This is a genomic window from Streptomyces anthophorae (assembly GCF_049310305.1).
GTDB lineage: Bacteria > Actinomycetota > Actinomycetes > Streptomycetales > Streptomycetaceae > Streptomyces.
This window is the reverse complement of sequence record NZ_JBLWQQ010000001.1, coordinates 6,575,625-6,632,162: the sequence shown is the minus strand read 5'-3', so window position 1 is coordinate 6,632,162 and position 56,538 is coordinate 6,575,625. Positions and strand designations below refer to the sequence as shown.

Annotated in this window: 46 protein-coding genes, 1 tRNA gene and 1 pseudogene (2 of these 48 running past the window's edge); 23 read left to right on the top strand and 25 right to left on the bottom strand. The window is 70.6% G+C overall.

Annotated elements, in window-relative coordinates; all coding sequences use genetic code 11:
* Both ACNYS0_RS30050 and hrpB read left to right on the top strand, forming a co-directional pair.
* A protein-coding gene (locus ACNYS0_RS30050; RefSeq protein ID WP_422477923.1) for a class I SAM-dependent methyltransferase crosses the window boundary here: on the top strand, positions 1-764 show its 3' portion. It extends 67 nt beyond the left edge of the window; the window shows 764 of its 831 coding nt (coding positions 68-831); its start codon lies beyond the left edge, outside the window; the stop codon is at positions 762-764.
* Between the two features lie 46 nt (positions 765-810).
* Complete coding sequence (gene hrpB / locus ACNYS0_RS30045) at positions 811-3,381, top strand: ATP-dependent helicase HrpB (protein ID WP_422477921.1); 2,571 nt, start codon at positions 811-813, stop codon at positions 3,379-3,381.
* Here the strand turns inward: hrpB and pgfA are convergent.
* The 4 genes from pgfA to polA all read right to left on the bottom strand — a co-directional run bounded on the left by pgfA (position 3,371) and on the right by polA (position 9,731).
* Positions 3,371-4,375 carry a cell envelope lipid trafficking protein PgfA gene (gene pgfA, locus ACNYS0_RS30040; RefSeq protein ID WP_422477919.1) on the bottom strand — a complete coding sequence of 335 codons (1,005 nt, stop codon included), beginning with the start codon at positions 4,373-4,375 and terminating at the stop codon, positions 3,371-3,373. The genes hrpB and pgfA overlap by 11 nt on opposite strands.
* A gap of 39 nt (positions 4,376-4,414) precedes the next feature.
* Complete coding sequence (locus tag ACNYS0_RS30035; protein WP_422477917.1) at positions 4,415-4,549, bottom strand: SPW_0924 family protein; 135 nt, start codon at positions 4,547-4,549, stop codon at positions 4,415-4,417.
* Between the two features lie 169 nt (positions 4,550-4,718).
* Positions 4,719-6,416 carry a lytic transglycosylase domain-containing protein gene (locus tag ACNYS0_RS30030; protein WP_422477915.1) on the bottom strand — a complete coding sequence of 566 codons (1,698 nt, stop codon included), beginning with the start codon at positions 6,414-6,416 and terminating at the stop codon, positions 4,719-4,721.
* 645 nt (positions 6,417-7,061) lie between these two features.
* A complete protein-coding gene (gene polA, locus ACNYS0_RS30025; protein WP_422482811.1) occupies positions 7,062-9,731 on the bottom strand; it encodes a DNA polymerase I in 2,670 nt (889 codons plus the stop codon).
* 255 nt (positions 9,732-9,986) lie between these two features.
* Between polA and ACNYS0_RS30020 the strand changes: the two genes are divergently transcribed.
* Together ACNYS0_RS30020 and ACNYS0_RS30015 are read left to right on the top strand one after the other, a co-directional pair.
* Positions 9,987-12,266, top strand: coding sequence for an FdhF/YdeP family oxidoreductase (locus ACNYS0_RS30020; protein WP_422477913.1), 2,280 nt, complete (start codon positions 9,987-9,989; stop codon positions 12,264-12,266).
* A 69-nt stretch (positions 12,267-12,335) separates the two neighbouring features.
* The gene (locus ACNYS0_RS30015; protein ID WP_422477911.1) at positions 12,336-12,806 is read left to right on the top strand and encodes a hotdog fold thioesterase; all 471 of its coding nucleotides are present in this window, start codon (positions 12,336-12,338) and stop codon (positions 12,804-12,806) included.
* On the opposite strand, the gene ACNYS0_RS30010 is transcribed toward ACNYS0_RS30015, so the two are convergent.
* The gene (locus ACNYS0_RS30010; RefSeq protein WP_422477909.1) at positions 12,796-14,718 is read right to left on the bottom strand and encodes a Xaa-Pro dipeptidyl-peptidase; all 1,923 of its coding nucleotides are present in this window, start codon (positions 14,716-14,718) and stop codon (positions 12,796-12,798) included. The two genes, ACNYS0_RS30015 and ACNYS0_RS30010, sit on opposite strands and share 11 nt — an antisense overlap.
* Positions 14,719-14,915: 197 nt before the next feature.
* On the opposite strand from ACNYS0_RS30010, the gene ACNYS0_RS30005 reads away from it, so the two are divergent.
* From ACNYS0_RS30005 to ACNYS0_RS29980, 6 genes are all read left to right on the top strand, one after another.
* Positions 14,916-15,530, top strand: a complete 615-nt coding sequence (locus ACNYS0_RS30005; protein WP_422477907.1) for a hypothetical protein — start codon at positions 14,916-14,918, stop codon at positions 15,528-15,530.
* Positions 15,531-15,873: 343 nt separating this feature from the next.
* Entirely contained in the window at positions 15,874-17,109 is a 1,236-nt protein-coding gene (locus ACNYS0_RS30000) for a branched-chain amino acid ABC transporter substrate-binding protein (protein WP_422406709.1), read from the top strand.
* A gap of 120 nt (positions 17,110-17,229) precedes the next feature.
* Positions 17,230-18,159, top strand: a complete 930-nt coding sequence (locus ACNYS0_RS29995) for a branched-chain amino acid ABC transporter permease (protein ID WP_326017626.1) — start codon at positions 17,230-17,232, stop codon at positions 18,157-18,159.
* A 5-nt stretch (positions 18,160-18,164) separates the two neighbouring features.
* Positions 18,165-19,958, top strand: coding sequence for a branched-chain amino acid ABC transporter permease (locus tag ACNYS0_RS29990; RefSeq protein WP_422477905.1), 1,794 nt, complete (start codon positions 18,165-18,167; stop codon positions 19,956-19,958).
* A gap of 5 nt (positions 19,959-19,963) precedes the next feature.
* A complete protein-coding gene (locus ACNYS0_RS29985; protein WP_422477903.1) occupies positions 19,964-20,821 on the top strand; it encodes an ABC transporter ATP-binding protein in 858 nt (285 codons plus the stop codon).
* Positions 20,818-21,534 (top strand): ABC transporter ATP-binding protein, encoded by a 717-nt coding sequence (locus tag ACNYS0_RS29980; protein WP_422477901.1) that lies wholly within the window; start codon positions 20,818-20,820, stop codon positions 21,532-21,534. Before ACNYS0_RS29985 ends, ACNYS0_RS29980 begins: the two co-directional genes overlap by 4 nt.
* A gap of 66 nt (positions 21,535-21,600) precedes the next feature.
* Here ACNYS0_RS29980 and ACNYS0_RS29975 read toward each other — a convergent pair whose 3' ends face one another.
* Positions 21,601-22,257, bottom strand: a complete 657-nt coding sequence (locus ACNYS0_RS29975) for an ANTAR domain-containing response regulator (RefSeq protein ID WP_266720737.1) — start codon at positions 22,255-22,257, stop codon at positions 21,601-21,603.
* Positions 22,258-22,364: 107 nt separating this feature from the next.
* Here ACNYS0_RS29975 and ACNYS0_RS29970 point away from each other — a divergent pair.
* Positions 22,365-22,438 (top strand) — tRNA-Leu (locus ACNYS0_RS29970).
* Between the two features lie 106 nt (positions 22,439-22,544).
* The gene (locus tag ACNYS0_RS29965; RefSeq protein WP_422477899.1) at positions 22,545-23,327 is read left to right on the top strand and encodes a transcriptional regulator; all 783 of its coding nucleotides are present in this window, start codon (positions 22,545-22,547) and stop codon (positions 23,325-23,327) included.
* 10 nt (positions 23,328-23,337) lie between these two features.
* On the opposite strand, the gene pyk is transcribed toward ACNYS0_RS29965, so the two are convergent.
* Complete coding sequence (gene pyk / locus ACNYS0_RS29960; RefSeq protein WP_422477897.1) at positions 23,338-24,774, bottom strand: pyruvate kinase; 1,437 nt, start codon at positions 24,772-24,774, stop codon at positions 23,338-23,340.
* Positions 24,775-24,929: 155 nt separating this feature from the next.
* Positions 24,930-25,628: an SIMPL domain-containing protein gene (locus tag ACNYS0_RS29955; RefSeq protein ID WP_422477895.1), complete on the bottom strand. Its 699-nt coding sequence runs from the start codon at positions 25,626-25,628 to the stop codon at positions 24,930-24,932.
* A 113-nt stretch (positions 25,629-25,741) separates the two neighbouring features.
* Here ACNYS0_RS29955 and ACNYS0_RS29950 point away from each other — a divergent pair, with 113 nt between their 5' ends.
* Positions 25,742-27,550, top strand: coding sequence for a bifunctional metallophosphatase/5'-nucleotidase (locus ACNYS0_RS29950; protein WP_422477893.1), 1,809 nt, complete (start codon positions 25,742-25,744; stop codon positions 27,548-27,550).
* A gap of 43 nt (positions 27,551-27,593) precedes the next feature.
* Here the strand turns inward: ACNYS0_RS29950 and ACNYS0_RS29945 are convergent, their stop codons facing one another.
* Positions 27,594-29,036, bottom strand: coding sequence for a lysine N(6)-hydroxylase/L-ornithine N(5)-oxygenase family protein (locus ACNYS0_RS29945; RefSeq protein WP_422477891.1), 1,443 nt, complete (start codon positions 29,034-29,036; stop codon positions 27,594-27,596).
* Positions 29,033-30,541, bottom strand: coding sequence for a pyridoxal phosphate-dependent decarboxylase family protein (locus ACNYS0_RS29940; protein ID WP_422477889.1), 1,509 nt, complete (start codon positions 30,539-30,541; stop codon positions 29,033-29,035). Before ACNYS0_RS29940 ends, ACNYS0_RS29945 begins: the two co-directional genes overlap by 4 nt.
* 113 nt (positions 30,542-30,654) lie before the next feature.
* On the opposite strand from ACNYS0_RS29940, the pseudogene ACNYS0_RS29935 reads away from it, so the two are divergent.
* Positions 30,655-30,887: pseudogene (locus ACNYS0_RS29935) on the top strand (IS5/IS1182 family transposase); the annotation flags it as partial.
* A gap of 217 nt (positions 30,888-31,104) precedes the next feature.
* Here ACNYS0_RS29935 and ACNYS0_RS29930 read toward each other — a convergent pair.
* Entirely contained in the window at positions 31,105-31,419 is a 315-nt protein-coding gene (locus ACNYS0_RS29930) for a DUF1330 domain-containing protein (protein WP_422477887.1), read from the bottom strand.
* 74 nt (positions 31,420-31,493) lie between these two features.
* Here ACNYS0_RS29930 and ACNYS0_RS29925 point away from each other — a divergent pair, with 74 nt between their 5' ends.
* A complete protein-coding gene (locus ACNYS0_RS29925; protein ID WP_422477885.1) occupies positions 31,494-32,216 on the top strand; it encodes a TetR/AcrR family transcriptional regulator in 723 nt (240 codons plus the stop codon).
* 102 nt (positions 32,217-32,318) lie between these two features.
* On the opposite strand, the gene pepN is transcribed toward ACNYS0_RS29925, so the two are convergent.
* From pepN to ACNYS0_RS29910, 3 genes are all read right to left on the bottom strand, one after another.
* Complete coding sequence (gene pepN, locus ACNYS0_RS29920; protein ID WP_422477883.1) at positions 32,319-34,808, bottom strand: aminopeptidase N; 2,490 nt, start codon at positions 34,806-34,808, stop codon at positions 32,319-32,321.
* A gap of 152 nt (positions 34,809-34,960) precedes the next feature.
* Positions 34,961-35,293 carry a chorismate mutase gene (locus tag ACNYS0_RS29915; protein ID WP_422477881.1) on the bottom strand — a complete coding sequence of 111 codons (333 nt, stop codon included), beginning with the start codon at positions 35,291-35,293 and terminating at the stop codon, positions 34,961-34,963.
* Between the two features lie 6 nt (positions 35,294-35,299).
* Positions 35,300-36,187 carry a helix-turn-helix domain-containing protein gene (locus ACNYS0_RS29910; RefSeq protein ID WP_422477879.1) on the bottom strand — a complete coding sequence of 296 codons (888 nt, stop codon included), beginning with the start codon at positions 36,185-36,187 and terminating at the stop codon, positions 35,300-35,302.
* 137 nt (positions 36,188-36,324) lie between these two features.
* On the opposite strand from ACNYS0_RS29910, the gene ACNYS0_RS29905 reads away from it, so the two are divergent.
* Complete coding sequence (locus ACNYS0_RS29905) at positions 36,325-38,070, top strand: glycoside hydrolase family 35 protein (protein ID WP_422477877.1); 1,746 nt, start codon at positions 36,325-36,327, stop codon at positions 38,068-38,070.
* Positions 38,071-38,115: 45 nt separating this feature from the next.
* On the opposite strand, the gene ACNYS0_RS29900 is transcribed toward ACNYS0_RS29905, so the two are convergent.
* On the bottom strand, positions 38,116-41,226 hold the full coding sequence (locus tag ACNYS0_RS29900) for an endo-alpha-N-acetylgalactosaminidase family protein (RefSeq protein WP_422482810.1): 3,111 nt from the start codon (positions 41,224-41,226) through the stop codon (positions 38,116-38,118).
* A gap of 221 nt (positions 41,227-41,447) precedes the next feature.
* Here ACNYS0_RS29900 and ACNYS0_RS29895 point away from each other — a divergent pair, with 221 nt between their 5' ends.
* Positions 41,448-42,362 (top strand): zinc ribbon domain-containing protein, encoded by a 915-nt coding sequence (locus ACNYS0_RS29895; RefSeq protein WP_422477875.1) that lies wholly within the window; start codon positions 41,448-41,450, stop codon positions 42,360-42,362.
* A gap of 140 nt (positions 42,363-42,502) precedes the next feature.
* On the opposite strand, the gene ACNYS0_RS29890 is transcribed toward ACNYS0_RS29895, so the two are convergent.
* A complete protein-coding gene (locus ACNYS0_RS29890) occupies positions 42,503-43,447 on the bottom strand; it encodes an SDR family oxidoreductase (RefSeq protein ID WP_422477873.1) in 945 nt (314 codons plus the stop codon).
* A gap of 1 nt (position 43,448) precedes the next feature.
* On the bottom strand, positions 43,449-44,189 hold the full coding sequence (locus ACNYS0_RS29885) for an SDR family oxidoreductase (RefSeq protein WP_422477871.1): 741 nt from the start codon (positions 44,187-44,189) through the stop codon (positions 43,449-43,451).
* Positions 44,190-44,320: 131 nt separating this feature from the next.
* Here ACNYS0_RS29885 and ACNYS0_RS29880 point away from each other — a divergent pair, with 131 nt between their 5' ends.
* The 5 genes from ACNYS0_RS29880 to ACNYS0_RS29860 are packed head-to-tail and all read left to right on the top strand — an operon-like array spanning position 44,321 to position 48,768.
* Positions 44,321-45,091 carry an enoyl-CoA hydratase family protein gene (locus ACNYS0_RS29880; RefSeq protein ID WP_422477869.1) on the top strand — a complete coding sequence of 257 codons (771 nt, stop codon included), beginning with the start codon at positions 44,321-44,323 and terminating at the stop codon, positions 45,089-45,091.
* Positions 45,088-45,942, top strand: a complete 855-nt coding sequence (locus ACNYS0_RS29875; protein WP_422477867.1) for a CoA transferase subunit A — start codon at positions 45,088-45,090, stop codon at positions 45,940-45,942. The genes ACNYS0_RS29880 and ACNYS0_RS29875 overlap by 4 nt, the downstream gene beginning before the upstream one ends.
* Positions 45,939-46,694, top strand: coding sequence for a CoA-transferase subunit beta (locus ACNYS0_RS29870; RefSeq protein WP_422477865.1), 756 nt, complete (start codon positions 45,939-45,941; stop codon positions 46,692-46,694). Before ACNYS0_RS29875 ends, ACNYS0_RS29870 begins: the two co-directional genes overlap by 4 nt.
* Positions 46,691-47,785 carry an NAD(P)H-dependent flavin oxidoreductase gene (locus ACNYS0_RS29865; RefSeq protein ID WP_422477863.1) on the top strand — a complete coding sequence of 365 codons (1,095 nt, stop codon included), beginning with the start codon at positions 46,691-46,693 and terminating at the stop codon, positions 47,783-47,785. Before ACNYS0_RS29870 ends, ACNYS0_RS29865 begins: the two co-directional genes overlap by 4 nt.
* 41 nt (positions 47,786-47,826) lie before the next feature.
* A complete protein-coding gene (locus ACNYS0_RS29860; protein WP_422477861.1) occupies positions 47,827-48,768 on the top strand; it encodes a tyrosine-protein phosphatase in 942 nt (313 codons plus the stop codon).
* A 306-nt stretch (positions 48,769-49,074) separates the two neighbouring features.
* Here the strand turns inward: ACNYS0_RS29860 and ACNYS0_RS29855 are convergent, their stop codons facing one another.
* From ACNYS0_RS29855 to hsaA, 7 genes are all read right to left on the bottom strand, one after another.
* Positions 49,075-50,640: a DEAD/DEAH box helicase gene (locus ACNYS0_RS29855; RefSeq protein WP_422477859.1), complete on the bottom strand. Its 1,566-nt coding sequence runs from the start codon at positions 50,638-50,640 to the stop codon at positions 49,075-49,077.
* 132 nt (positions 50,641-50,772) lie between these two features.
* Positions 50,773-50,976 carry a cold-shock protein gene (locus tag ACNYS0_RS29850; protein WP_266720703.1) on the bottom strand — a complete coding sequence of 68 codons (204 nt, stop codon included), beginning with the start codon at positions 50,974-50,976 and terminating at the stop codon, positions 50,773-50,775.
* A gap of 174 nt (positions 50,977-51,150) precedes the next feature.
* Positions 51,151-51,762 carry a TetR/AcrR family transcriptional regulator gene (locus ACNYS0_RS29845; RefSeq protein WP_422477857.1) on the bottom strand — a complete coding sequence of 204 codons (612 nt, stop codon included), beginning with the start codon at positions 51,760-51,762 and terminating at the stop codon, positions 51,151-51,153.
* A gap of 19 nt (positions 51,763-51,781) precedes the next feature.
* The gene (locus tag ACNYS0_RS29840) at positions 51,782-52,330 is read right to left on the bottom strand and encodes a flavin reductase family protein (protein ID WP_422477855.1); all 549 of its coding nucleotides are present in this window, start codon (positions 52,328-52,330) and stop codon (positions 51,782-51,784) included.
* The gene (locus ACNYS0_RS29835) at positions 52,318-53,235 is read right to left on the bottom strand and encodes a VOC family protein (protein ID WP_422477853.1); all 918 of its coding nucleotides are present in this window, start codon (positions 53,233-53,235) and stop codon (positions 52,318-52,320) included. The genes ACNYS0_RS29840 and ACNYS0_RS29835 overlap by 13 nt, the downstream gene beginning before the upstream one ends.
* 23 nt (positions 53,236-53,258) lie before the next feature.
* A complete protein-coding gene (hsaD, locus tag ACNYS0_RS29830) occupies positions 53,259-54,119 on the bottom strand; it encodes a 4,5:9,10-diseco-3-hydroxy-5,9,17-trioxoandrosta-1(10),2-diene-4-oate hydrolase (protein ID WP_422477851.1) in 861 nt (286 codons plus the stop codon).
* Positions 54,119-55,312, bottom strand: a complete 1,194-nt coding sequence (gene hsaA, locus ACNYS0_RS29825; RefSeq protein WP_422477849.1) for a 3-hydroxy-9,10-secoandrosta-1,3,5(10)-triene-9,17-dione monooxygenase oxygenase subunit — start codon at positions 55,310-55,312, stop codon at positions 54,119-54,121. Before hsaA ends, hsaD begins: the two co-directional genes overlap by 1 nt.
* Positions 55,313-55,580: 268 nt before the next feature.
* Between hsaA and ACNYS0_RS29820 the strand changes: the two genes are divergently transcribed.
* Positions 55,581-56,471 (top strand): IclR family transcriptional regulator, encoded by an 891-nt coding sequence (locus tag ACNYS0_RS29820; protein ID WP_422477847.1) that lies wholly within the window; start codon positions 55,581-55,583, stop codon positions 56,469-56,471.
* Positions 56,472-56,484: 13 nt separating this feature from the next.
* Here the strand turns inward: ACNYS0_RS29820 and ACNYS0_RS29815 are convergent, their stop codons facing one another.
* Positions 56,485-56,538, bottom strand: partial view of an SDR family oxidoreductase gene (locus tag ACNYS0_RS29815; RefSeq protein ID WP_422477845.1) — the 3' portion only. The gene runs 756 nt beyond the window's last position; 54 of the gene's 810 nt are visible here — the last part of the coding sequence; its start codon lies off the right edge, out of view — the gene reads right to left on this strand; it ends in the stop codon at positions 56,485-56,487.

Here is a 56,538-nt window from a genome sequence, read left to right as displayed (position 1 = left end):
CCACGGAGAGCGCGCGGGCCAACCGCGGCTGGTGGGACAGGAACGCGGACGACTACCAGGTCGAACACGGCACGTTTCTCGGCGACGACCGTTTCGTGTGGTGCCCCGAGGGGCTCGACGAGATCGAGGCCGAGCTGCTCGGCCCCCTCGACGAGCTCGCGGGCAAGGACATCCTGGAGATCGGGGCGGGCGCCGCGCAGTGCTCGCGCTGGCTGCTCGCCCAGGGCGCGCGTCCCGTCGCCCTCGACCTCTCGCACCGCCAGCTCCAGCACGCGCTGCGCATCGACGGCGGCAAGGTGCCGCTCGTGGAGGCGGACGCGAGCGTGCTCCCCTTCAAGGACGGCTCCTTCGACCTCGCCTGCTCCGCGTACGGGGCGCTCCCCTTCATCGCGGACCAGGTGCAGGTGCTGCGCGAGGTGCACCGCGTGCTGCGGCCCGGCGGCCGGTTCGTCTTCTCCGTCACGCACCCGATCCGCTGGGCGTTCCCCGACGAGCCGGGCCCCGAGGGCCTGTCCGTCGCCGCCTCGTACTTCGACCGCACCCCTTATGTGGAGCAGGACGAACAAGGGCGGGCCGTGTACGTCGAGCACCACCGGACCATCGGGGACCGGGTGCGGGACGTGGTGGCGGGCGGCTTCCGGCTCGTCGACCTCGTGGAGCCCGAGTGGCCCGAGTGGAACACGCAGGAGTGGGGCGGCTGGTCGCCGCTGCGCGGGAACCTGATCCCGGGGACGTCGATCTTCGTGTGCGAGCGGAGCGAGTAGGGGGCACCCCCGGCCGAAGGCCGGGGGAGGGGGAGAGACTGAGGGAGTGACCTCACCCTCCTCCCCCTCTTCTCCCACTTCGCCCCCTCCCCCTCCCTCTTCTCCTCGTCACGACGCGCTGCGGGCCCTTCCCGTACGGTCCGCGCTGCCCGCGCTGCGCTCCGCGCTCGACGGCGACGGGGTCGCGGTGCTCGTGGCGCCGCCCGGCACCGGCAAGACGACCCTGGTGCCGCTGGTGCTGGCCGGGCTGCTCGACGAGGACGCTCCCGTACGTCGAGTGGTGGTCGCCGAGCCGCGGCGGATCGCGGCCCGTGCGGCGGCCCGGCGGATGGCGTGGCTGCTCGGCGAGAAGGTCGGGGAGCGGGTCGGTTACACGGTGCGCGGGGAGCGCGTCGTCGGGCCGCGCACCCGCGTCGAGGTGGTCACGACGGGTGTGCTGCTGCAACGGCTCCAGCGGGACCAGGAGTTGTCCGGCGTCGACGCCGTGATGCTCGACGAGGTGCACGAGCGGCACCTGGACGCGGACACCGTGGCCGCCTTCCTGTGGGACGTGCGTGAGGCGCTGCGTCCTGAGCTGAAGCTGGTCGCGGCGTCCGCGACGACGGACGCCGAGGGATGGGCGTCGCTGCTCGGGGGCGCTCCGGTCGTCGAGGCCGAGGGCGTCTCGTACCCGGTGGACGTGGTGTGGGCGCCGCCCCCGCGTCCGGTGCGGCCGCCGCACGGGATGCGGGTGGATCCGGCGCTGCTCACGCATGTGGCGTCCGTGGTGCGGCGTGCGCTCGCCGAGCGGGACGGCGATGTGCTGTGTTTCCTGCCGGGCGTCGGGGAGATCGCGCGGGTGGCCGGGCAGTTGGGCGGCCTGGGCGAGGTGGACGTGTTGCAGGTGCACGGGCGGGCGCCGGCCGCCGTGCAGGACGCGGTGCTCTCGGCGGGCGCGCGGCGACGGGTCGTCCTTGCCACGGCCGTCGCCGAGTCGTCGTTGACCGTGCCCGGGGTGCGGGTCGTCGTGGACGCGGGGCTCGCGAGGGAGCCGCGGGTCGACCACGCGCGCGGGCTGAGCGCGCTGACGACCGTACGGGCCTCCCGGGCGGCCGGGACGCAGCGGGCGGGCCGTGCCGGGCGTGAGGCGCCGGGTGTCGTGTACCGGTGCTGGGAGGAGGCGGAGGACGGGCGCCTCGCGCGCTTCCCCTCCCCCGAGATCAAGGTGGCGGACCTGACGGCGTTCGCGTTGCAGGTGGCGTGCTGGGGCGACCCGGACGCGTCGGGGCTCGCGCTCCTTGACGCGCCCCCCGGCGGCGCGATGGCGGCGGCACGGTCCGTGCTGACGGCGGTCGGGGCGGTCGAGGGGGATTCGGGCCGGGCCACGGGGCGGGGCGCCCGGCTCGCGCGGCTCGGGCTGCATCCGCGTCTTGGGCGGGCGCTGGTGGACGCGGCGCCCGTCGTCTCCGGGAAGCGGGCGGCGGAGGTCGTGGCGCTGCTGAGCGAGGAGCCTCCGCGGGACTACGGGGACGATCTCGGCGGGGCGTTGCGGGCCGCCCGCCGCGGGGGCGACGCGTATGCGCGGCGCTGGGCCGCGGAAGTGCGGAGGCTGGCGCGCCTGGTCCCGGAGGAGACGAGCGTCCCGCCCTCACGTGCCATCGAATCCGACGATCACGCCGTCGGTGTCGTCGCCGCGCTCGCCTTCCCCGAGCGGGTCGCCCGGCGCTCCGGCGGCTCGCTGCTCATGGTGAACGGCACCCGTGCCGACGTTCCCGACGGGTCCGCCCTGCGGGACGCCGAGTGGGTCGCCGTCGCCGTGGCGGACCGGCCCGTGGGGGCAGGGCACGCGCGCGTGCGGCTCGGTGCCGTGGTGGACGAGGAGGTCGCCCGGCGGGCCGCCGCGTCCCTGTTCCGCGAAGGCGACGAAGTGGCCTGGGCGGACGGCGAATTGGTGGCCCGGCACGTTACCCGGCTCGGCGCCGTGGAACTCGCCGTACGCCCTCTCAAGAACCCCGCCCCCGGTCTCGTACGGGACGCTCTGCTCGAAGGGCTACGGCGCGAGGGGCTCGGGCTGCTGCGGTGGAGCAGGGACGCCGTGGCGCTGCGGGAGCGCCTTGCGTTTCTGCGGCGGCACGTCGGGGAGCCGTGGCCGGACGTGAGCGACGAGGCGCTGCACGCGCGCGTGGACGAGTGGCTGGAGCCCGAGCTGAGCGCGGCGCGACGCCGGGCGGACCTCGGGCGGATCGACGCCGGGGAGGCGCTGAAGCGGCTGCTGCCGTGGGCGGGCGGTCAGGCGGCGCGCCTGGACGAGCTGGCGCCGGAGCGGCTCGAAGTGCCGAGCGGGTCCCGGATCCGGCTCGACTACTCCACGCCCGAACAGCCCGTGCTCGCCGTGAAGTTGCAGGAGATGTTCGGGCTGCGCGAGACACCGCGCGTGGCCGGGGTCCCGGTGCTCGTGCACCTGCTGTCGCCCGCCGGACGGCCAGCCGCCGTCACGGCGGACCTGGCCTCGTTCTGGGGCGACGGCTACCGCTCCGTACGGGCCGATCTGCGCGGCCGCTACCCCAAGCACCCGTGGCCCGAGGACCCGGCGGCCGCCGAGCCCACGCGGCACACGAACGCCCGCCTCAGACGCTGACCGGGTCGGGCTCCGGCTCGGCCACCGGCGTCTCCTCCGGCTCGCCGGGACGTCGGCTGCGCGCCTCCAGCCACAGCGAGAGCGCGAGCAGCAGCGCGCCGAGGATCAGGAAGCCCCACGGCAGGTAGGACGTCAGGAGCAGGACCAGGACGCGCTGCGACTTGACCAGGTCGACCGTCGACTCGATGAAGTCGGGGCGCATCTTCACGTGGCCCGCGAACGCGGTGACCTTCTTGTCGGGGTCGGCGGCGAGGAGCGTGCCGCCGCGCATCTCCTCCTTGTGGATCTCCTCGCCGTAGACGGGGGCGCCGGTCGTCGGGTCGACCCAGAACTTGCGGACCGTCGTGTAGTACATCTTGGTGCCGGTCTTGGCGACGGACTCCGGGGTGATGCCCTTGACGGGGAGCTTCTTGGGGAAGGAGACCTTCGTCCACGGGATGGTCTGCTCGAAGTAGTAGACGCTCAGGCCGTGGAAGTTCTGGGTGCCCTTGTAGTGGATGGGGCGGGTGACGCGGGCGCGCGCGTCGAAGTACTCGTAGTCCCGCTTCTCCGTCAGGAACGGCCACTTGAACTCGATGCCCTCGCGTTTGACCGGGTCGCCGTCGACGGACTCGCCCTTGGCGTGCACGGGGGCCGAGCTGTGGGCGTCGAAGATGTAGCGCTCGGGGATCTCGGTGACCATCTTGCCGTCGGGTCCCACGCCGTAGGTCAGGCCGTCCCAGACGACGACGTCGCGTCCGGCGGTCTTCTCGATCTTGTTCGACTCCTCGACGTTGCCCTTGAGGGTCTGCACGATGCTGAGCTTGGGGACCTTCTTCTCCTTCATGGTCCCGTAGTCGATCAGGGTCGCGTTCTTCGCCTCCAGGACCATGGTCTGGTACTGGCTCGGAGGGATCTTCGCGAGGCGCGGGAACGCGTACCAGCGCATCAGCGGGGACATCGCCGTGAAGAACACGGCGAAGGCGAGCAGGATCAGGCTGGCCTTGCGGCGCATCGCGGCGGCCCTCCTCAGCTACGGGCGTGGCACGGGCTTCTACGGGTGTTCGGGCACGGAGTGCAGCAGCGGTTTCGGGGACGTCTCGCCCGGCGGGGCACCGACCGCGGTCATGGTGAGGACCAGGGCGAGCGCCGCGGCGAGACCGATCGCCGCGGCGACGAGAGCGCGCATGTCCGACCTCCCTGCGGCCTTGCGGCACACGGAATCTGATGAGGCGTCAGGCCTCTGGGTCGGTGCACCGTAGCAACGCGGGGCGGGAATGAGAACACGTTGTACGGGACGCAGTTGAGCCCCCGACCATGTGCGGTCGGGGGCTCAACTGCGCGGTGCGCGGCGGGTGTTACGAGGCGGAGGCGGCGGTCACCTTCAACTCGACGTCGAGCGTCGCGCCGCCCGTCGTGGTGACGCGCAGCAGGAACGTGCCGGTGGTGTCGTCCGCGTAGAGCTTGGGCACGGTGAGGTGGCCCTCGGCGTCGGCCGTCAGGCCCTTGACGGTGCGGATCGTCCTGCCGTCCGCGTCCTTGAAGTAGGGGCCCTTGTCCGCCTCGGTCGCGTCGTCCGCGGCCTTGACGAGGGTCGCGGTCGCGCCGACCTTGCCGGCGGCGACGCCCTTGTACGTGGCGTTCAGCTCGACGGCCTTGGCGAAGGTGCCGCCCGCCTCGCAGGTCATCTCTTCCGCGTCGACGCGGGTCAGCTTGTCGGCGCGCGCGGTGACCGTCGCCGTGGAATAGACGGGGTCCACGGTCCGGCCGACGACGGTGGCGCGGACCTTGAACTGACCGGTCTGCTTCCCTGCCCTGACCGCGGGCGCGGTGGCCACGCCGGAGCCGTCCGTGGTGACGGTGGCGCTGGTGACGCCGCCGGAGAACGTGGCGTCGGTGTCGCCGACGATCGCGAAACGAATCTTCGCGGAGGCGACGGCGGCGCCCGCCGCGTTCCTCGCCTTCACCTTGGCCCGCTCGCCGAAGGTGTCGTCCTGGAGGGCGGCGAGGGTGCCGGTGCCGGCGTCGGCGAGCTTGGTGACGGACTGGGTGGGCGTGGGGTCGGGGGTGGGGCTCGTGGTGGGCGGCTTGGTCGTGCCATCGCCGCCGGGGCTCGTCGAGCCGCCGCCGGACGGGGTCTTGGGCGGGTTCTTGGACGGCGGCTTCGTGGTCGTCGTGTCCGAGGACGGGCGGTCGGAGTCGCGACCGGTGGGGCTCGGCGACGGGCTCGCGCCGCTGCCGCTGCCGCCGCCGCTCGGGTGCCTGGGCAGCACGCCGGTGCCGTCGGGGACCGAGTGCGAGTGCTTGCGGTAGTAGTCCAGCCAGGACAGCACGGTGGCGAGGTACTTCGTGGAGTTGTTGTAGCTGAGGATCGCCTTGTTCAGCTGCGTGGCGTTGGACAGGTCGCGGTCGGCGCGGCACAGGTAGTGGCCCGCGGCGAGGGCGGCGTCGTAGACGTTGTTCGGGTCCTTCTTGCCGTCGCCGTTGCCGTCGCGGCCCGCCCACTCCCAGGTGGAGGGGATGAACTGCATGGGGCCCACGGCCCGGTCGTGGACCGTGTCGCCGTCGTAGGAGCCGCCGTCGGTGTCGGTGATCTTCGCGAAGCCGTTGCCGTCCAGGGGCGGCCCCGTGATCGCGTGGAGCGTGTTGCCGTCCTTGTCGACGTCGCCGCCGCGGGCCTGGCCCGACTCGACCTTGCCGATCGCGGCGAGCAGCTGCCAGTCCAGGTTGCAGCCGGGCTTCGTGGTGCCTATCTCTGCGGCGGCCTTCTTGTACGCGTCGAGGACGGTCGCGGGGATGCCGGAGTCGTCGCCACCGGGCGGAGGCTTCGGCGAGTCGGTGGGGCTGTCCAGCGGGGGCAGGTCCGAGTAGTAGTCCGGGCCCGTCGCCGAGTCCGGTGGGGTGTCGTCCGAGCGGTCCGCCGCGGAATTGCCGCTGTCCCCGTGCGGGGTGGTCACGCCGGGCGCCTGGGACGCGGACAGGGCCGCCACCGCCGCGGCGGCGACCGCGGCCGTCATGACTCCCCTGCGCAGTCGCCTTCCGAATACCGCCGCCATGCCGCGAGCCCTCCCCTTGTCGCCTGTACCGACCCGCGGCGCTCCCCAGCGCGCGGATCCCGCCGACCCTACGACAACTTCCGCCGCACAGACACCCGTTCGCGCCCGGTATTGAACGATTGCGCCGCTACGGATGCCGTACGACTCCACGCTCGCACGGAGCGGACAACGGGGCGACACGTGCCGTTCACCATCAGCCATGCCGCGGCGGTGCTGCCCTTCGTGCGGCGGGACGGCGCGGGGCGGGAGCGGGTGTGGGGGCCGGAGTGGCGCTGTACGCGCTGGTGAGCCACTCACGGTCCACGCGGCGAGCGAGGCTGTTCAAGCCCCGCATGTGGACGAGAGGCCGCGGGGTCCGGGGCAGAGCCCCGCGACCTGGGCCGGCGCGGGCCGCGACAACGCGACCCGCACCCGACCGGCCCTAGGGCCCTTCTGACGGATCTTGCTGGAGTCGCGGGCCCTGGCACGCGCATCTGCGGCGTTGTCGTCGGTTGCCAACTTCCCCAAGCTCTCGGCTTCGCTCGAGCAGGGGAGGCCCCATTCGCGTTGACGCCCTCCTCCGCCTTGCAGCTGCACGCACCAGACCCCACTCGGGGAGCCGAATGGCACGGCCTCCGGGGTCCAGCCTGATCCGTCAGAAGGGCCCTAGTGGGCGGCGGACTCCCAGTCCGCGCCAAGGCCCACCGACACATCCAGCGGCGCGCGGAGCGTCACCGCGCTCGCCATCTCGCGGCGCACCAGCTCCTCCGCCGCCGCGGCCTCCCCGGGCGCGATCTCCAGCACGATTTCGTCGTGGACCTGGAGCAGCATCCGGGACTTGAGCTTCGCCTCCGTGAGCGCCTTGTCGACGTTCAGCATCGCGATCTTCACGATGTCGGCGGCGGTGCCCTGGATCGGCGCGTTGAGCGCCATCCGCTCGGCCATCTCGCGGCGCTGCCGGTTGTCCGAGTTCAGGTCGGGCAGGTAGCGGCGGCGCCCCAGCATCGTCTCGGTGTACCCGGTGGCGCGCGCCTCGTCGACCGCCCGCCGCAGGTAGTCCCGTACGCCGCCGAACCGCTCGAAGTACGTGTCCATCAGGCCGCGCGCCTCGCCCGGGTCGATGCCCAGCTGGCCGGAGAGGCCGAAGGCGGAGAGGCCGTACGCGAGCCCGTACGACATCGCCTTGATCTTGCGGCGCATCTCGGCGTCGACCGCGTCCCGCTCCACTCCGAAGACCTGCGAGGCCACCGTGGTGTGCAGGTCCTCGCCGGAGTTGAACGCCTCCAGGAGGCCCTCGTCCTCCGAGAGGTGCGCCATGACGCGCAGTTCGATCTGGCTGTAGTCGGCCGTCATCAGCGACTCGTAGCCCTCGCCGACGACGAACCCGCGGCGGATGGCGCGGCCCTCGTCGGTGCGGACCGGGATGTTCTGAAGGTTCGGGTCCGTGGACGACAGACGCCCCGTCGCCGCCACCGTCTGGTTGAACGTCGTGTGGATGCGGCCGTCCGCCGCGATCGTCTTGATCAGTCCCTCGACGGTGACGCGGAGCTTGGCCTGCTCACGGTGGCGCAGCATGATCACGGGGAGTTCGTGGTCGGTCTGCGTGGCCAGCCAGGCGAGCGCGTCGGCGTCCGTCGTGTAACCGGTCTTGGTCTTCTTCGTCTTCGGAAGGTCGAGTTCCTCGAAGAAGACGGCCTGGAGCTGCTTCGGGGAGCCGAGGTTGAACTCGTGGCCCACCGCGTCGTGCGCCTCCTTCACCGCCTGCTGCACGGCGCCCGCGAACATCTGCTCCATCGACTCCAGGTGGGCGCGGTCGGCGGCGATGCCGTGCCGCTCAAGGCGCGCGAGGAGCGTGGACGTCGGCAGCTCGATGTCGGTGAGCAGCTCCGCCGCGTTGACCTCCTTGAGGCGCGTACCGAACGCCTCGCCCAGGTCGAGGATCGCGCGGGCCTGCACCATGAGCGCGTCGGCCTCGGCCTGGTCGTCCTCGTCCGTACCGAACGCGAGCTGGCCGTCGGCGGCGCCGGCCGGGGCGAGCTCGCGGCCGAGGTACTCCAGGGACAGCGCGTCGAGCGCGAAGGAGCGGCGGCCGGGCTTGACCAGGTACGCGGCGAGCGCCGTGTCCATGGTGATGCCGTCGACGCTCCAGCCGTGCTCGGCGAAGACCCGCATCACGCTCTTGGCGTTGTGCAGCACCTTCGGCTTCTTCGCGTCGGCGAGCCAGGTGGCGAAGGCCTTCTCGTCGGCCTCGTCCAGCGTCGACGGGTCGAACCAGGCGGCCTCTCCACCGGCGGCGGCGAGCGCGATCTCGGTGACCGAGCCGGCGCCCAGCGTCCAGGTGTCGACGGTCGCCATGCCGAGGACCGCCTTGCCGTGCTCGGCCAGCCACGGCGCGAGCTCGCCCGCCGCGAGCACCTTCCCGTCGAGCTCGACGCCAGGCTCGGCCGGGGTCTCCTCGGCCTCCTCGGCGCCCGGGTCGACGGCGAACAGGCGCTCGCGCAGCGACGGGTTACGGATCTCCAGCGTGTCCAGGATCATCGCGATCGCTGTCCGGTCGTACGCCTCGCGCCCCAGGTCGGCGACCGTCTTCGGCAGCTCGACGTCGCGCACCATTTCGGTCAGGCGCCGGTTCAGCTTCACGGCCTCGATGTGGTCCCGGAAGTTCTGCCCCGCCTTGCCCTTGACCTCCTCGGCGCGCTCGACCAGCTCGGCGAACGAACCGAACTGGTTGATCCACTTCGCGGCGGTCTTCTCGCCGACGCCGGGGATGCCCGGCAGGTTGTCCGAGGGGTCGCCGCGCAGCGCCGCGAAGTCCGGGTACTGGGCCGGCGTGAGCCCGTACTTCTCCTCGACCTTCTGCGGCGTGAACCGCGTCAGCTCGGAGACGCCCTTGGTGGGGTACAGCACCGTCACGTTCTCGGAGACGAGCTGGAACGAGTCCCGGTCGCCGGTGACGATGAGGACCTCGAAGCCGGCGGCCTCGGCCTGCGTGGCGAGCGTGGCGATGACGTCGTCGGCCTCGAAGCCGTCGACCGCGAAGCGCGGTGTGTGCATGGCGTCGAGCAGCTCGCCGATCAGCTCGACCTGGCCCTTGAACTCGTCCGGCGTCTTCGAGCGGTTCGCCTTGTACTCGGTGAACTCCTCGGAGCGCCACGTCTTGCGGGACACGTCGAACGCCACCGCGAAGTGCGTCGGCTCCTCGTCGCGCAGCGTGTTCGCCAGCATCGACGCGAAACCGTAGATCGCGTTCGTCGGCTGGCCCGTCGCCGTCGTGAAGTTCTCCGCGGGCAGCGCGAAGAACGCCCGGTACGCCAGCGAGTGCCCGTCCATGAGCATCAGGCGGGGACGCCCGCCCGAGCTGCCGTCTGCTGCCTTCGCCACCGGATCCACCGTCTTCTGCGTCGTCTTTGGCGTATTCGCTGCTGCTTTCTCTGCCACGCCCACGATCCTGCCACGCCCCACTGACAGCGCGGCCCACCTCCCACCGGAGCGGGCGTTGTCGGACCCTCGTGCGAAGATCGGAGACGTAGCTCACAGCACCGTTCAGCAGGACGCGCAGCACCGCAGGACCGCTCAAAGGGGAGCCGAACCATGGCAAGCAAGCCGCCCGCATCCGACCCGGTACAGGACGCGCCGCAGGTAGCGGCGCCGCAGCACCATGCCGCCGGGCTCCCCGCCGTGAAGCACTCGCTCAAGATGGCCCGCGAGCAGATGGGCGTGAAGCGGACCGCGCTGACGCTCCTTCGCGTCAACCAGAAGGACGGCTTCGACTGCCCGGGCTGCGCCTGGCCGGAGCCGGAGCACCGGCACGCGGCGGAGTTCTGTGAGAACGGGGCGAAGGCGGTCGCCGAGGAGGCCACCCTGCGCCGGGTGACGCCGGAGTTCTTCGCCGCGCACCCGGTGGCGGACCTTTCGACGCGCTCCGGGTACTGGCTGGGCCAGCAGGGCCGGCTCACCCACCCCATGTATCTGGCCGAGGGCGCCTCGCACTACGAGCCCGTCGCGTGGGAGCGCGCCTTCGACCTGATCGCGGGCGAGCTGACCGCGCTCGGCTCGCCCGACGAGGCCGTCTTCTACACGTCGGGGCGCACCAGCAACGAGGCGGCGTTCCTCTACCAGTTGTTCGCCCGCGAGTTCGGCACGAACAACCTGCCCGACTGTTCGAACATGTGCCACGAGTCGTCCGGCTCCGCGCTCACGGAGACGATCGGCATCGGCAAGGGCAGCGTCCTTCTTGAGGACCTGTACAAGTCGGATCTGATCATCGTCGCCGGGCAGAACCCGGGCACGAACCATCCGCGCATGCTCTCCGCCCTGGAGAAGGCGAAGGCGGGCGGCGCGAAGATCATCTCCATCAATCCGCTGCCGGAGGCGGGCCTGGAGAAGTTCAAGAACCCGCAGACCCCGAAGGGCCTCACCAAGGGCGCTGCTCTCAACGATCTGTTCCTTCAGATCCGTCTCGGCGGCGACCAGGCCCTCTTCCGCCTCCTCAACAAGCTGATCCTGGAGACGGAAGGCGCCACGGACGACGCCTTCATCGCCGAGCACACGCACGGCTACGAGGAGTTCGCGAAGGCAGCCCGGGACGCCGACTGGGACGAGACCCTCGCGGCGACCGGCCTGTCCCGCGCCGACATCGAGCGCACCCTGGAGATGGTCCTCGCCTCCAAGCGCACCGTCGTGTGCTGGGCCATGGGCCTCACCCAGCACAAGCACTCCGTGCCGACGATCCGCGAAGTGGTCAACTTCCTGCTGCTGCGCGGCAACATCGGACGGCCCGGCGCGGGCGTGTGCCCGGTGCGCGGCCACTCGAACGTGCAGGGCGACCGCACCATGGGCATCTTCGAGCGCCCCGCCCCCGCGTTCCTCGACGCCCTGGAGAAGGAGTTCGGCTTCGCCCCGCCGCGCGAACACGGCTTCGACGTCGTGCGCGCCATCCGGGCCCTGCGCGACGGGCAGGCGAAGGTCTTCTTCGCCATGGGCGGCAACTTCGTCTCGGCGTCCCCCGACACCGAGGTCACCGAGTCGGCGATGCGCCGCGCCCGCCTCACCGTGCACGTCTCCACGAAGCTGAACCGCTCGCACGCGGTCACCGGGGCCCGCGCCCTGATCCTGCCGACCCTCGGCCGCACCGAGCGCGACCTCCAGGGCAGTGGCGAGCAGTTCGTGACGGTCGAGGACTCCATGGGCATGGTGCACGCCTCGCGCGGCCGCCTCGACCCGGCGAGCCGCCACCTGCTGTCCGAGCCGGCCATCGTCGCCCGCCTCGCCCGCCGTGTCCTCGGCACCGAATCCCGCACGCCCTGGGAGGAGTTCGAGAAGGACTACGCGACGATCCGCGACCGCATCGCACACGTGATCCCCGGCTTCGAGGACTTCAACGAGAAGGTCGCTGATCCGAACGGCTTCGCGCTCCCGCACGCCCCCCGCGACGAACGCCGCTTCCCCACGGCCACCGGAAAGGCCAACTTCACGGCCGCCCCCGTGGAGTACCCGCGCGTCCCCGAAGGCCGCCTCCTCCTTCAGACGCTGCGCTCGCACGACCAGTACAACACCACCATCTACGGCCTGGACGACCGCTACCGCGGCATCAGGAACGGCCGCCGCGTCGTCCTCGTCAACGCCGACGACGCCAAGGACCTCGACCTCGCCGAGGGCTCCTACGTGGACCTCGTGAGCGAGTGGGAGGACGGCGTCGAGCGGCGCGCGCCCGGCTTCCGCGTCGTGCACTACCCGACGGCCCGCGGCTGCGCGGCCGCCTACTACCCGGAGACGAACGTCCTGGTGCCGCTGGACGCCACGGCGGACACCAGCAACACACCCGCCAGCAAGTCCGTCGTGGTCCGCCTGGAACAATCCAGGACCGACTGAGCGTTTGCTCAGCCAGGTATCAGCCACACAGACGACTCAAGCACTGCACGACGAACGGAGCCGGGCGCCATGGGCGAGCAGAACCACACGCAGTTCCCCCAAGAGGTCATCGACGAGTACGCGGCACTCGGCATCGACCTCGTCGCCCTGTTCTCCGCCGGCCACCTCGGCACGCGCATGGGCATCGACGTCAAGGAGGCCTCGGCCGAGCGCGTCGTCGGCACCATGCCCGTCGAAGGCAACACGCAGCCCTACGGGCTGCTGCACGGCGGCGCCTCCGCCGTCCTCGCCGAGACCCTCGGCTCCGTCGGCGCGATGCTGCACGGCGGCAGCGGCAAGATCGCCGTCGGCGTCGACCTGAACTGCACGCACCACCGCGGCGCCCGCTCCGGCCTCGTCACCGGCGTCGCCACGCCGCTGCACCGCGGCCGCTCCACGGCGACGTACGAGATCGTGATCACCGACGAGCAGGACAGGCGGGTCTGCTCGGCCCGCCTGACCTGCATGCTCAAGGAAGCGCCGAACGCGCCTACGGCGTAGGTGCCAGCGGCAGCGTCACCGAGCTGTCCCCGGCGCGCACGGTCATCCTCGTGCCCGCCGGGTAGCGCAGCGTGTAGTCGTAATCGGTGGAGATCAGGACGACGCCGAGCCGGTGCCCGGCCTTGAAGACGTAGTCCTCGGGCTGCATGTCCCACTTCAACCGGTACTCGCGGCCCTCGACGACCTTGGACTGCCGCTCGTACGACGTCCGGTTGCGGGCATCGAGCCAGCCCCGCGTCACGATCTTGAAGTCGGCGGTCTCCGTGCGGTGCTTCGTGCGGTACGCGCAGCCCGTCTCACCGGCGAGCCCCGGCACGCCCTCGCCGTAGCAGACCTGCTGCGAGGTGTCGGTGACCGTGCCCGAAGTCGCCCGGGTGTCCCGCCCGTAGTCGACGAGCAGCGCCGTCACGTACGGCGACGTCCCCGCCAGCGAGGCCCGCACATCGACCTCCGGCACACCGTTCAGCCGGACGTCCTCGCCGAGCGCCCCCGTCGTGTACGCGAGCCGGTTCGGGTTCGCCGCGTCCGGTGACGTCACCAGCTCTTCCGCGGCGACCGTACGGCCCGCGTCGGTCAGCGACTGCACCCGCTTCGGGCCGGCCGCGCTCCCCAGCGCCCCGTCGGCACGCATCCGCAGCGTCGTCGAGCGCGTACCGGCCGCGGGCCAGTCGCTCTGCTGCTTCCAGCCGAAGTCGGCCTGCTCGACGTCGACCCGGGGCTCCTTCGTGACGCCGTTGTCGATGCCGTACAGATAGTGGTCGAACCAGTGGTGGACCTGGCTCAGCCACTCCTCCATGCGCAGCGGCATCGGATTGGCGTGCCCGGCCTGGTGCAGCCACAGCTTGCGCGGCACATGGTTCCTCTTCAGCGCCTCCCACAACTGTCCGGCGTTCTTCGTCTTCACGTTCCAGTCGTTGAGGCCGTGCACGACGAACGTCGCCGCCTTGATCCGGCGGGCGTCCTTCAGATAGTCGCGCTCCTGCCAGTACGGCGACCAGTCGCCGGTCACCCGGTCCTGATCACGCTCCAGCGCGTCGAGCACCGGCTTGCAGATCTCCCGGTCGGCCCGCGAGTACACGTACCGGGCGAGCACGTCGGTGTCCTCGCCCTGGAACGTGCCGGGCGCCACGACCCCGCCGTTCGCGCGGTAGTAGTCGTACCAGGAGGAGATCCCGGAGATCGGCACGATCGCCTTGAGGCCCTCGACTCCCGTACTGGCGACGGCGGTCGGCAGCGTGCCGTTGTAGGAGATCCCCATCATCGCGGAGTCACCGGTCGACCAGTCGGCCCGCACGGGCTTGCCGTCGGTGTCCCAGCCCTTGGCGCGGCCGTTCAGCCACTCGATCGCGGCCTTCGCGCCGAGCGTCTCGTTGCGGCCGCCCGAGGTCGGACAGCCGGTGGAGCCGCCCGTACCGAGACTGTCGACCTCGGCCACGGCATAGCCGCGCGGCAGGAAGTAGTTGTCGTAGTACCCGCCGTACGCCACGGCAGGACCCGCCAACCCGGCCCTTCCGGGCTCCTGCCGGAACCGGCCCCCCGATTCCGGAAGCCCGTCCTCGTCCAGGTCGACGACATGGTTCGGGACATCGTTGCCACCCGCCCAGTACGGGCTGGCCTCGACGATCGTGGCGACCTTCAGGCCCGCCGTCTCCGTCTCCCTGGGCCGCAGGATCCGCATGCGCACCGTGTCACGCTTCCCGTCACCGTCACTGTCGGCCTCCGTCTGCACGTCGACCTTCTGCGACACGGCGTCCGCACGCGAGAAGACGGGCTGCGTCTCACGATCCTCGATCCTCAACTCCGCCCGACCGGCGGAGGGTTGCACGGCATACGCGGACGGGGCGGCCACCGCCGCCGCCAGCGCACACACCAGGGCCAGGCCGAAGCGTCTCTTACCGGTGGATCTCGCCATCGTGCCTCCAAGGGCGCGTTCGGGGAGTTCACTCACGGGACGGGAGGTGACGTGAGGTATTCCACCGCGCCACGCCCCACCCGACCAGAGGGCCTCGCCAACTCCAGCCGCCCGAGACGATGTTGGCGGAAAAATCCCCAACCCCGCAGACCCGCGCCCGCATTGGCGGACCCGCCCCCTCCGCCCTACCGTCGAGCATGACCGGCATCGGGCCCGTCGAGCCGCACGAACCGGCGGCCGACAGCCACCCCCTCGCGCCGCACCCCACCGACATCGTCGGCACCGACACCCCACGCCCGTACGAACGTTGGGCCGCCCTGCCCCCGCGCAGACGCCGCCTCCTCCTCGCCGCGGCGGCCACCGCGGCCGCCGTCGCCGGCACCCTCCTCCTGCCCCGCCCCGAACGGCCCGCCCCACCGCCACCCGACCCCTGGCCCGCCCAGGTCACCCACCTGACCTACGCCGGACCACACGGCGACGGCTTCCGCTTCACCGCCCGCGTCGACCACGGCACTACCGTGACGATCAGTCACATAAGGGCCGGAGACCCCCGATTGGCCGTCACCACGACACCCCGGCCACCCCTCGACGTCACACCCGGATCCCCGCGCACCCTCACCGTGAGGATCGACGTACGCGCCTGCTCCGCCCTGCCCCGCGCCCTCGACATGGCCTACCTGGACCTCACACTGGCCAACCGGAGAGCCAGGGAGCCGCACAGCTTCATCTTCGTCGACCGCTACCCGCACGACCTGCTCACCCTGCTGCGCGCCCGCTGCGAAGAGCCTCCCACCGAACTCACACAGCGGTAACACTCGGTTACCTCTGCCGCAACGAAGCAATGCGAACGTCGCACCGCGCAGCCCTGTCGCCGATCACGGGGCGTACGCGACCGAATCGATCTTGAGAACACCCCGTTCCACTACGGGACTTGAGGTGATCTTGGTCTTTCGCGCCCAACCGGCACGCCCCGGCATAACAAGAACGTCACAGCCTCTTCCGCACCCACGCTCCACCCCGCCACCTGCGCTTATAGTCACGGCCAGTCACCGCGCCGCCGGGCGCTCCACTTGCACGGCCCCTGTACCACTCCGTACGGCCCGGCGAGACACACGGCCCCTGGACCAGGGGGTCGCGCCAGGGAGAGGAATGATCGTGCGACACCGTTCTTTGCTCATACTCACCGCCGTGCTCACCACCGGAGCACTCACACTCAGCGCTTGCGGATCGCGCGACGACGACAAGAAGTCCAGCGGCGGCAGCAAGACCACCGTGGTCATCGGCGTGGACGCCCCCCTCAGCGGCGACCTCTCGGCCATCGGACTCGGCATCAAGAACTCCGTCCACCTGGCCGCGAAGATCGCCAACAAGAACAAGGAAGTCCCCGGCGTCACCTTCAAGACCGAACCGCTCGACGACGTCGCCAACGCGTCCACCGGTGGACAGAACGCCACCAAACTCGCCGGCATGGAAGACGTCCTCGGCGTCGTAGGACCCCTCAACTCCAACGTCGCCCAGTCGATGCAGAAGACCTTCGACGCCGCCGGCCTCGTCGAGATCTCACCGGCCAACACCAACCCGACGCTGACCCAGGGCACCAACTACCTGAAGTCCAAGCAGCGTCCCTTCGACACCTACTTCCGCACCGCCACCACCGACGCACTCCAGGGCCCCTTCGCCGCCCAGTACGCCTACAACCAGCTCAAGCTGAAGAAGGTGTACGTCATCGACAACAAGCTCACCTACGGCGCGGGACTCGCCCAGACCTTCCGCGACGAGTTCAAGAAGCTCGGCGGAAAGGTCGTCGCAAGCGACCACATCAACAAGGACGACCGCGACTTCGGCGCCATCTCCACCAAGGTCAAGAACTCCGGAGCCGACTTCGTCTACTTCGGCGGCGAATACCCCAACGGCGCCCCGCTCTCCAAGCAGATCAAGGACGCCGGCGCCAAGATCCCCGTCATCGGCGGCGACGCCCTCCAGAGCGCCGACTACGTCAAGCTCGCCGGCTCCGCGGCCAACGGCGACTTCGCCACCTCCGTCGGCGCCCCCGTCGCCAAGCTCGACACCGCCAAGAAGTTCATCGCCGACTACAAGGCGGCCGGCTACAAGGAGCCCTACGAGACCTACGGCGGCCTCTCCTACGACGCCGCCTGGTCCATCATCCAGGCCGTCAAGTCCGTCGTCGCCAAGAACGACGGCAAGCTGCCCAGCGACTTCAAGGAAGCCCGCAAGCAGATCACCGAAGCCACCCAGAAGGTCAGCTTCAACGGCGTGACCGGCCAGGTCTCCTACGACAAGTACGGCGACACCACCAACAAGACGCTCACCGTCTACCAGGTCAAGAAGGGCCAGATCGTCCCCGTCAAGACGGGCGAGCTGGAGCAGTAGAACCCCCGGGGAGCGGCCGGCAGGACCCCGGCCGCTCCCCCACCCGGCCCAAAACGCGGGGAGCACCCACCAACAGCCCTCCGCGTCCCCGCACTTGACCCCACTTTCGGAGGCCCAGCGGTGCACGATCTGCCGCAGCAGCTGGTCAACGGCCTGATCCTCGGAGCTCTGTACGGCCTCATAGCCGTCGGCTACACCATGGTCTACGGCATCATCCAGCTCATCAACTTCGCCCACGGCGAGATATACATGATCGGCGGTTTCGGAGCCCTCACCATGTGGCTCTGGCTCCCCACCGGCACCAACCTCGCCATCGCCCTGCCCCTCATGCTCCTGATGGGCATCACCTGCTCCGTCCTCATCGCCGTCGGCGCGGAACGTTTCGCCTACCGGCCCCTCAGAAACGCACCACGCCTCGCACCCCTCATCACCGCCATCGGCCTCTCCATCGCCCTCCAGCAGGCGATCTGGGCCTTCTACCCCAACGCCAAGTCCGACCGCACCTTCCCCCAGTTCAAGGGCGGCCCCTTCGACCTCGGCGCCTTCAACCTCCAACGCGGCGACATCTTCCTCATCATCGCCGCCCCCATCTGCATGGCCGCCCTCGCCTTCTTCGTCGCCAAGACCCGCACCGGCCGCGCCATGCAAGCCACCTCCCAAGACCCCGACACCGCCAAGCTCATGGGCATCAACACCGACCGCATCGTCGTCACCGCCTTCGCCATCGGCGGCGCCTTCGCAGCAGTCGCAGCCATGGCCTACGGCCTCAAATACGGCCAAGTCGGCTTCAAAATGGGCTTCATCGCCGGCCTCAAAGCCTTCACCGCAGCCGTACTCGGCGGCATCGGCAACATCTACGGCGCCATGATCGGCGGCCTCGCCCTCGGCCTCGCCGAAGCCCTCGCCACCGCCTACATCCAGGACATCCCCGGCATGGAACTCCTCGGCGGCGGAGCCTGGAAGGACGTCTGGGCCTTCGTCCTCCTCATCCTCGTCCTCCTGCTGCGCCCCCAGGGCCTGCTCGGAGAACGCGTCGCGGACAGGGCGTGATCACCATGACAGACACCATCACCACCCAAACGCCCCAGGCACTCATCCCGCTGCCCGACAAGGCCGCCCGCTACGGCACCGCCGCAGCCGCCCTCGCCACCGCCGCCAGCACCTTCCTCGCCTGGACCTGGACCGACGAATTCCCCGGCGACCTCACCGTCACCGGCTACCCCGGCGGACTCCAGATCCTCACCCTCATCGGAGCACTCCTCACCCTGCTCCTCGCCCTCTCCGGACTCGGCACCCGAGGCCTGCGCTGGCTCACCCCCGGCGGCAGCACCGCCCCCACCCTCCTCTTCGCCCTCGGCACCCTCGGCACCACCGGCTACACCATGGGCGCCATCTCCGCCTCGCTCGGCGGCACCGCCAACCTCGAACCAGGCGCCTGGATCGCAGGCATCACCGCCCTCGCCACCACCGTCCTCGCCCTCGGCCTCCCCGCCGACGTCAAGGACGACGAAGCCACCCGCCCCTGGGCCCGCTTCCGCAACACCCTCAAAGCACCACCCCCGCGCCCCAGCAGCACCACCCTCCCCGCCTGGGCCGAAATCCTCATCATCGCCGTCTCCTTCGGCCTCGCCCTCTACGTCTTTACGTACGGCATCGACACCGAATACGGCGAACTCTTCGTCGGCTACCTCATCCTCGTCCTCTTCGGCGGCACCGCCCTCACCAAGAGCGGCCTCATCGCCCGCATCACCACCCTCACCAACAAACACCGCACCATCGCCCTCACCGCCGCCTTCGTCGCCGCGGCCGCCTTCCCCTTCACCCAGTCCAACGACACCTACACCAACGTCGCCGCCAACATCCTCGTCTTCGCCACCGTCGCCCTCGGCCTCAACGTCGTCGTCGGCCTCGCAGGACTCCTCGACCTCGGCTACGTAGCCTTCCTCGGCGTCGGCGCCTACGCGGCCGCCCTCGTCTCCGGCTCCGCCGACTCCACCATCGGCGTCCACTTCCCCTTCTGGGCAGCCGTCCTCACCGGCGCAGGCGCCTCACTCCTCTTCGGAGTCCTCATCGGCGCCCCCACCCTGCGACTGCGCGGCGACTACCTCGCCATCGTCACCCTCGGCTTCGGCGAGATCTTCCGCATCACCATGAACAACCTCGACGGCCAATCCGGCCCCGACGTCACCAACGGACCCAACGGCATCGCCAACATCCCCGACCTCGTCATCTTCGGGTTCGACTTCGGCGAAACCCACACCGTCCTCGGCGTCGACCTCGGCCGATTCGCCAACTACTACCTGTTGATGCTCTTCTTCACGATCATCGTCGTGACCGTCTTCCGCCGCGCCGGCGCCAGCCGCATCGGCCGCGCCTGGGTCGCCATCCGCGAAGACGAGACCGCCGCCCGCGCCATGGGCATCAACGCCTTCCGCCTCAAACTCCTCGCCTTCGCCCTCGGCGCCTCCCTCGCCGGCATGGCCGGCGCCGTCCAGGGCCACATCCAGTACTCCGTCACCCCCGACCAGTACGTCTTCGTCGAAAACGCACCACCCAACTCCGCCTTCCTCCTCGCCGCCGTCATCCTCGGCGGCATGGGAACCGTGAGCGGCCCCCTCATCGGCGCCGCACTCCTCTACCTGATCCCGGCGAAACTCCAGTTCATCGGCGACTACCAACTCCTCCTCTTCGGCGTCGCACTCGTCCTCCTCATGCGCTTCCGCCCCGAAGGACTCATCGCCGACCGCCGCAAGAAACTCGAATTCCACGACACCGGCCAACTCGACATCCCCGAACAAACGAGCCTGCCCGGCACCGCCACCACGGCACCCACCAAGGCAGGAGCGTGATCCCGATGACGACACCGACCAACACGGCCACAGTGCTCCAGGCAAGCGGCGTCACCATGCGCTTCGGCGGCCTCACCGCGGTACGCAACGTCGACCTCAACGTCGACCAGGGCGAAATCGTCGGCCTCATCGGCCCCAACGGCGCCGGAAAGACCACCTTCTTCAACTGCCTCACCGGCCTCTACGTCCCCACCGAAGGCAGCGTCTCCTACCAGGGCAACGTCCTCCCGCCCCAATCCCACCTCGTCACCCAGGCAGGCGTCGCCCGCACCTTCCAGAACATCCGCCTCTTCGCCAACATGACCGTCCTGGAAAACGTCCTCGTCGGCCGCCACACCCGCACCAAGGAAGGCCTCTGGTCGGCCCTCCTGCGCGGACCCGGCTTCAAAAGAGCCGAACGCGGCAGCGAAGCACGCGCCATGGAACTCCTCGACTTCATCGGCCTCGCCCACAAACGCGACCACCTCGCCCGCAACCTCCCCTACGGAGAACAGCGGAAGCTGGAAATCGCGCGGGCACTCGCCAGCGAACCCGGGCTCCTCTTGCTGGACGAGCCGACAGCGGGCATGAACCCCCAGGAAACCCGCGCAACCGAAGAGCTGGTCATCGCCATCCGCGACAAGGGCATCGCCGTCCTCGTCATCGAGCACGACATGCGCTTCATCTTCAACCTCTGCGACCGCGTCGCCGTCCTCGTCCAAGGCGAAAAACTCGTCGAAGGCACCAGCGAAGTCGTCCAGGGCGACGAACGCGTCATCGCCGCCTACCTCGGCACCCCCTTCGAAGGCGCCCCCGAAGACACCGCCATCGAAGAGGTCCAGGCCGCGGAGGCCCAGGCCGGCGGGGAAGGAAACGACCAGTGACCGCTCTGCTCGAGGTCGAGGACCTCAAGGTCGCCTACGGCAAGATCGAAGCCGTCAAAGGAATCTCCTTCAGCGTGGAGGAGGGCCAGGTCGTCACCCTCATCGGCACCAACGGTGCGGGCAAGACGACAACTCTGCGCACGCTGTCGGGACTGCTGAAACCTTCGGCCGGCAAGATCAGCTTCGCGGGCCAGCCACTGGCCTCCGTCCCCGCACACAAGATCGTCGCCATGGGGCTGGCCCACTCCCCCGAAGGCCGTCGCATCTTCCCCCGCCTGACGATCATGGAGAACCTCCAGCTCGGAGCGTTCCTCCGCCGCGACCAGGCAGCCGTCGAAAAGGACATGCAGCGGGCGTACGAACTGTTCCCCATCCTGGGCGAACGACGGAAGCAGGCGGCCGGAACACTGTCCGGCGGCGAGCAGCAAATGCTGGCCATGGGGCGGGCGTTGATGTCCCAGCCCAAGCTCCTGATGCTGGACGAACCGTCCATGGGCCTGTCGCCGATCATGATGCAGAAGATCATGGCGACCATCAACGAACTCAAGGCCCAAGGCACCACCATCCTGCTCGTCGAACAGAACGCCCAGGCGGCCCTGTCCCTCGCCGACCAGGGGCATGTGATGGAGGTCGGCTCCATCGTGCTGTCGGGCACCGGCGAAAGCCTGCTCCACGACGAATCCGTCCGGAAGGCCTACCTCGGCGAGGACTGATGGCTTTACGTGAATGTGGCCCGTGCCCCTCCAAGGGACACGGGCCACATTGGCATCAGCCGGGTCTCAGCCCTTCGACGCCTTCTTCTCCTCGGCGTCCTGAATGACCGCCTCGGCAACCTGCTGCATCGAAAGACGACGGTCCATCGACGTCTTCTGAATCCAACGGAACGCCGCCGGCTCCGTCAGCCCGTACTCCGTCTGAAGCACCGACTTCGCCCGGTCCACCAGCTTCCGCGTCTCCAGGCGCTGCGTAAGGTCCGCGACCTCGTTCTCCAGCGTCTTCAGCTCCGTGAACCGGGACACGGCCATCTCGATGGCCGGAACGACATCGCTCTTGCTGAACGGCTTCACGAGGTACGCCATCGCGCCGGCGTCGCGCGCACGCTCCACCAGGTCGCGCTGCGAGAACGCGGTCAGCATCAGAACCGGGGCGATCGACTCACCGGCGATCTTCTCCGCCGCGCTGATGCCGTCCATCTTCGGCATCTTCACGTCGAGGATCACCAGGTCGGGCTTGTGCTCGCGGGCCAGCTCGACGGCCTGCTCGCCGTCGCCGGCCTCGCCCACGACGGAGTAGCCCTCTTCCTCGAGCATCTCTTTGAGGTCGAGGCGGATGAGGGCCTCGTCCTCGGCGATGACGACGCGGGTCGTCAGCGGCGGGACGTGCGACTTGTCGTCGTCGACTGCGTCTACGGGCTCGGGCGTCTCGGGGGCGGTCACGGGGGCGCTCCTTGGTTAAGCAGGGCGGGGGTACTGCTGACAAGAGCCTACCTAGCTGCGGTAAGGTGGGTGAGCAGCGGGTCGAGGGTTTCCTTCGATTCGCAGGAGCTCCGGTAGCCCAATCGGCAGAGGCCATCGTCTCAAACACGATCCAGTGTGGGTTCGAGTCCCACCCGGGGCACTTTTCCTTCGATTCGAAGGTCGCCACCCTGAAGCGGATGCTCACGTTCTCGTGAACATCCGCTCTTTGCTGCGTGTCGCGGACCGTCGGCACGCAGAGTGCCCACATGTACGACATGGGTACACGCAAGCGAGCACTGGCGCTGGTCGCGCAGGGACGCAGCCTCAACTCGGTGAGCAAGGAGACGGGCGTCTCCAGAGCCGCACTCCGCGCCTGGCAGACACGCATCGAGCCGCTCCCCCGCATGCTGCCCCAGGCCGTGCCGTGTGTCCGCTGCGGACCGGAGCCCGAGCTGCCTGCCGACACGGCGGCGTACAGCTACCTGCTGGGGCTCTACCTCGGCGACGGCTGCATCAGCGCCGGGGCGCGCTCCGGCTACTTCCTCCGGATCGCCTGCGCCGACGCCTACCCCGGCCTCATCGAGCTGTGCGCCACCGCCATGCGGTCCATCAACCCGAGCGGCAAGTGCGCCCGGGTCCAGGCCATCGGATACACCTCCGTCGTCGGCTACAGCCGACACTGGCCCTGTCTCTTCCCACAGCACGGGCCCGGCAAGAAGCACGAGCGCAAGATCACCCTCGCCCCCTGGCAGCAGGAGATCGTCGACGCCCACCCGTGGGAGTTCGTCCGGGGACTCGTCCACTCCGACGGATGCCGGGTCACGAACTGGACGACCCGGATCATCGACGGAGAGCGCAAGCGGTACGAGTACCCGCGGTACTTCTTCACCAACACGTCCGCCGACATCATCCGGCTTTACACCGACACCCTCGACCGGCTCGACGTCGAGTGGAAGACGCTCAACCAGAGCCGGGCCGCGGTCACCATCTCGGTCGCCCGAAAGGGCTCAGTAGTCTTCATGGACGCCCACATCGGCCCCAAGTACTGACCGGGCACCCCTACTTCGGGCTGTCGTCCTCGCCGATGTGGTGGATGCGGACCAGGTTCGTGGAGCCCGCCACACCCGGAGGTGAGCCCGCCGTGATGACGACGACGTCACCCTTCTTGCAGCGGCCGATCTTCAGGAGTTGTTCGTCGACCTGCGCGACCATCGCGTCGGTGGAGTCGACGTGCGGCCCCAGGAACGTCTCCACGCCCCACGTGAGGTTGAGCTGCGAGCGCGTCGCCGCCTCCGGGGTGAAGGCCAGGAGCGGGATCGGCGAGCGGTAGCGGGAGAGCCGGCGGACGGTGTCGCCGGACTGCGTGAAGGCGACGAGGAACTTGGCTCCGAGGAAGTCGCCCATTTCGGCTGCCGCGCGGGCGACCGCGCCGCCCTGGGTGCGGGGCTTGTTGCGTTCGGTGAGCGGCGGGAGGCCCTTGGCGAGGATGTCCTCTTCCGCCGCTTCGACGATGCGGCCCATGACCTTGACCGTTTCGATGGCGTATTTGCCGACGCTGGTTTCACCGGAAAGCATGACGGCGTCGGTGCCGTCGATGACGGCGTTCGCCACATCGCTCGCCTCCGCCCTCGTGGGGCGGGAGTTGTCGATCATCGAGTCGAGCATTTGGGTCGCGACGATGACGGGCTTCGCATTGCGCTTGGCGAGTTTGATGGCGCGCTTTTGGACGATCGGGACTTGTTCGAGGGGCATTTCGACGCCGAGGTCGCCGCGGGCGACCATGATGCCGTCGAATGCGGCGACGATGTCGTCGATGTTGTCGACGGCCTGGGGCTTTTCGACCTTGGCGATGACGGGGAGGTGGCGGCCTTCTTCTTGCATGATGCGGTGGACGTCTTCGATGTCGCGGCCGCTGCGGACGAAGGAGAGCGCGATGACGTCGGCGCCGGTGCGCAGGGCCCAGCGGAGGTCTTCCTGGTCCTTGTCGCTGAGGGCGGGGACGGAGACGGCGACGCCGGGGAGGTTGAGGCCCTTGTGGTCGGAGACCATGCCGCCTTCGATGACGCGGGTGCGGACGCGGGGTCCGTCGACTCCGGTGACTTCGAGGGTGACTTTGCCGTCGTCGACGAGGATGCGTTCGCCGGTGGTGACGTCTTCGGCGAGGCCGTCGTAGGTGGTGCCGCAGGTCTGGCGGTCGCCTTGGATTCCGCTTTCGACGGTGATGGTGAACTCGTCGCCGCGTTCGAGTAGTACGGGTCCTTCGCTGAATCGGCCGAGTCGGATCTTCGGGCCTTGAAGGTCGGCGAGGATTCCGACGCTGCGGCCGGTCTCGTCGGAGGCCTTTCGCACGCGCTGGTAGCGCTCCTCGTGTTCGGCGTAGGTGCCGTGGCTGAGGTTGAAGCGGGCTACGTCCATTCCGGCTTCGACGAGTGCCTTGATCTGCTCGTACGAGTCGGTGGCGGGGCCCAGGGTGCAGACGATCTTTGCTCGGCGCATGCTTTCGACCCTAGACCTTACCGACGGGTAGAGAATTGGTCGGTCATGACTACTCAACAACCTTTACGTGAAGGGCTATTGACAAGGGTTGAATTTGGGCGACACTGCGCTCTGATGAGCGGCTGGGTGGGTCGGCCTGCGGCTCACCGTGTGGGTCAGAGCGTCGGTGGGTGCATCGTAAAGCGTGCGTTGACCTCGGCTCGTACGCGCTGGCGTTGGGGTTCGAGGTCGAGGGCGGGGGCGGGTTCCGCGTCGGCGCCGGCGAAGGCGGCCATGCGCATGGCGCCGGGCGGGGGCATGGGGCGGTCGGCCATGGGGTTGTCGGCGCCGATGTCGGCGATTTCGATGAGGGCGGCGAGGGTGGTGCCGAGGGCTTCGGCGTATTCGCGGGCGCGCTGGACGGCTTCGCGGACGGCCTGTTGGCGGGCTTGGGCGTGGACGGGTGAGGTGGGTCGCAGGGACCACCAGGGGCCGTCGACGCTGGTGAGGTCGAGGTCGGCGAGGCGGGTGGTGAGTTCGCCGAGTGCGGTGAAGTCGGTGAGGTCGGCGGTGATGTGGACGCGGCCGTGGTAGGTGCGGATGCGTTCGCCGCGGCCGCGTTTGGTGAGTTCGGGGGTGATGGAGAGGGCGCCGGTGGCGGTTTTGTCGATGGCGTCGCCGTAGCCCTTGATGAGGTCGAGTACGTGGGTGTTGCGGCGGGTGAGGTCTTCGAGGGCGGTGCGGCGGTCGGTGCCGCGGGCGGCGACGGTGATGCCGATGCGGGCGATCTCGGGTTCGGCTTCGATGTGGGCCTCGCCGCGGACCGCGATCCGGGGGGCTTCGGGGGTGGCGGTGTGATGGGGGTCGTTGGTCATGGGCCCACCTTGTCATCATCGAAACGAAACCTCGTGAGGCTGTTGCGAGTTGGGGTTGGTGAGCAAGAATCTACGCGCGTCGCTATGGCGTACACGTAGACGAGGAGACGTCGATGTCGTTGGACCGTAGATCCTTTCTCGCCAGTTCGGCCGCGTCCGGTGCCGGGGTGGCCCTGACGGGTGCGGTGGCCGCGCCCGCTTCCGCGGCGGGGGCGAAGCCGAGGAACCGGCCGAAGAAGCGGTACGCGTTCACCGTGATGGGGACGACGGATCTGCACGGTCATGTCTTCAACTGGGACTACTTCAAGAACGCGGACTACGCGGACGCGGCGGGCAACGCGCAGGGCCTGGCGCGGGTGTCGACGCTGGTGGATCAGGTGCGCGAGGAGAAGGGCCGGGGGAACACCCTGCTCATCGACGCGGGGGACACGATTCAGGGGACCCCCCTGACGTACTACTACGCGAAGGTCGATCCGATCACGGCGGCCGGTGGTCCGGTACATCCGATGGCGCGGGCGATGAACGCGATCGGGTACGACGCGGTGGCGCTGGGCAATCACGAGTTCAATTACGGCATCGAGACGCTGCGGAAGTTCGAGTCGCAGTGCGAGTTTCCGCTCCTTGGCGCGAACGCGGTGGACGCGAAGACGGAGAGGCCGGCGTTTCCTCCGTACTTCATGAAGCGGCTGCGCACCCCGCACGGCAAGGACGTGAAGGTGGCGGTCCTGGGTCTGACGAATCCGGGGATCGCGATCTGGGACAAGGCGTATGTGCAGGGTGTGTTGAAGTTTCCCGGGCTTGAGGAGCAGGCGGCGAAGTGGGTGCCGAAGCTGCGGTCGATGGGCGCGGACGTGGTGATCGTGTCGGCGCATTCGGGGGCGTCGGGGCAGTCTTCGTACGGGGATCAGGTGCCGTACGTGGAGAACGCGGCGGCGAATGTCGCGAGGCTGGTGCCGGGGGTCGACGCGATCCTCGTGGGGCACGCGCACGTCGAGATCGAGCAGCAGTTGGTGACGAACGAGGAGACGGGCAAGGCGATCGTGCTGTCCGAACCGCTCTGTTATGCGGAGCGGTTGACGTTGTTCGACTTCGACCTGGTGTGGGAGAGGGGTCGTTGGGTCGTCGAGTCGGTGAAGGCGTCGCTGCGGAACACGAATGCGGTGGCGGACGATCCGGAGATCTCGAAGCTGCTCGGGGAGCAGCACGAGGTGGTGGTGGCGTATGTCAATCAGGTCGTGGGGACGGCGAAGCAGACGCTGACGACGGTTGATGCCCGCTACAAGGATGCGCCGATCATCGATTTGATCAACAAGGTGCAGACGGATGTGGTGGCGAAGGCCTTGGAGGGCACGGAGTACGCGAAGCTGCCGGTGCTTTCGCAGGCGTCGCCGTTCTCGCGTACGTCGGAGATTCCCGCGGGTGATGTGACGATCCGGGATCTGTCGAGCTTGTATGTGTACGACAACACGCTGGTGGCGAAGGCGATGACGGGTGCGCAGGTGCGGGCGTATCTGGAGTACTCGGCGGAGTATTTCGTGCGGACGGCGGCGGGCGCCGCGGTGGATGTGGACAAGCTGACGAACGCGGGCAATCGGCCGGACTACAACTACGACTATGTGTCGGGGTTGTCGTACGACATCGACATCGCGCAGGCGGCGGGTGCGCGGATCAAGAACCTGAAGTTCGAGGGGAAGGATCTGGACGACTCGGCGCAGTTCGTGTTCGCGGTGAACAACTATCGGGCGAACGGTGGTGGCGCGTTCCCGCATGTGGCGGCGGCGAAGGAGCTGTGGTCGGAGTCGACGGAGATCCGGACGCGGATCGCGGAGTGGGTGACGGCGAAGGGCGTCCTCGATCCGGCCGATTTCGCTTCGGTGGACTGGCGGTTGACGCGGGAGGGAACGCCGGTCTTCGCGTCGTGACTCTGTCGTGAGTCCGTCGTGATTCCTGGGGCCCCGGGTGGGTTCAGTCCTGGAGTTTGACCATGGTGCCGCGCTCTCCTGTCTGTTGTCCGGGCAGGGGGGCGCGGTGGTCGTTTCCGGCGAGGCCGAAGGTGGTGAAGGCGGTGCGTCGGGGCTGTGGGTAGGGGTTCTTTCCGGTCAGTGAGTTGAGGATGGTGGCGCTGCGCCAGGCTGCGAGTCCGAGGTCGGGGGCGCCGACGCCGTGGGTGTGGCGTTCGGCGTTCTGTACGTAGACGGAGCCTTGGACGCGGTCGTCGAGGACGAGGCGGAACCGGTCGTCGATGGTGGGGCGTTCGGACTGGTCGCGGCGCAGGTAGGGGTCGAGTCCGGTGAGCATGCCGCTGAGGGGGCGTTCTTTGTAGCCGGTGGCGAGGACGACGGCGTCGGTGGTGAGGCGGGAGCGGGTGCCCTGTTGGCGGTGTTCGAGGTGGAGTTCGACCTTGGTTCCGGCGACGCGGCCCGCGGTGCGGACGCTGACGCCGGGGGTGAGGGTGGCGTCGGGCCAGCCGCCGTTCAGGGTGCGCTGGTAGAGCTCTTCGTGGATGGCGGCGATGGTGTCGGCGTCGATGCCTTTGTGGAGTTGCCACTGTGCGGGGACGAGGCGGTCGCGTTCGGCTTCGGGGAGGTGGTGGAAGTAGTGGCTGTAGTCGGGGGTGAAGTGTTCGAGGCCGAGTTTGCTGTATTCCATGGGGGCGAACGCTTCGCTGCGGGCGAGCCAGGTGATCTTTTCGCGGCCTGCGGGGCGGGCGCGGAGCAGGTCGAGGAAGATTTCGGCGCCTGATTGGCCGCTGCCGATGACGGTGATGTGGTCGGCGGCGAGCAGGCGTGCGCGGTGGGTGAGGTAGTCGGCGGAGTGGACGACGGGTACGGCGGGTGCGTCGGCGAGTGGTTTGAGGGGTTCGGGGACGTAGGGGGCGGTGCCGACGCCGATGGCGACGTTCTTGGTGTAGGTGCGGCCGAGGGCTTCGGCTTCGCCTTCGGCGTCGAGTTGGGTGAAGTCGACTTCGAAGAGGGCTCGTTCGGTGTTCCAGCGGACGGCGTCGACCTGGTGGGAGAAGTGGAGTCCGGGGAGGTTTTCGCTGACCCAGCGGCAGTAGGCGTCGTATTCGGCGCGCTGGATGTGGAAGCGCTCGGCGAAGTAGAAGGGGAAGAGGCGTTCGCGGGTCTTGAGGTAGTTGAGGAACGTCCAGTGGCTGGTGGGGTCGGCGAGGGTCACCAGGTCGGCGAGGAAGGGGACTTGGAGGGTGGCGCCTTCGATGAGGAGGCCGGGGTGCCAGTGGAAGTCGGGGCGTTGTTCGTAGAAGGCGGTGTCGAGTTCGGTGAGGGGGTGGGCGAGGGCGGCGAGGGAGAGGTTGAAGGGGCCGATGCCGATGCCGACGAGGTCGCGGGGTTCCTCGGTGGGCGGGGTGGCGGGCTTGGGGGTGGGCCCGGCGGGGGCGGCTGTCATCGGGGCGTGTGTCCTTCCACCAGTTCCAGGAGGGCGGTGAGGTCTTCGGGGGTGGCGTGCGGGTTGAGCAGGGTGGCTTTGAGGTGGAGCTGTCCGTCCATGCGGGCGCGGCCGAGGACGGCGCGGCCCTCGGTGAGCAGGGTGCGGCGGATCGCGGCGATGCGCTCGTCGGTGGCGCCGGTGGGCCTGAAGAGGACGGTGGTGAGGGTGGGGGTGTCGTACAGCTCGAAGCGCGGGTGTGCGTCGATGAGTCGTGCCAGGTGGTGGGCGAGGGCGGTGACCTGGTCGACGAGGGCGGCGAGTCCGGTGCGGCCGAGGGCTTTGAAGGTGACGGCCGTTTTGAGGACGTCGGGGCGGCGGGTGGTGCGCAGGGAGCGGCCGAGGAGGTCGGGCAGCCCGGCTTCGGTGTCGTCGTCGGCGTTGAGGTAGTCGGCCTGGTGGGCGAGGGCGGTGGTCTCGCTGGTGTCGCGGACGGCGAGGATGCCGGCGGCGACGGGTTGCCAGCCCAGTTTGTGCAGGTCGAGGGCGACGGTGTGGGCGCGGGCGAGGCCGTGGAGTTTGGGGGCCTCGCGGGGGCTGAAGAGGGCGCCTGCGCCGTAGGCGGCGTCGATGTGGAGGCGGGCGCCGTGCCGTTCGCAGAGGTCGGCGATCTCGGGGAGCGGGTCGATGAGTCCGGCGTCGGTGGTGCCCGCGGTGGCGGCGACGAGTTTGGGGCCGGGGAGCGCGGTGAGCGCTTCGTCGAGGGCGGCGGGGTCGAGGGTGCCGGCGGGGGCGGGCACGATGACGGGTTCGGGCAGGCCGAGGAGCCAGGCGGCGCGGGTGAGGCTGTGGTGGGCGTTGGCCCCGACGAGGAGGTGGACGGGTTCGCCGGGGGCGGCGGCCTCCGCGGCTTCCCGGGCGAGGAGGACGGCGAGTTGGTTGGCTTCGGTGCCGCCGGTGGTGACGAGGGCGTCGGGGGTGGGGGGTTGGGAGTGGGGGCTTTGGGTGTGGGCGTGGGGGCGGTGGAGGGCGTGGGGGTCTTGGGTGTGGGCGTCCTGGGTGTGGGGGGCGTCGGCGCCGTGGGGGCGGTGGAGGGCGTGGGGGCCGTAGACCTCGTGGGCGAGGGTGGTGGTGACGAGGGCTTCGAGGGCGGAGGCGGCGGGGGCCTGGTCCCAGGAGTCCATGGAGGGGTTGAGGGCACTCGCGGCGAGGTCGGCGGCGGTGGCGACGGCGAGCGGCGGGCAGTGCAGGTGGGCCGCGCAGAGCGGGTCGGCGGGGTCCGCGGCGCCTTCGGCGAGGGCGGTGACGAGGGTGCGTAGCGCGTCTTCCGCGCCTGTGCCGTGCGTGGGCAGCAACTCTCCTACGTCGTGGTGGAGTTGCGCCGTGACGGCCTCGGGGCCGCCGGCCGGGAGGGGGCCGCCTCGGTGGGCGGCACCTTTGTGCAGAGCGTCGAGGACGGTGGCGAGCAACGGCCGCAGAGCGTCGGGGCCTTGGGTACCTCCGGCGAGGGGCGGCGTGCTGCGCATACGGGTCCTTTGCGTGGTTGGCGTACGTGATGCATCAGCTTGCCTTTTGCCTGCTGATGCGTCCGCCGTACCGGGGAAGCTGACCCGAAAGTGGTAGGGGCGGGGGTGGGTGGGGGCGGTCCTGTGCTAAGCCCCTCCGGGGGGCGGGTTTGGTGGGAGCGGTGGTCGGACGCACCCGGAGTCACCTGCGCAGACGCCAGATCAAGCCACGATCCCCGAGCCGGGGGACCAACGGGCCAACCACCGGCGCCGCGGCGGCCAAGGCGGTCGGCCCACGGGGTTCGAGAAGCGGGCGTACGTCTTTCACGGAACGGTCACCGTGGCGGCGATCCACCTATGGCTCCGCCCGGAGTGGAAGGCCCCGGCATCAGCTTGTCCTCGGCGCCCCCCGTGCTTCGGCGTCGGTCAACTGGAGGAAGGGGGTCGTCAGCGGCAACAAGGTCAACGTGTCCATGCCGGCGTCGGCGGACCGTCTCTCCATCTCGGCACAGCGAGGATCGACCATCTCGTCGAACTCGACGCGCCAGGCCCCTGATCAGCTCGTACGACCCATCGGACAGGTCCTAGGCCGGGAGGGAGAAGCCCTCAGGCGGTGCTCCCTCGACGAACAGCATGCCCACCCGGACCTTGTCCCCCCGTATCTCCCGGGCCCGCCGGTACTCGGGGGAGTCGTACCACTCCCGGATCCGGTCCATGTCGGGAAACTCGATGACCACGAACCGGGAGGAGTCCCAGTTGCCTTCGACGGGCTCGGGCGTGGGTCCCGCGACGAGGTAATGGCCACCGTGGCTGAGGATGGACTGCTGGGCCACGGGTGCGTAGGCCAAGCCGGCCTCCTCGTCGAGTACATCGGCGTTGACGATGACGTAAGCGGGCATGAGATTCCCGTCTTTTGGACACGGCGTGTACTAATGTCACGGCGAAGACTATCGCACCCCTGTAGCCTTTCGAGGTGAGCATCGACGAAGGCGAACACGTCCCGGGCGTGATGAGCCGCAGGGAGCGGCTGCGGATCGAGACAACCCGGGAGATCAAGGCCATCGCACTGCGGCAGATGGCGGAAGGAGGGCCCGGAGCGATCTCACTGCGTGGCATCGCCCGCGAGATGGGGATGACCGCCCGCGCGATCTACAGCTACTTCCCCACCCGGGACGACCTGATCACGGCACTGATCAGCGGGATCGGCACCTCGCTCGCGGAGGCGGTGGAAACGGCCAGCAACGCCGTGCCCGACACCGACCCCGGCGGCAAGCTGCTGGCATGGGGGCAGGCCCTGAGGGAATGGGCGTTGGCGCACCCGGAGAGCTTCCGGCTCTTCTACGGCCGCCCCGTCCCCGGCTACCAGGCCCCCGAGGCCGGGCCGGTGGACCAGACGGCACGTCGCGTGTGCCGTGAGCTCACCCGCCTGGTGGCCGCCGCATGGCCCCACGCCCGGGACCACCAGCCCGAGGACACCTCCTGGTCCGACCTTCACCCGGATTACGTCGCGAAGATCCAGGACGACCTCCCGGACGTGCCGCCCGCCGCGGCAGCGCTCGCGCTGCGCGTCTGGGGCCGGATGCATGGCCTGGTGGCCCTGGAGATCGACGGCCACATCCACCCTGTCGCGGGCAACCCGGCCGCCCTGCATCGCGCTGAAATGCTCGACTTGGTCCGGTCACTGGGCCTGGACTAGGTTCCATCCCCGGCGATCAGGCGACCGCCTTGCAGCGGCCGCCGGAGCCCGCGCCACGCCGGAACGGAACGAGCGGCACCACGTCGTTCCGACGCCCCCGGTCTACGCCTCGCGGACCCGCAACGCGCGGCGGAGGTCGTCGAGTTGGTCGGCGAGTTTGCGGTGCAGGGCGGGGGTGGCCGCCGCCACGTGCTGGTCGCCCACGCGGAGCGTCTCCGGGTCGATGGCGTACACGGGGAACGCGTGGCGGCCCGCCGCCTCGGCGATCGCGGGGCCGCGGCGGGCGGCGAGTTCGATGGCGTCGGTGAAGTAGCGGGGGACGTAGCCCCGCAGGAGGTCGGTCTGTTCGGGCTGCCAGAAGCCTTGGGCGGTGGCGGCGAAGAGGTAGTTGGAGAGGTCGTCGTCGGGGTTCGTCGTGAACATCGCGGCCCAGGCCTCCGCCTTGGTCTGCGGGTCGGGCAGGGACGCGCGGCAGCGGGCGGCGCCCTCCTGTCCCGTGGCGCTGGGGTCGTGGGCGAGTTCGGCCTCGATGACGGCTTCGTCGACGGCGCCGAGGACACTGAGCCGGCCCAGGATGCGCCAGCGCAGTTCGGGGTCGAGTTCGGGTCCGCCGGGAACGGCCCCGGAGTCGTACCAGTCGCGGATGACGTCGGCGTGCCGGGCGGCGTCGATGAGGTGGCGTACGGCGGTGAGGCGGAGCCCGGGGTGGCTGCCGTCCTCGGTGCGGCGGACGAAGTCCTCGCACAGGGCGGTGATGAGGTCGAGGGCCTCGGGTCGGTCGGCGGGGTGGGTGTACCGGTCGGCGACCTGGGTGTGCGCGAAAGCGAGGACGCCCTGGACGAGGGCGAGGTCGCTCTCCTCGGGGAGGTGGGCGGCGACGGCCTCCAGGTAGGTGGCGGGTGCGAGGGCGCCGTCGCGGACCATGTCGCGCAGTGTGTTCCACACGACGGTGCGGGTGAGGGCGTCGGGGATGCCGGCGAGGCCGCGCAGGGCGGCTTCCTCGGATGCGGCGTCGAGGCGGATCTTGGCGTAGGTGAGGTCCTGGTCGTTGGGGACGATCAGGGCGGGGCGCGGGCCGTTGAACGTCAACTCCCGCTCGTTGAAGGGGACTTCCGCGTCGAGGCGTTCGCGCAGGACGAATCCGTGGGCGCCGGCGGGGGCGTGATCGTACAGGCCGATCGCGATGCGGTGGGGGCGGCTGCCCTCGCGGTCGACGGTGAGTGTCCAGGTGCCGTCGTCCTCGGTGACCGAGGTGGTGAGGGTGTCGACTCCGGTGGTGCGCAGCCAGCTGTCGGCCCAGGCGTGGACGTCGCGTTCGGTGCCGGAGGCGAGGGATTCGATGAAGTCGGCGAGGGTGGCGTTGCCGAACTTGTGGCGTTTGAAGTGGGTGTTGATGCCGGCGAGGAAGTCCTTCTCGCCGAGCCAGGTGACGAGCTGGCGCAGCGCGGAGGCGCCCTTGGCGTAGGAGATCCCGTCGAAGTTGAGGAGCGCGGAGGCCGTGTCGGGCACGGATTCGGGGGCGACGGGGTGGGTGGAGGGCCGCTGGTCGGCGTCGTATCCCCAGGTTTTGCGGGCGACGCCGAAGTCGATCCAGGTGTCGGTGTACCGGGTGGCCTCGGTGAGGGTCTGGTAGCCCATGTATTCGGCGAACGACTCGTTGAGCCAGATGTCGTCCCACCACTTGAGGGTGACGAGGTCGCCGAACCACATGTGGGCCATCTCGTGGGCGATGACCATGGCGCGGGTCTGGCGCTCGGTGTCGGTGACGGCGGAGCGGTAGACGAATTCGTCGCGGAAGGTGACGAGTCCTGGGTTCTCCATGGCGCCGGCGTTGAACTCGGGGACGAACGCCTGGTCGTAGGAGTCGAAGGGGTAGGGCTCCTCGAACTTCTCGTGGTAGCGGTCGAAGCACGCGCGCGTGGCGTCGAGGATTTCGTCGGCGTCGGCGTCGAGGTACGGGGCGAGGGAGCGGCGGCAGTGCAGGCCGAAGGGGAGGCCGCGGTGTTCGGTGCGGATGGAGTGCCAGGGGCCCGCGGCGACGGCGACGAGGTAGGTGGACAGGAGGGGGGTGGTGGCGGCGCGCCACGTGCCCTCCCCCAGGTGTTCGGTGACGCCGTTGGCGAGGACGGTCCAGCCTTCGGGTGCGGTGACGGTGAGGTCGAAGCGCGCCTTCAGGTCGGGCTGGTCGAAGGCGGCGAAGACGCGCTGGACGTCTTCCATGAACAGCTGCGTGTACGTGTACGTCTCGCCGTCGGTGGGGTCGGTGAAGCGGTGCATGCCCTCGCCGGTGTGCGAGTAGCGCATGGAGGCGTCGATGCGCAGCTCGTGGGGGCCTTCGGTGAGGCCGGTGAGGGGGAGCCGGTTGTCGGCGAGGGCGGCGGGGTCGAGGGGCTGCCCGTCGAGGGTGGCGGAGCGCAGGTCGGCGGGCTTGACCTCGACGAAGGTGTCACCCGCGGTGTGCGCGGTGAACCGGATGACGGTGCGGGAGTCGAAGGTGTCGTCGCCGACGGTGAGGTCGAGGGCGACGGTGTATCGCTCGACGTCGATGAGCTGGGCTCGGGTCTGCGCTTCGCTGCGTGTCAGTACGGGCATGCGGTCATGCTGCCGCATGCCACCGACATCGGGACAGGGTGGATCTTGTTGCGGCCTGCCGGGGTTGCGGTCGCGGGGCTCTGCCCCGGGCCCCGCGCCTCAATCGCCGGCGGGGCTTGATCGGCTCACCCGCCGCAGGGGCTCAATGTGGATCAGCGCTTGGTGTCCTCTGCGATCTGCTCGTGGTGGCGGATTACCTCGCTGATGATGAAGTTGAGGAACTTTTCCGCGAAGGCCGGGTCGAGTTTGGCGTTTTCCGCGAGTTGGCGGAGGCGTTCGATCTGGCGGGATTCGCGGGCCGGGTCCGCCGGGGGGAGGTCGTGTTCGGCCTTGAGGTGGCCGACCTGCTGGGTGCACTTGAAGCGCTCGGCGAGCATGTGGACGACGGCGGCGTCGATGTTGTCGATGCTGTCGCGCAGGCGGGCGAGCTCGGCGCGGACGGCCGGGTCTGCTGCCGGCTTGTCGTTGGGCTTGCTGGTGGTCATGACGGATCAGCCTACGTGGAGCATGGGTGGGTCGTCGGGGTCGGGGATCTTGTCGGACCAGCCGCCGGGTACGGCGCGGCCCTGTTGTTCGCGGAAGCGGACGGGGGCGGTGCCGACGCGGCGGGTGAACAGGCGGGAGAAGTAGGCGGGGTCGTCGTAGCCGACGCGGCGGGCGATGGCGGCGACGGGGAGTTCGGTGGCGGCGAGGAGTTCCTTGGCGCGGCCGAGGCGGATGCCGAGGAGGTAGTCCTTGGGGCTGCATCCGGCGCCGCGGCGGACGGCGGTGCGCAGTGCGGCGGGGGTCATGCCGTGGCGGGCGGCGTGGGCGGCGACGGACAGCGGCTGGAAGGCGTCGCGGGCGAGGGCCGTCAGGACGGGGTCGCCGCCCTGGGCGAGGTCGGCGCGGGCGCGGCGCAGGGCGACGAGGAGTTCGTGGACTGCGGCGCCGGTCTCGACCTCCAACAAGGGGTTGCCGCGGCGGGCTGCGCGGGCGATGCGGCCGACGGCGGCTCGGGCGTGGGCGGCGTCGGTGAGGGGTACGAGGGGGCGGTCGGGTTCGATGTAGCCGAGTTCGGTGTAGGTGGTGGTGGCCGGTCCCGTGAAGTCGACGAAGCATTCGTCCCAGCCGGTGTCGGGGTCGGCGCCGTAGTGGTGGGGGCGTCCTGGGGTGAGCCAGATCAGGGCGGGTGCGGTGACGGTGCGGCGGCGGCCGTCGGGATCCTGGTACCAGCCGCTGCCGGCGGTGACGACGACGGCGACGTGGTGGTCGAGGGTGCGGGGTCCGACGGTGGGCAGCAGGCCGTGCTGGAGTCCGACGCCGAGGCAGACGAGGCCGAGGCGGTGGTGGGCCGGGCTGGGCGTGAAGTACCGCATCCAGGTGTGGTACGTGGGCATGTGTCCCCTCCCGTGGTGATGCGTGCGGGCGTCCCCGTCCAACACCGGCCGATCTTTGTCCATGGACCGGGTCGGCCGCCAGAGGTGAGGGTGGCGGCCGGTGGGTGATGTGCCCATCAGGCGCGGAGGAGCACGTGATGACGGATTTCCGGGTGGGCGAGGACGGCTTCGAGGTGGACGGGCGGCCGGTGCGGCTGTTGTCGGGGGCCTTGCACTACTTCCGGGTGCACGAGGAGCAGTGGGCGCACCGGCTGCGGATGCTGCGGGCGATGGGCCTGAACTGTGTGGAGACGTACGTGCCGTGGAATCTGCACGAGTCGCGTCCGGGTGAGGTGCACGACGTGGGGGCGTTGGGGCGTTTTCTGGACGCCGCCCGGAGCGAGGGGCTGTGGGCGATCGTGCGGCCGGGGCCCTATATCTGCGCGGAGTGGGAGAACGGGGGGCTGCCGCACTGGGTGACGGGGCGGCTGGAGGCACGCGCGCGTACCAGGGATCCGGAGTTCCTGGCGGCGGTGGAGCGCTGGTTCTCGGTGTTGTTGCCGCAGGTCGTGGAACGGCAGGTGGACCGGGGTGGTCCGGTGCTCATGGTGCAGGTGGAGAACGAGTACGGCAGTTACGGCTCGGACCGGCGTTATCTGCGGGCGCTCGCCGATCTGCTGGTGCGGCTGGGGGTGACGGTGCCGCTGTTCACGTCGGACGGGCCCGAGGACCACATGCTGACCGGGGGTTCGGTGCCGGGGGTGCCGGCGACCGTGAACTTCGGGTCACGCGCGCGTGAGGCGTTCGCGACGCTGCGGAGGCACCGGGCGTCGGGGCCGTTGATGTGCATGGAGTTCTGGTGCGGGTGGTTCGACCACTGGGGTGCGGACCATGTCGTACGGGATCCGCGGGAGGCGGCGGACGCGCTGCGGGAGATCCTGGAGTGCGGGGCGTCGGTGAATCTGTACATGGCGCACGGCGGGACGAGTTTCGGGGGCTGGGCGGGTGCGAACCGGGGTGGTGGCGCGCTGCACGACGGTCCCCTTGAGCCGGATGTCACGTCGTACGACTATGACGCGCCGGTCGACGAGTTCGGCCGGCCGACGGAGAAGTTCTGGCTGTTCCGTGAGGTGCTCTCCGCGTATGCGGAGGGGCCGCTGCCGGAGGTGCCGCCCCGGCCCGCGGCGCTCGCGGGTCCTGTCGCGGCGGAGCTGACGGCCTTTACGGCCCTGGACGGGGTGCTCGAGGCGCTGGGCGGCCCGGAGGCGGAGTACGCGGTGCCGCCGTCGTTCGAGGACCTGGACGTGGACCGTGGCCTGGTGCGGTACGCGGTGACGGTGCCGGGGCCCCGGCGGCCGTATCCGCTGCTGGCGCGCGGGCTGCGGGATCTGGCGGTCGTGTACGTCGACGGGGCGCGGGCCGGGGTGCTCACGGAGGAGGAGCCTCGGCTCGCCGGGGAGGTCGCGGGGCACGCGCGCGTGGAGCTGTGGGTGGAGTCGCTCGGGCGGGTCAACTACGGGCCGCGCACGGGTGAGCCGAAGGGGATCACGGGCGGGCTGCTGCACGAGCGGCAGTTCCTGCACGGGGTGCGGGCGCGGGGGCTGCGCCTGGACGCGTTCACGGCGTCGGCGGTGGCGGGTCTGCCGTCGCAGGCATCACAGGGCGAGGGCAGGGGCCTGCACCGGGGCTCGTTCGAGGTGTCGGGGGCGGGGGACGCGTCACTCGAACTGCCGGGCTGGGGGCGGGGCTTCGTGTGGGTGAACGGGTTCTGTCTGGGCCGCTACTGGTCGACGGGCCCGCAGGAGGCCCTGTACGTGCCGGGTCCCGTGCTGCGCGAGGGCGCGAACGACGTGTGGGTCCTGGAGCTGGACGGGGCCGGGGAGCCGCGGGTGCTGTTGCGGTGACGCGGGTGGGCCCGGGGACGAGGCCCCCGGGCCCACGAAGGCCGGTCAGCCGACCTCGGTGACCTCGAAGACGTCCAGCGTGAACTCGGCCGTGCCGTCCTCCCCCGTCTTGCGCAGACCGACCCAGGCCTCCCCCTTGTCGGGCGCCGTGAACTCGTAGGTGAGCGTGGCGGGTTCGGTGGCCACCGGCAGCTCCTCCCGGGACAGCTCCTTGGCCTCCGGGTCGTCGACCGCCGTGATCCAGGCGTACTGGCCGGCCTTCTCGTTCTCGTAGCGGAAGGCGACCCGGTACCGCTTGCCGGGCTCGAAGCGGACGGTGTGCGGGACCGTGCGGTGGACGAGGCCGGTGTTCTCGCCGCGCGACTTGAGGGACTGGGTGCCGTCGACGACGTCGTCGATCGCCTTCCCGTTCCAGCCGCGCTGAGTGTACGGCGCGTGGCGTTGGGCGATGTGGGTGCGCGGGTCGGTGGAGCCGCCCGCGTCGCCCTTCACGAACGGGCCCCAGCCCTGGGGGACATGCTCGAAGTCCTCGTGAACCACGGTTCCGGCGGGCAGGTTCGGTGCGGGCGACTTCACGATGCGTACATTGTCGAAACGGACGCGGGCCGCACCGGCGGCGGCGCGCAGGGCGAGCGTGACCGGGCCGCCGCCTTCGGGGACGGTGAAGTGCGTGGTCATCCGCTGGAAGCGGGTGCCGTGCTTGCGGTCGGCGGCGACGTAGTTGCCCGCGGTGGAGGTGTCGGTGCGGTTCGTGGCGGTCACTCCGTCGGCCGTGCGGATCTCCAGGGCCGCCGTGCGCCGCTCCCCCGCCTTGGCGCCGACCTCGACCTGCACGGACGCGGCGTAGCTGCCGGGGGCGAGGCGGGTCAGGCGCTGGGAGACGGTAGCGGCGGCGCCTGACCCGATGACGAGTTCGAAGTCGCCGAGGTCGCTGCGCTCGACCGTGGCGGGTCCGGTGACCGTCCAGCCCTTCAGGGAACCGGAGTTGAAGCCGGGGTCGTGCAGCGGGGTGCCCTGGCCCCAGTCGGGCGCCCGGTCGAGGTCGGTGCGGTCCCGGTAGAGGACGTACGGCTGGTCGGCGTCGGCCTTCAGGGTCACCTTGCCGCCGGACACGGTGACGTAGGAGACGAAGGTGCGGCCCTGGTCGGTGAGCCGGTACAGGGCCACCCGGCCGCTGCTCTCCCACGCGCGCGGGAGGCGCCAACTCGTGCTGCCGCCCTTGGGGTTGTAGTGGTAGAGCTTCGCCGGGTCGGTGGCCTTGCGCGGTTCCCACGGCAGCAGGTAGGTGCCGTCGTCGTAGACGAGGCGGTCGTCAGTGGTGATGCGGCGGGCGCCGGAGGCGTCGGTGACGCTGGTGCGGGTGGCGCCGGAGAACGTGATCTCGTGCTCGCCCCACGTCCTGATCGGCTGCGCCTGGAGGTACTTGGCGGGCAGCGAGTGCGTCCAGATCAGGCGGTAGAACTCGGTCCAGTCGGTCTTGCCCGTCCAGCCCTCGAAGTTGCCCATGCGGGCGATGCCGAGGAGGGTCGGCCACTTGTCGGCGAAGACGTCTTTTTGGTGGTTGCGGATGAAGCGGATCAGCTTCGAGTTGATGCCGCGCGAGGTGTCGGGGCCGTAGTCCGTCTCGGTCGCCCAGTGGGACCACAGCGACGATCTTTCGAAGCCGTGGCCCCATTCGGACGTGACGTTCCAGCCCTGGTCGCGGAAGGTGCGCTGGAGGCGGTCGGAGGTCCAGCCGGACTCGCGGAACACGTCGATGTAGAGGGTGTTGAGGGCCGGGTCGGCGTCGCGGCGCAGGTCGGCGAAGCGCTTGACGATGTCGCCGGAGACGAGGTCGCGGCGCTGGTCGATGCGGTAGCTCTGGTCCAGCCAGTCCCACTGCTCGTTCGTCTTGTCGACGAGCTTCTCGGAGAACGCGTTCGCGACGGGGTACGACTCGGTGGCGTTGACGTGGACGCCGAAGTCGCTGTTCCACTTCTTGCCCTCGCGGACCAGGGTGTTGAGGTCGTCGAGGCCGCCCGCGCGCGTGTTGTAGTTCCCCGCGTAGTCGGGGTGCGCGGAGTCGTGGCCCTCGGACTGGTAGCCCTTGAGGAGGGTGTACTGGCGCAGCCCGTCGGTGGCCAGGTGGATGCGTTTGACGTTGTCGAGGGTCGCGAGGAACGGGTTGGTGGCCTGCGAGGCGAAGTTGAACGGGATGTGCGGGACGACCCGCAGGTGCTGTTCGTCGGCGCCGCGCGGCGTGTGGGCGATGTCGCGGAAGGCGATGGCGGCGTCCTGCCAGTCGACCTTGCCGTCACCGTTCCGGTCCCCGGTGACGACGACTCTCGCGTACGGGAGGGGTTCGGTGGCGTCGACGGGGGCGGTGGCGGCGCGGTGGGTCCACTGTCCTGGGGCGAGGAGGACGGCCGTGTGGCCCTCGCGGCGTACGGTCTCGCGCCACAGGCGGCCGTTGTCCCAGGTGGTTCCGGCGGCGCTGGTGGGCTTGTCGTAGCTGGTGTTCGTCTCGACGGCGCCGCCGAGCTTGTGGTGGGCGACGACGGCGTACGCGCATCCGGTGGGCGCCTGGGCGGGGCTGTCGGCGGCCGGGGTGACGAGGGTGTCGCCGCTCTTGGCCTTGTCGAGCTGCACGGTGGCGGCGAGGAGGGCGGCGCCGGGCTGGTCGCTGCGGACGGACAGCAGGGCCAGTCCGGGGAACTGGAGGGTGCCGATACGCAGTTGGGCCGTGTCGCTGATCTTCGTGACGCGCCAGTCGACCTGTTTGCCGTCGACGGCGATACGGACGTCGATGGTGGTGCCGCCGGTCAGCGTGAGCCGGTAGTCCGCGTGGTCGGCGGCAAGGGTGCACGTCACCTTCGGGGTGTGCTCGGCGCCGTCGATCAGGAGCGTGGTGACCGGGTCCGGCTGGGCGTGCAGGACGGCGCCTGTGGCGCGCTCTGTGTAGGAGACGACGACGGGGAAGGCGGTGTTCACGCGGACGTCGAGGTCCTGGGAGCGGATCACGGCGGCGCCGTCGGCGGCGGGCGCGGTGCTCGCGGCGCGGGCGGTGCCGGTCGGGCCGAGGCCGACCAGGGCGCCCGCACCGGCGACCGCGCCGGCGGCGACGAGGGCCCTGCGGCTGGGGCCGGGCGTCGTGTGCTGTCGGCCGCCCGCGGGCACCTCCTCGTACCTCGCGTTCTGCGAGCTCTCCGAGTTCTCCGACGGCTGGCCTTGGGGCTGCTCGGGCACGGCGCACTCCTTCTCACGGCGGCTTGGCGTGTCGATCACGATGCGCCGGGCGGGGCCGAGGGGCCCATGGACAAAGGGGCGGCAGGTCTTGGATTAATGGCCGTACTCTGGAGTCGCCGGGTACCGGCCCGGCGGACCCAGGGGGTGCGCGCGTGGCGGACGGCGGACCGGTGGTGCACGGCTATCCGCATCTGGAGACGGTGCGCTCGGCGATCACCGCTCTCTACAAGCGGCTCTCCTACGACACGGTGCACACGTTCTCGTCGAGCGTCGCACCGGCCGATGTCGCGTTCAGCGACGTCGACGATCTGTATCTCGGCGTGCAGCGGCTGGCGCGTGAACTGGTGCGGCACTATCGGCTGCCCGACGCGCGGATGATCGTGAGTTTCCGGGAGATGCGGCATGCGGCGAGCGTCGAACTGGCGGCGGGCCCCGAGTACTTCATCGAGTTGAACGACCGGTTCCGTACGCATCGCCGGGACATCGGGGCCGCGCTCGCGCACGAGATCATGCATGTGTATCTGCACCGCCTCGATCTGTCGCTGCCGGGGACGCGGGACAACGAGATCCTGACCGACACGGCGGCCACCTACCTGGGGGCGGGCTGGCTGCTCCTTGACGCCTACCGGGAGGACGCGGCGTCGTCGCAGAAGCTGGGCTATCTGACGCCCGAGGAGTTCGGGTACGTGCTCGCGAAGCGGTCCCTCGTGTTCGGCGAGGGACCGGAGACGTGGTTCACGAGCCCGCAGGCCTTCTCGGCGTACGAGAAGGGGCTTGAGCAGGCGCGGCGTGACGAGCGGCAGCCGCCGTTGACCGCGGCGGGCTGGGCGGGGCGGCGGCGCTATGCGAAGGACCGCCGGTACGCGCAGGATCACGGGCCGCGCGGCCTCGCCCCCGGGGGCCCTTACACGTTCTCCGCCGCGGCGGACGGTTCGGCCGGGCGCGGCGGTGGGCTGCGGGTGGCGTTCGCGTGCCCGACGTGCCATCAGCGGATCCGGGTGCCGGTGCGGGGCCGGGTGCGGGCGCGGTGCGCGCTGTGCCGGACGGTGTGGGAGTGCGACACGTAGCCCCTTCGACGGAAGGCCGCAGCGGGGCGGAGGCCACGGGGCCCTGCCCCCGGGCCCCGCGCCCCGCACCTCGACCTTCCCCGGCTACCGCTGGGAGGCGCCCCCTGCGGGGCTTGCTGTGACGCGGCTCAGCGCACGCGTCACGACGCCCCGTACACGCCTCCCGGTATCGCCGCGCGTGCCAGCAGTTCGCGGGCCGCGTCGCCCGCGCCCGCCGGTGTCCACCGCTCCTCCTTGTCGACGGTCGGGCCCGGCCGCCAGCCCTCCATCACGGTGATCCGGCCGGCCTCCACCTCGAAGACCCGCCCGGTCACCCCGTCCGCCGCGGCCCCCGAGCCGAGCCAGACGACCAGCGGCGACACGTTCTCCGGGGCCATCGCGTCGAAGGCGCCGGAGCCGGGCGCCGCCATGGTCTCGGCGAACGTCGCCTCGGTCATCCGAGTGCGGGCCGCCGGCGCTATCGCGTTGACCTGCACGCCGTAGCGCCCCATCTCGGCGGCGGCGACCAGGGTCAGGCCGAGGATCCCGGCCTTCGCCGCGCTGTAGTTGCCCTGCCCGACGGAGCCCAGCAGGCCCGCCCCGGAGGATGTGTTGACGACGCGGGCCTGCGGCGCCCGGCCCGCCTTCGACTCGACCCGCCAGTACGCGGCGGCGTGCTTGAGCGGCAGGAAGTGGCCCTTGAGGTGGACGCGCATCACGGCGTCCCAGTCGTCCTCGTCGAGGTTGACGAGCATCCGGTCGCGCAGGAATCCGGCGTTGTTCACCAGCGTGTCCAGGCGTCCGAAGGTGTCGACGGCCGCCGCGACGAGCGAGGCGGCGCCCTCGGAGGTCGCTATGTCGGCGCCGTGCGCCACCGCCTCGCCGCCCGACGCCCGGATCTCCTCGACCACGTGGGCCGCCGGGCTGTCCGGGGCGGGGGCGCCGTCCAGGCCCACCCCCAGGTCGTTCACCACGACCTTCGCGCCCTCGGCCGCGTACGCGAGGGCGTGGGCGCGCCCGAGTCCGCGTCCCGCTCCCGTGACGGCGACCACACGTCCCGCGCACAGGCCTCCGCTGTCGCCGTCGACCGGCTTCGCGTCCGTCATCTCACGCCTCCTTGTTGGCAGTTGCCGCGTCCAGGAACGCGGGGAGCTCGCCGCCGCCGTGCATCAGCAGGCTCGCTCCGGTGATGTACGAGGCGGCGTCCGACGCCAGGAACACCGCGGCGTCCCCGACCTCGCCCGGCTCGGCCAGGCGCCCCATGGGCACGGTCGCGCCCACGGCGGCGATGCCGTCCTCGTCCCCGTAGTGCAGTGCGCTCAGTTCGGTACGGACCATGCCGAGCACCAGGGTGTTCACCCGGATCTCCGGTGCCCATTCCACGGCCATGGACCGGGCGAGGTGCTCGAGGCCCGCCTTCGCCGCCCCGTACACCGCGCTGCCCGGCGAGGGGCGGCTGCCGCTGACGCTGCCGATCATCACGATCGAGCCGCGGGCGGCGGCGAGCTTCTCACGGGCGGCAAGGGACGCGGTCAGCGCCGCCGTCAGGTTCAGCTCGATCACGCGTGCGTGCCGTGCCGCGTCCGCCTCCGCGAGCGGGCGGTACGGCGTGCCCCCCGCGTTGTTCACCAGCACGTCCACCCGGTCGAGGCCCGCGAACAGCTCCGCCACGGCCGCCGCGTCCCGCAGGTCGACGGGTACGAACTCGCAGCCCTCCACCGGTTGTTCGGGAGGTCTGCGGGCGCAGGTGATCACCCGCGCACCGGCCTTCGCGAAAGCGCCCGCGATCCCCGCGCCCACTCCCCTCGTGCCGCCCGTGACGACGACGACCCGACCGCTCAGATCCATCCCGGACCCCTTCCCGACCCTTTCGGGTCCACTTGCGCCGACCGCTGCCCGACCCATTCCGCTGCCCCTCGCCGCCTGCTACCGTCATCGGCGTACCAAACAAACGTTAGGTGGAAAGGTAGCTGAACGCCATGGGTGTCTCCACCTCCTCACCCGAAAAGGGCATCGCCGTCGTCACGGTCGACTTCCCGCCCGTCAACGCACTGCCGGTGCGGGGCTGGTACGACCTGGCGGACGCCGTGCGTGCCGCGGGCCGCGATCCCGACGTGCGCTGCGTCGTGCTGACGGCGGCCGAGACCTCCCGCGGGTTCAACGCGGGGGTGGACATCAAGGAGATGCAGCGCGAGACGGCCGCGGCCGGCGGCGGCCACAGCGCCCTCATCGGCGCCAACCGCGGCTGCTACGAGGCGTTTTCCGCGGTGTACCAGTGCGAGGTCCCGGTGATCGCGGCGGTCGCCGGGTTCTGCCTGGGCGGCGGCATCGGACTCGTGGGGAACGCGGACGCGATCGTGGCGAGCGACGACGCGACGTTCGGCCTGCCCGAGCTGGACCGCGGCGCGCTCGGCGCGGCCACGCACCTGGCCCGCCTCGTCCCGCAGCATCTGATGCGCGCGCTGTTCTACACGTCGCGCACGGCGACGGCCGCCGAGCTGCACGCCCACGGCTCGGTCTGGCAGGTCGTCCCGAGGGACCAACTGCGCGGGGCGGCCCTGGAGCTGGCCCGCGACATCGCCCGCAAGGACGGCTACCTGCTCCGCCTCGCCAAGTCCGCGCTCAACGGGATCGACCCCGTCGACGTGCACCGCAGCTACCGCTTCGAGCAGGGCTTCACCTTCGAGGCGAACCTGAGCGGTGTCGCCGACCGGGTCCGCGACACCTTCGGACAGGAGACCGACCGATGACCACACCGGACAAGACCATGACGCCCGACGAAGTGGTCGGGCGCCTGCGCAGCGGCATGACGATCGGCATCGGCGGCTGGGGCTCGCGCCGCAAGCCCATGGCCCTGGTGCGGGCGCTGCTGCGCAGCGATGTCACGGACCTGACCGTCGTCTCGTACGGCGGCCCGGACGTCGGGCTGCTCGCGGCGGCCGGGAAGATCCGCAAGCTGGTCGCGGCGTTCGCGACGCTCGACTCCATCCCGCTCGAACCGAACTTCAGGGCGGCGCGCCAGCAGGGCGCGTTCGAGCTCATGGAGGTCGACGAGGCGATGTTCATGTGGGGGCTGCACGCGGCGGCGAACCGGCTGCCGTTCCTGCCCGTGCGGGCGGGCATCGGCTCGGACGTCATGCGCGTCAACCCGGATCTGCGGACGGTGACTTCGCCGTACGAGGACGGGGAGACGTTCGTGGCGATGCCGGCGCTGCGTCTCGACGCGGCGCTGGTGCACGTGAACCGGGCGGACCGCGCGGGCAACGGGCAGTACCTGGGCCCCGACCCGTACTTCGACGACCTGTTCTGCGAGGCGGCGGACAGCGCTTACGTGTCGTGCGAGCAGCTGGTCGACGGCTTCGGGGCGGACACGGTGCCGCAGACGCTGCTGGTCAAGCGGCATTCGGTGACGGGGGTCGTGGAGACGCCCGGAGGGGCGCACTTCACGTCCTGCGTGCCCGATTACGGCCGCGACGAGCCGTTCCAGAAGCTGTACGCGAGCACGCCCTGGCCCGAGTTCGCCGAGCGGTTCCTGCCGCCCGGCGGTGACGAGAAGCAGTACCAGTCCGCCGTCCAGGCCTGGCACGAGGAGCAGAAGTGAGCGTCACGACGACAGAGGTGTCCCGCGCCGAGTACTGCGTGATCGCGTGCGCCGAGGCCTGGCGGGACAACGGGGAGGTGCTGGCGAGCCCGATGGGCCTGATCCCGTCCGTCGGGGCGCGCCTGGCCAAGCGCACGTTCTCCCCCGGCCTGCTGCTGACCGACGGCGAGGCGATGGTGGTCGGGCTCGACGGCGCGGCGGAGGGCTGGCTCCCGTACCGGCAGCATCTGACGATGGTCACCGGCGGGAAGCGGCACGTGATGATGGGGGCGAGCCAGATCGACCGGTTCGGCAACCAGAACATCTCGTGCATCGGCGACTGGGAGCGTCCCGACCGGCAGCTCCTCGGGGTGCGCGGCGCCCCGGTCAACACCCTCAACAATCCGGTGAGTTACTGGGTCCCCAAGCACAGCCGCCGGGTCTTCGTCGAGAAGGTCGACATGATCAGCGGGGTGGGCTACGACAGCGCGGCCGCGGCGGGTCCGTCGGCTACGCGGTACCACCGCATCCCGCGCGTGGTGACGAATCTGGCCGTCCTGGACTTCGACACCGCCGACCACGCGATGCGGCTGGTCTCCGTGCATCCGGGGGTCACGGTGGCGGAGGTGCAGGAGGCGACGGGGTTCGCGCTGGTGCTCCCGGAAGGCGGCGAGGTGCCGACCACGCGGGAGCCCACGGCCGAGGAGCTGCGGCTGATCCGGGAGGTCATCGACCCGAAGGCGACGCGGGACCGGGAGGTCAAGCCGGTATGACGCCGCCTTCCGAACCGGCCCCGGACTCCGGGGCGTTCACCGTCCCCACGGCGCTGACCCGGCTGACGGGCGTGCGCCACCCCCTCGTACAGACCGGCATGGGGTGGGTCGCGGGGCCACGCCTGGTGTCGGCGGCGGCCAACGCGGGGGCGCTCGGCATCCTCGCGTCCGCCACCATGACGGTCGACCAGCTCCGCTCCGCCGTGCGCGAGGTGAAGTCGCGCACGGACCAGCCCTTCGGGGTGAACCTGCGGGCCGACGCGGGGGACGCGCGGGAGCGGGTCAAGGTGATCGTCGAGGAGGGCGTGAAGGTCGCCTCGTTCGCGCTCGCGCCGTCGAAGGAGCTGATCGCCGAGCTGAAGGACGCGGGCGCCGTCGTGATCCCGTCGATCGGGGCGCGCAGGCACGCCGAGAAGGTCGCGGCGTGGGGCGCGGACGCGGTCATCGTGCAGGGCGGCGAGGGCGGCGGGCACACCGGCGAGGTGGCCACATCGGTGCTGCTCCCGCAGGTGGTGGACGCCGTCGACATCCCGGTGGTCGGGGCGGGCGGCTTCCGCGACGGGCGGGGCCTGGTCGCCGCGCTGGCCTACGGGGCGGCGGGGATCGCCATGGGCACGCGCTTCCTGCTGACGTCGGACTCGACGGTGCCGGACGCGGTGAAGGCGAAGTACCTCGCGGCGAGCGTCAAGGACGTCACGGTGACGACGGCGGTGGACGGTCTTCCGCACCGCATGCTGCGCTCGGATCTTGTCGAATCGCTGGAGAACGCGGGGCGTACGCGCGCGTTGCTGCACGCCGTGCGCCGCGCCACGGGCTTCAAGAAGCTCTCGGGGCTGAGCTGGCCGCAGATGGTGCGCGACGGCCTCGCCATGAAGCACGGCAAGGACCTCACCTGGAGCCAGGTACTGCTGGCCGCGAACACGCCGATGCTCCTGAAGGCCTCCATGGTCGACGGCCGCACCGACCTGGGCGTCATGGCCTCCGGCCAGGTGGCGGGCCTCATCGAGGACCTGCCCAGCTGCGCGGAGCTGGTCGACCGCGTGATGACCGAGGCCCGCAAGACACTGGAGTCCCTCCCCACCCCACCCTGACCGGGCAGGACAACTGCCCGCACCCACAAGGGAGTTCATGTATGCCGCACACGTACAGAACAGGGCACGTTCACAGAACAGGGAACACCTTCGCGGCGGCGCTCTCGCGGCGCCGTGCGCTCGGCGCCGCGCTCGGCTCGGCCGCGGCCCCCGCCGCGGCGGCGGCGCCGGGAAGACCGCACGACACCGGTGGCATCCGGCAGATCCCCCTCCAAGGGGCGGTGAACGTCCGCGACATCGGCGGCTACCGTGCGCGGGGACACGGCCGGGTCCGGTACGGCCTCGCCTATCGGGCCGACGCGCTGAGCGAGCTGACCGACGCGGACGTGGCGCGGGTCGCCGGGCTGCGCCTCTCCCAAGTGGTCGACTTCCGGGTGCCGTTCGAGGTGCGCACCGACGGCGCCGACCGGCTGCCCACGGGTCTCGCGGCGACCGCGCGGGCCGTCTCCGACGGGGGCCAGTACGAGGCGATGATGGCCGCGATCGGCTCCAAGGACCCGGCGGTGCAGCAGGAGGCGCTGGGGAACGGCAAGGCGGCCGCCGCGATGCGCACCACGTACCGGATGTTCGTGACCGACGCGGCCAACCGTGCGCGGTTCGGGGAGACGCTCAGGGACGCGGCGTTCGGTGGGCGCGGCGCGCTGCTCTACCACTGCACGTCGGGCAAGGACCGTACGGGCTGGATGACGTACGTCCTGCTGAGCCTGCTCGGGGTGGACCGGCGGGCCGCGGTCGGCGACTACTTGGCGTCGAACACGTTTCGCGCCGCGCATGATGCCGAGGTCCGTGAGGGGTTGCGGCGGGCGGGGCTCATGCGGCATCCGGAGCTGCTGATACCTGTCCAGGAGGTGCGGATGGAGTATCTGGACGCCGCGCGTGAGCAGGTCCGGAGGGTCTTCGGCGGGCTGGACCGGTATGTGACCGAGGGGCTCGGGGTGGAGCGGGGGGTGGTGGAGGTGTTGCGGAGGCGTCTGGTGGAGTGAGCCGGTGGCGTCCGCCTCGCCGCCTTGTTGCGCCGCGGCGGAGCGGAGGCCGCGGGGCTCCGCCCCGGACCCCGCGCCTCAAGCGCCGGCGGGGCTGAATTCTCCTGACCCAGCGCCCCGTTGCGCCGCGGCGGAGCCGAGGCCGCAGGGCTCCGCCCCGGACCCCGCGCCTCAAACGCCGACGGGGGCTGAATTCTCCTGACCCACCGCCCCGTCACGCCCCAACGGAGCCGAGGCCCCAGCGCTCCGTCCCCGACCCCGCGCCTGAAGCGCCGGCGGGGCTGAAAATGCCTGGTGTAGCGGGGGTTACGCCGCCTGGCGGGGGCCTCGGGGGCCGCGGCCTCGGCGGGGGGCGCCGTTGCCGGAGGCGGCCTGGCCGCCGTTGGCGGAGCCGGAGCGGCGGCGGCCGCCTCCGTTGCCCGCGCCCGTGCGCTGTCCTTCGGTGCTCGCGGCCCGGCCGTTGCCACCGCCGTTGCCCGAGCCACCACGGGAGCGGCGCGAGCGGCGCGGCTTCGCGGCGGCGGAGGGCGCCGGCTGCTCGGGAACGGCGACGGCCACGGCGACACCGGACGGCTCGCGCGCGCCGGTGATCGTCGTCAGCTCCGCGTCCGTGGAGCGGACCTGCGTCGTCTGCGGCTTGATCTTCGCGTCGCGCATCAGGCGCTGCACGTCGCGCTTCTGCTCGGGCAGGACCAGCGTGACGACACTGCCGGACTCACCGGCGCGGGCGGTGCGGCCGCCGCGGTGCAGGTAGTCCTTGTGCTCGGTGGGCGGGTCGACGTTCACGACGAGGTCGAGGTCGTCGACGTGGATGCCTCGGGCCGCGACGTTCGTGGCGACGAGCGCGGTGACCCGGCCGTCCTTGAACTGCTCGAGGGTGCGGTTGCGCTGCGGCTGGCTGCGGCCGCCGTGCAGCGGGGCCGCGTACACGCCGGTGGCGAGGAGCCGCTTGGCGAGCCGGTCGGCGGAGCGCTTGGTGTCGACGAAGAGGATGACGCGGCCGTCGCGCGCGGCGATGCGGGCCGTGATGGCCTTCTTGTCGGTCTCGTCCTGGACGTGCAGGACGTGGTGTTCCATCGTCGTGACCGCGCCCGCCGAGGGGTCGACGGAGTGGACCACCGGGTCGTTGAGGAACTGCTTGACGAGCCGGTCCACGTTCTTGTCGAGCGTCGCGGAGAACAGCATCGTCTGGCCGCCCGGCTCGACCTGCTTGAGGAGCGCGGTGACCTGCGGCATGAAGCCCATGTCGGCCATCTGGTCGGCCTCGTCGAGCACCGTCGTGCGCACCGAGCCGAGCATGCAGTCGCCGCGCTCGATGAGGTCCTTGAGGCGGCCCGGGGTGGCGACGACGACCTCGGCGCCGCGGCGCAGCTGGCCGGCCTGCCGGGAGATCGACATGCCGCCGACGACGGTCGCGAGGCGCAGCTTCAGCGCGGTGGCGTACGGGGTGAGGGCGTCGGTGACCTGCTGGGCGAGCTCACGGGTGGGGACGAGGACGAGCGCGAGAGGGGACTTCGGCTCGGCCTTGGCGCCGGTCGTGTGGGTGAGCAGCGGGAGGCCGAAGGCGAGGGTCTTGCCGGAGCCGGTGCGGCCGCGGCCGAGGAGGTCCCGTCCTGCGAGCGAGTTGGGAAGCGTCGCGGCCTGGATGGGGAACGGCTCGGTGACGCCCTGCTCACCCAGCGTCTTCAGAAGGGCGGCCGGCATGTCGAGTGCGGCGAAGCTGTCCACGGCAGGCAGTGCGGGAGTGGTGTTCTCCGGCATGGTGAACTCGCTCGGCGGCGCGGACTGCGGCCTGCGACGCTGCTCGGGGGCGCGGCGCTGCCCGGCTGCGGGACGCGGGCTGCGGCGGGACGGGCGGGCGGAACTGGCCATGCGGCGATGCCTTCCGGGACGGGACAGCAGGAACCGGGGCCCGCACCGTAGCGGTGCGGGCCCCGGCCCGGTGATGCTCGATCCGACACTCACCGGGTCAGCCCGGTGAGGTCGAGTGATCTACGAGCGAGATCAGGCGGGGAGGATGTTCTCCGCCTGCGGGCCCTTCTGGCCCTGCGTCACGTCGAACGTGACCTTCTGGCCCTCCTGGAGCTCACGGAAGCCCGAGGTGGCGATGTTGGAGTAGTGGGCGAAGACGTCGGCGCCGCCGCCGTCCTGCTCGATGAAGCCGAAGCCCTTTTCCGAGTTGAACCACTTAACGATACCGGTGGCCATGTCGTTCTCCTTAAGAACAGGTAGCAGCCCCCATTCCACGAACGCCCACGTGAACGCCGGAAACCGGGAAATTTCCCGGTGGAAACAATAATGCGCCTGAGGAACATTCCCGTCAGGCGCGCATAAAGTCTATGGGTACCAAAACTGCAACGTCATGAATCTTAGCATGCGACGTCACCGCACCGCGATCCCGTCCAGGACCATGGACAGATATTGGCGCGCGATCTCCTCGGGACTGTGCCGCCCGCCCGGCCGGTACCAGGACGCCGCGACCCAGACGGTGTCGCGCACGAACCGGTAGGTGAGGCGGATGTCGAGGTCGGCGCGGAAGACCTGGTCGTCGACGCCGCGCTCCAGGGTGGTCAGCCAGGTCTTCTCGAACCTGCGCTGCGACTCCGCGAGGAAGGCGAAGCGTTCCTGGGCGACGAGCTGCTGGGACTCCCGCTGGTAGATGGCGACGGCGGCGCGGTGCCGGTCGATCTCCCGGAAGGACTCGGTGACCAGCGCCTCCAGGGTCTCCCTGGGTCCGAGCCCGTCGTCGAGGACGGTGTCGTACCCGGACCACAGCTCGTCGAGGAAGGTCCGCAGGATCTCCTCCAGCATCGATTCCTTGGAGTCGAAGTGGTAGTAGAGGCTGCCGGCGAGCATGCCCGCGTGGTCGGCGATCTTGCGGACGGTCGTGGCGTTGTAGCCCTGCTCGGCGAAGACCTCGGCGGCGGTGCGCAGGAGTTCGCCGCGCCGTTCGGGAGCGGCGTTCGTCGACTGGGACTTCTTCTTCGTAGGCACGGACCCATTGTCCCGGGCGTCACAGCCACTGGGCGAAGAGGTCCACCGTTTCCTGGTCCGTGCCGAAGCGGCCGGTGCCGAAGGCGGAGCGGAAGAAGAGGAGCGGGCGGCCGTCGGCGCGGGGGGTGGTGAGCGCGGTGACGCGGCCGATGACGATCTCGTGGTCGCCGCCGTCGACGGTGCGTTCGAGCTCGCATTCCAGGTGGGCGAGGGCGCCGTCGATCAGGACGCTGCCGCCGTCCCGCCCGGAGTGCCAGTCGAGGCCGGCGAACTTGTCGGGGGCGCGGGAGCCGAGGGTGCGGCACAGGGCGCGCTGGTCCTCGGCGAGGACCGAGATCCCGAAGCGGCCGGTGGGGGCGATCCGGGCCCAGCTCGTCGACGTACGGGCGACGCAGACGAGGACGAGGGGCGGGTCGAGGGAGAGGGAGGTGAAGGACTGGCAGGCGAGGCCAGCCGGGGCGCCGGCCTCGTCGAGGCCGGCGACGACGGTGACGCCGGAGGCGAACCGGGACAGGGCGTCCCGGAACTCCCCCGCGTCCACGGCCTCCAACGTGCTCAGCCGTTCCACTCGTGGCCCCACAGGGAGTCGGCGGTGATCTCCTTGGTCACCCAGGTCTCCGGGTCGACGACGAGGCCGTCCCAGCCGTACTCGACCTGGAAGCCGCCGGGCGCCTGGGCGTAGAAGGAGACCATGTGGTCGTTGGAGTGCCGCCCGAGGGAGGAGGCGATCGGGTAGCCGGCCTTCTTCATGCGGTCGAGGCCGTAGCCGACGTCGTCGAGCCGCTCCAGCTCGACCATGAAGTGGACGATGCCGGGCGGCAGGGCGCCCGGGTAGAGGCCGAGGCTGTGGTGGCGGCGGTTCGGGGACAGGAAGTACATGCGGTACATGTCCTGGCCGGGCCTGCCGGTGGGGACGGCGACCGGCGGGAGCCGCATGGAGTCGCGGAGCTGGAAGCCGAGGAGGTTCTCGTAGAAGTCGACGGCCTCCTCGATCTCGACGGCGGGGAGGACGACGTGGCCGAGGCCGAGGTCGCCCGCGCCCGCCTTCTTGTCGGTGCCGGTGACGAAGCGGTTGCCGTAGGGCGTGGCGAGCGGGGTGTGGTCCTGGGCCTGGCCCCAGTAGATCTCCAGGGGGTTGCCCGCGGGGTCGCTGACGTGGATCAGGCCCTGGACGCGGCGGTCGGCGAGGGTGGCGGCGTCGGCCTGCTTCACGGGGTGGCCCGCCGCCTCCAGCTCCTGTGCCGCGAGCGCCAGTTCACGGGCGTTGGCGACCTCGAATCCGGCGCCCATCAGGCGGTCCTGGGTTCCGGTGACGAACTGGAAGCGGTGGATGCGGTCGTCGATGCGGACGTTGAGCTGCTCCTCCGTGCTGCCCTGGGCCTCGGTCATGCCGAGGATGTCGAGGACGTAGGTGCGCCAGGCGGCGAGGTCGGCCGTCTCGATGCGCAGATAGCCGAGTGCGCGGATGTCCATCCGTAACTCCCCTAACAGGTACGTCAGTTGGTGAAGAAGTCGATCGCGAGGCGGTTGAACTCGTCGGCCTTCTCGGTCTGCGCCCAGTGGCCGCACTTCGGGAACACGTGCAGGCGGGCGTTGGGCATCGTCTTGAGGGCGACGAACGCGCCGTCGATCGGGTTGACGCGGTCCTCGCGGCCCCAGGTGAGGAGCGTCTCGTGGGTGATCCTTCCGGCGTCGCGCCAGATCTGGGTGCGCTCGGCCCACTCCGGGTTGGCGAAGGAGGCGCCCATGCGGGCGGTGCCGAGGCGGACGTCGGGGTCGATGGCGCGCTGGTAGCGCTCCTCTACGAACTCGTCCGTGACGATCGACCTGTCGTACGCGAGCGTGGTCAGGAACGCCCGCATCTGCTCGCGGGTCGGCTCGGCGGCGGCGTTGAACTCGAAGAGCTGCCGGATGCCCTCGGTGGGGTCGGCGTGGAACAGGTTGAGGAAGATGCCGCCGGGGCCCATGAGGAGGAGCTTGCGGGCGCGGTCGGGGAAGTCGAGGGCGAGGCGGGCCGCGGTGCCGCCGCCGAGCGAGTTGCCCACGAAGTCGGCCCGCCGGATGCCGAGTTCGTCCATGAGGGCGACCGTGAAGCGGGCGGAGGCCGTCCAGTAGTCGGCGTCGAGCTCGGGCTTGTCGCTGGCGCCGAAGCAGACCTGGTCGAGGAGGATCGTGCGGAAGCCCGCTTCGGCGAAGACCGGGAGGTTGGCGCCGAAGTTGGACCAGCCGCTCGCGCCGGGGCCGCCGCCGTGCAGGAAGATCACGGCGGGCCCGTCGGCCGGGCCCGCCTCGTGGTGGGCGAGGGTGATCCCGGCGGCCTTCACGGTGCGGCGGGTGTCGTGTTCAGTGAGCGCCATCAGAGCATCACGTCCTGGATCTCCAGGCCGAGGGCGTCCTGGCCGTAGATGAGCAGGGCCCGCTCCGGGTCGTTGGCGGCGTGGCCGCGCCCGGTGTGGACGTCGCGCCAGGCGCGCTGGACGCCGGCCGGGCCCGCGCCCGTGCGCATCGCGTTGCCGCCCGCGTTCTCCATCAGCAGGTCGACGGCGGCCGCCGCGCGCTCGGTGGCGAGGACCTGGTCGCGGCGGGCGCGGGCACGCAGCTCCATCGTCAACGGGGCGCCCGAGCAGGCGAGTTCGTACATCTCGGCGATGTTGCCGCGCAGCTGCCGCCAGGCGGCGTCGATGTCGCTCGCGGCGCGGGCGAGGCGGATCTGCGCGAACGGGTCCTCGGCGACCTTCTGCCCGTACGACACGCGGATGCGCTCGCGGGTCGCGGCGACGAAGCCGTTCCAGGCGCCCTGCGCGATGCCGACGATCGGGGTGGAGATGGTGGTGGTGAAGACGCTCGCGTACGGGAGCCGGTACAGCGGATCGGGGTTGACCTCGGCGCCGGGCGGGGTGAGGGCGGTGACCGGGCCGAAGGAGAGGGCGCGGTGCTCGGGGACGAAGACGTCCTCGACGACGATGTCGTTGGAGCCGGTGCCGCGCAGGCCGACGGTGTCCCACACGTCCTTGATCTCGTAGTCGGCGCTCGGCAGCAGGAACGAACGCATGTCGACGAGGTTGCCTTCGGCGTCGGGCACGAGCGCGCCGAGGATCACCCACGTGGCGTGGTCGCAGCCGGACGAGAAGTGCCAGCGGCCCGAGAGCCGGAAGCCGCCGGCGACGGGGGTGACCTTGCCGGTGGGGGCGTACGAGGAGGAGATGCGGGTGTCGGCGCGCTCGCCGTTCTCGCCCCACACCTCGTCCTGCGCCCGCTTCTCGTAGAGGCCCACGTGCCAGGGGTGGACGCCGACGACGGAGGCGACCCAGCCGGTGGAGCCGCAGGCCTGGGCGATCTCCTTGACGGCGTCGTAGAAGACGGTGGGGTCGGCGGCGTACCCGCCGTAGCGCTTGGGCTGGAGGAGGCGGAAGAAGCCGGTCTCGGTGAGTTCCTTGACGGTGGCTTCGGGGACCTTGCGCAGTTCCTCCGCCTCGGCGGCGCGCTCCGCGATGGCGGGCAGGAGGGCGCGGACCGAGGCGAGGACGTTTTGGGTGGTGGGGTCGGTCATGGCGGCGACGTTAGGCTCGCCGCCGGGGGGCCGGACAGGGGCGGTTCCCGGTGAGCGGGAAGGGAGCGTCCTCCTACGTCTCGGGGCTCCGCCCCGGACCCCGCGCCTCAATCGCCGGCGGGGCTTGATCTGCTCAACCGGCGCCGGGGATTGATCTGCTCGATCGCCGCAGGGGCTAGATAAGCCAGGTCGAGGCGTGGCAAGGTCCAGTCAGCGCTGATCGGGGCCGCGATGAGGCGGCCCATGCCCATGGTTACGGGGGTGTGCTGTGCTCGAAACGGCCCTGGAGGCAGGTGCTCCGCTGTCTCTCCTGGAGAAGGCGGAGAAGGTCCTCGCGGCCTTCGACGGCGGGCGCGGCCGGCTGTCGCTGACCGAGATCATCCACCGTTCCGGCCTGTCGCGGTCGTCCGCGCACCGCATCCTCGACCAGCTGGTGAAGCTGCGCTGGCTGGACCGGGAGGGCCGGGACTACCGGCTCGGTCTGCGCATGCTGGAGCACGGCGGGCTCGCCGCGCACCACAACCGGCTGATCCGCGCGGCGATCCCGCATCTGGACGCGCTGCACGAGGCCACGGGAAAGCTCGTCCAGCTGTACGTACTGGACGGCGTGACGGACGTGGTGTGTCTGGAGCGGGCCGGTTCGCTGCCGCAGTCGGTGGGTGACACGACGGACCGGGCGTACCCGGTGCGGATCGGGGCGCGGCTGCCCGCGCACGCCACGGCGGCGGGCAAGGCGATGCTGGCGTTCGGCGACAAGGACGACATCGAGACGGTGGTCGCGGCGGGTCTGCGGCCGCGGACGCATCGCACGGTGACGCGGCCCGACGTGTTCTGCTCGGAGCTGTCGCGGGTGCGCACGGCGCAGATCGCGTACGACCGCGGGGAGACGTTCTCCGGGCTCGTGTGCTCGGCGGTGCCGTTGCGCGGCGCGGGCCGGGCGGTGGCCGCCGTGTCGCTGGGCTCGCTGGGCGGGCTGCGGCCGTTGGAGCTGGCGGCGCCGCTGCTGCACGGGGCGGCGCGGGCGATCTGGCGGGATCTGAACGGTCCCGGGCGGGCGGCACGGCACGCGCCCGCCCCGGACGTGACGCCGCGGGACGCGGCGGTGGACCGCACGATCCCCAACCTTCTGGGGTGGGTGCGGTCCGACTCCTGGATGTGAGCCGCTACGAGGGTCAGGCCTTCGGGTGCCAGACCTTCGGCCAGTCCGTGGCGCGCAGTTGTGCGTC

What these genes read in the sequence shown, in the direction of transcription:
- ACNYS0_RS29990 (WP_422477905.1), top strand. Translation starts at nt 18,165, where the DNA reads ATGACAGACACCATCACCACCCAAACGCCCCAGGCACTCATCCCGCTG.
- ACNYS0_RS29855 (WP_422477859.1), bottom strand. Translation starts at nt 50,640, where the DNA reads ATGGCCAGTTCCGCCCGCCCGTCCCGCCGCAGCCCGCGTCCCGCAGCC.
- ACNYS0_RS30035 (WP_422477917.1), bottom strand. Translation starts at nt 4,549, where the DNA reads ATGCGCGCTCTCGTCGCCGCGGCGATCGGTCTCGCCGCGGCGCTCGCC.
- ACNYS0_RS29880 (WP_422477869.1), top strand. Translation starts at nt 44,321, where the DNA reads ATGGGTGTCTCCACCTCCTCACCCGAAAAGGGCATCGCCGTCGTCACG.
- ACNYS0_RS29945 (WP_422477891.1), bottom strand. Translation starts at nt 29,036, where the DNA reads ATGACAGCCGCCCCCGCCGGGCCCACCCCCAAGCCCGCCACCCCGCCC.
- polA (WP_422482811.1), bottom strand. Translation starts at nt 9,731, where the DNA reads ATGCTCATGGACGGGCACTCGCTGGCGTACCGGGCGTTCTTCGCGCTG.
- ACNYS0_RS29915 (WP_422477881.1), bottom strand. Translation starts at nt 35,293, where the DNA reads ATGACCACCAGCAAGCCCAACGACAAGCCGGCAGCAGACCCGGCCGTC.
- ACNYS0_RS29930 (WP_422477887.1), bottom strand. Translation starts at nt 31,419, where the DNA reads ATGCCCGCTTACGTCATCGTCAACGCCGATGTACTCGACGAGGAGGCC.
- ACNYS0_RS30005 (WP_422477907.1), top strand. Translation starts at nt 14,916, where the DNA reads ATGACCGGCATCGGGCCCGTCGAGCCGCACGAACCGGCGGCCGACAGC.
- ACNYS0_RS29885 (WP_422477871.1), bottom strand. Translation starts at nt 44,189, where the DNA reads ATGGATCTGAGCGGTCGGGTCGTCGTCGTCACGGGCGGCACGAGGGGA.
- ACNYS0_RS30020 (WP_422477913.1), top strand. Translation starts at nt 9,987, where the DNA reads ATGGCAAGCAAGCCGCCCGCATCCGACCCGGTACAGGACGCGCCGCAG.
- ACNYS0_RS29950 (WP_422477893.1), top strand. Translation starts at nt 25,742, where the DNA reads ATGTCGTTGGACCGTAGATCCTTTCTCGCCAGTTCGGCCGCGTCCGGT.
- pgfA (WP_422477919.1), bottom strand. Translation starts at nt 4,375, where the DNA reads ATGCGCCGCAAGGCCAGCCTGATCCTGCTCGCCTTCGCCGTGTTCTTC.
- hsaA (WP_422477849.1), bottom strand. Translation starts at nt 55,312, where the DNA reads ATGACCGACCCCACCACCCAAAACGTCCTCGCCTCGGTCCGCGCCCTC.
- ACNYS0_RS29835 (WP_422477853.1), bottom strand. Translation starts at nt 53,235, where the DNA reads ATGGACATCCGCGCACTCGGCTATCTGCGCATCGAGACGGCCGACCTC.
- ACNYS0_RS29910 (WP_422477879.1), bottom strand. Translation starts at nt 36,187, where the DNA reads ATGCCCACGTACCACACCTGGATGCGGTACTTCACGCCCAGCCCGGCC.
- ACNYS0_RS29865 (WP_422477863.1), top strand. Translation starts at nt 46,691, where the DNA reads ATGACGCCGCCTTCCGAACCGGCCCCGGACTCCGGGGCGTTCACCGTC.
- ACNYS0_RS29875 (WP_422477867.1), top strand. Translation starts at nt 45,088, where the DNA reads ATGACCACACCGGACAAGACCATGACGCCCGACGAAGTGGTCGGGCGC.
- ACNYS0_RS30030 (WP_422477915.1), bottom strand. Translation starts at nt 6,416, where the DNA reads ATGGCGGCGGTATTCGGAAGGCGACTGCGCAGGGGAGTCATGACGGCC.
- pepN (WP_422477883.1), bottom strand. Translation starts at nt 34,808, where the DNA reads ATGCCCGTACTGACACGCAGCGAAGCGCAGACCCGAGCCCAGCTCATC.
- ACNYS0_RS29965 (WP_422477899.1), top strand. Translation starts at nt 22,545, where the DNA reads ATGTACGACATGGGTACACGCAAGCGAGCACTGGCGCTGGTCGCGCAG.
- ACNYS0_RS29905 (WP_422477877.1), top strand. Translation starts at nt 36,325, where the DNA reads ATGACGGATTTCCGGGTGGGCGAGGACGGCTTCGAGGTGGACGGGCGG.
- pyk (WP_422477897.1), bottom strand. Translation starts at nt 24,774, where the DNA reads ATGCGCCGAGCAAAGATCGTCTGCACCCTGGGCCCCGCCACCGACTCG.
- ACNYS0_RS29940 (WP_422477889.1), bottom strand. Translation starts at nt 30,541, where the DNA reads ATGCGCAGCACGCCGCCCCTCGCCGGAGGTACCCAAGGCCCCGACGCT.
- ACNYS0_RS30015 (WP_422477911.1), top strand. Translation starts at nt 12,336, where the DNA reads ATGGGCGAGCAGAACCACACGCAGTTCCCCCAAGAGGTCATCGACGAG.
- hsaD (WP_422477851.1), bottom strand. Translation starts at nt 54,119, where the DNA reads ATGGCGCTCACTGAACACGACACCCGCCGCACCGTGAAGGCCGCCGGG.
- ACNYS0_RS29985 (WP_422477903.1), top strand. Translation starts at nt 19,964, where the DNA reads ATGACGACACCGACCAACACGGCCACAGTGCTCCAGGCAAGCGGCGTC.
- ACNYS0_RS29890 (WP_422477873.1), bottom strand. Translation starts at nt 43,447, where the DNA reads ATGACGGACGCGAAGCCGGTCGACGGCGACAGCGGAGGCCTGTGCGCG.
- ACNYS0_RS30010 (WP_422477909.1), bottom strand. Translation starts at nt 14,718, where the DNA reads ATGGCGAGATCCACCGGTAAGAGACGCTTCGGCCTGGCCCTGGTGTGT.
- ACNYS0_RS29850 (WP_266720703.1), bottom strand. Translation starts at nt 50,976, where the DNA reads ATGGCCACCGGTATCGTTAAGTGGTTCAACTCGGAAAAGGGCTTCGGC.
- ACNYS0_RS29860 (WP_422477861.1), top strand. Translation starts at nt 47,827, where the DNA reads ATGCCGCACACGTACAGAACAGGGCACGTTCACAGAACAGGGAACACC.
- ACNYS0_RS29955 (WP_422477895.1), bottom strand. Translation starts at nt 25,628, where the DNA reads ATGACCAACGACCCCCATCACACCGCCACCCCCGAAGCCCCCCGGATC.